Source organism: Pelagicoccus sp. SDUM812005 (assembly GCF_031127875.1).
Classification (GTDB): domain Bacteria; phylum Verrucomicrobiota; class Verrucomicrobiia; order Opitutales; family Opitutaceae; genus Pelagicoccus.
Window position 1 is genome coordinate 1 of the sequence record NZ_JARXIA010000026.1, and the last position, 57,671, is coordinate 57,671.

Genomic DNA, 57,671 nt, shown 5'->3' on the forward strand with positions numbered 1-57,671 from the left:
GGTAGGTGAGAGAGTGTTCGGTGTTCGTTGTCCTTGTTGGGGCGCGATTGTTTGTCGTGTCGGGGTCTTTCGAGAAGTTGGGAGCATAGTATCGATTGTGATCTAAGGTTGCGAGCGTACGCCCATTTCCTTGTTTCTTATCGGCGAGGTTGGAGGCTTTGCACCTGTCGTATCGGAAGAGTCTAATTTACATCTTCGAAAGGCCTTCATATTCATGAGCAAAAAGATTGAAAAGTTACCAGTGTAAGTACTCAAAGGGTTTAAAACCGTTCTAGGGGTGGGTGTATAATTTTTGCTACCACTAGTCGTGTTCGGATTTTGATCTGCCGAGCTCGCTAAAGCAAACTACAACCCCACATATAAAAGATCCTATATGAAAAGCCCTACTAAAGCCGTGCCCTTCGTTCTTGCGAGCGCACTCTTGACTTCTGCACTTGCGCAGGACGACGGTTCAGCGATGGAGGAAGAGATCTTCGAGCTCACTCCTTTCACTGTAGATGGTTCAAATGATACTGGTTATCGTGCGAAGCATTCCCTTACGGGAAGCCGCATGAAAATCAGTCTGGATGACGTCACCGTTCCGCTTGACGTTATCACTCCTGAGATGATGGAGGATTTCAATATCACTGAGCAGGAAGAGCTCTTCGATATTGTTTCAAACATGGAGAGTCGTGACGACTCCTTCCTGTCCGGCGTTTATGAGTCGGGAGCGTCTTATAAGATACGTGGGTTCGTGGGCGTGAAGAGCTTGCGAAACTTTGCCGCGAGCAACATGACGTTCGACTCCTATAATTCCACTCGTTTCATTGCCTCGAAGGGGCCGAATGCCATTCTTTTCGGTTCTGGTCCAGGTGGGGGCTCAGTAAGCTTCTTCACGAAACGTTACAACTTGGGCAGCAAGGACAGTACGAATATAAGCGTTTCCGCGGACAGTTTCGGTTCGATGCGGTACCAAGTAACGGGGTCGAAGACCTTGATAGAGGATACCTTGGGTATTTTCTACGGCGCTTTCGATGATACCAAAAAGTACTATGAAAGACCGAGTTACCAGGCTCGTAACGGAATCTATTTGAGCGCGACGTATCGTCCTCTCGAGAATACGGTGATCACGGGGAGTTACGAGTCGCGGGCGGAGGATGTTTTTCGTCCGGCTTCACATTACGGTACCTTAATCGACTACTATTCGCGTTGGGACGAGCTTGGTTCTCCCGTTACTCGTGAGGTAGACGACAACAACCGAAACACAACGCTCTACTTCCCGAACGGTACGGTGTTGTCGGACGGTACGGTCGTTGAGCCAGGCGGTAGCCTCAGTGGACAGCCATTGCGCAACTGGGGTATGGAAATGTACTCGAACCTTGCGACGATCAACGACGTTAGGAATCAACCGAACTATCGTTTCACGCTAGCTGATGGACAGGTCATGGACATGCGCGGCAGCGCCTGGACGGATCGTACCCGTGACACAGCGCTGACGGATGGTCAACGAAACTTCCTTGTAGACGCTTGGCCGAAGGACCTGAACCCTACGGGGCTCAACGGAGGAGCTGAAGTTGATACGGAGGCTATCGACCTGAATATCGAGCAGAAGTTGAGAGACGATCTGTACCTGATGCTTGCCTACGGAAAGACTGAAAACAAGCGGGTACAGTACCAGCATCGTCATCGTCAACTGTATCGAGATCCTAACTACTACTTGCAGGATGGCGTAACGCTTAATCCTCATGTTGGTGAATTCTATGTCGAGAATACCAACTATAACTTCTTGGACCGTACGAACGAGTCTGAGACGTATACGGCTACTCTCGCTTACGAGCTGGATCTCGAAGAGCGCAACAAGTACCTCGGCAAACACAACTTCGCGGTAATGCATTCGAATGAAGTTGTGAGCAATATCAACGTTCGCCAGTCGATGTTGATGACGGAGACTCCGGATGGGTCTCTACCATTGACGGACGTGGATCTCGGTACCCATCGCTTGTACACGCGTACCTATTTGGGCCACGACTTGAGCGCTCTCACGGCGGACGATATGCCAGAAGACCTGCGTTATATACACCGGACGGGAGTATTCAGCGCTGATGGATATACTTGGGAACTGTTTGATGGAGTCGGATCTACGGGGGCGAGTTCGATCGATACGACCTCCAATATGTTCGTCGCTCAAAGCAATTTCTTCCGCAGTCGCCTGATTACGAGCTTCGGGTACCGTGCGGAGGAAGTTGAGCAATATGTAGTCAACTTCGGTCAGAATCCTGCCATGCAGGATCGTTACACGATGTTTGAGCACTACACGAAGGAAGACGCGGAAACGGAAGGTTTCACGCCAGTCTTGACGGACGATATCGTCCCGACCTCGTTTCCATCGACCCCTTGGGATGTGGTTGATGGTGTGTCGCGAAATGTTGGCGCGGTGTTTAAGCTAACTCCGGATATTGCTTTGGTAGCCAATGCTGCTTCGAATATTAGCGGTTCTCCCAATCGTACCGGGGTTTTTGGGCAGGTAATGCCGAATTCCGAAGGCGAGAGCGAAGACTATGGTCTGCGTTTCAACCTGTTCGAAAACAAGCTTCGCGTAGAGTACACTCGCTACAACACGGCGACAACTAACCAAGCTCTGCAGTCAAGCCGCATGGGAATTAAGGATGGCGACGCCGAGAACATCTTGAAGATGATGATTCAAAGTGGTATGCCGGTTACCAATGTATTCGAGTTCGGAGAGGGCTGGGACCTTCGCGATTTCCGTTCCCGCGGTCACGAGGTGACTCTATCCGGTTCGCCGGTCGATGGCTTGAGTCTTCGTCTTGCTGTGAGCTACAACGAGCAGGTAGCCACCAATATAGCCTCCGTGTGGATGGGGTGGATCAACGAAAATCTCGATTCGCTTGCCGCTTTCGTAGCCGCTAATCCGAATGCCTTGAACAACGAATCGGAATCGACGACGACCGCTGCTGAGCACTTCCAAAACATTCTGGATGGTCTCGCAACCAGAGAAGGGCAGGAAGGCATTCCTAACTTCAATGCTCCTCTTTGGACAGCGAAGGGCCTTGCTAAGTACCGCTTCCGTGATGGCGCTTTGAGAGGGCATGAAACGGGAGTCAATATCGCCTGGCGCGGCAAGCAAAAGTCGAACTTCTTCAGGAATACGGATGGGTCGTACGACTACGACCGTCCTTTCTATACGGATGATACGACCAATGTTAACTTCTTCTGGAACTATTCTAAGAAGATCAAGATCGCCGAACGCGACGTGAAGTGGAAAGTGCAGCTGAACGTAAACAACCTGTTCAACTCGCAGAACTACACTGATCGTAACTTCTTCTATGCGATCCGTGGGGACGAGACTTCTGAGCTCCTCTCCAATGCGGTGAACATAAAGGAACCGCGCCGTATCTCGCTCACGAATACCTTCTCCTTCTAAAGAGAAAGTCCAGATTCATCATAATTGCTGCCCCTGTGGATTTTTCCACAGGGGCTTTTCGTTTTTCGGTCGGAGAGTTTTTCGGTCGGTTTTTTCGAATTTTAGAAGCTCACGTTGATCGCTGCCGGTCCCACGTCGGCCATGGAATGGTGTTCGAGTAGGACGCGATTCCTGCGGGGTTCTTCTAGCTGGATCAAGAGAAGGTGTATTCAGAAGGTGAGTACGAACTAGGGTCAGCATGGGCGGCGGTCCTTATTTGTTTACCAAATTAAATGAAAAAGGAAGTGATGTTGGATCGGGAAGGGCTGAGTGTCTTGGCTGCCTCACTTAACCCCTTCACCTTCATCGCGGAGTACTCGTAGCTCTAGGATCCGACTTACCCAACTCGTTTCTCGAAACATAAGCGCGACATCGAATCAAGAGATATCCTCTCTTGGTGGATCGTGTTTAAATCTGTTCTGACGTGTTGGGAATACGGGATCGGGAGACTGTCGAGCGTTCGTGGATGAACGACAGCGAACCCAACATTCATTATGTCAAAAAAAATGAGAATGTACGGCAGCCTTTGCGCCGCTCTGTTTCTTTTTCTTTCAACCATGCACGCCCAGTTCGTGCATCCCGGGCTGTCGCACAAGCAGTCTGACCTGCACCGTATGCGAGACATGATCGAAGCTAAAGTCGATCCGTGGTATACCTCCTATCAGGAGTTTTGCGCCGATCCGAAGGCGAGCTTTGACTATGTCGTGCAGGGGGATCCGTCTTTGACGGTCGTTTACCGCGACGCGCCGCGAACTAACAAGAACAAGTGGGTAGACGACAGTCGCGCCGCCTACTACAACGCCTTGCGTTGGTGCATCGAGGGTGACGAGCGGCATGCTCAGAAGGCGGTCGAGATATTTAACGCATGGACCGGACTTACCTACGTTCAGGCAGGTGGCACGGAAGCTCTAAGCGGGAGCATGATCTATGTCATGGTCGAAGCGGCGGAACTGATTAAGAGCACTTACGACGGGTGGCTGGAGGAGGATATCCAGAAGTTCAAGGACATGTTGGTGTATCCAGGATACTCAACCACCGAGGTTCCTACGGACTTGAGGACGCAAGGGACGTGGTACTGGCGCTGCTACAAGTTCGACCGAGCCCGTGCTGGCAATCAGGAATTGAGCGCCATTCGAGCGGTAATGGCGATGGGCGTTTTTCTCGATAACGAGATCATGTACGATCGCGCCCTTCGCTATGTGAGTGGCTTGCCCGCGCGTGCGGATGACCTTCCTTACCCACCGGGACCCAATATCCAAGGCGATGTGATCGAGGAGACGGAATACCGTATTTCCTATTCGATGACGGAAGACGATTCGATCCCGGACTATGGCTTCAATGGCGTCATGACCCATTACATCTGGGAGAATGGACAATGCGAGGAGAGCTCGCGCGACCAGGGACATACGATCTATGGAATTGGACTGCTTTGCTCTTTGGGCGAAATGGCTTGGAACCAAGGCGACGACCTTTGGGGGCATGCCGACTCCCGGACTCTGCTCGGACTCGAGTATACGCTTCGCTACAACGTTTCCTACCTGCAGTCCTACCCAGATCAGGCTTCTCCTTGGGAGCCGACTGTCGAGTCTGGCGAATTTATCCAACGAGTCGATCGGACGGCCCGCACCAAGTCTTTGAAGATCAATCCGTACTTGGCTTCCGACTACACGCGAATCACCCGCGGCCAATTCTACAACCAGAACACCTTCGAGCTACCATTGGCGCACTATGTGGGGCGGGGGTTCAAGAGCACGGACAGCGATGCCAAATGGCTAGCCCGCGCGAGAGACTATTCCTATGAGGTCGACGGACAGTACGAAGGGCCTTCGACTGACAATGGATATCTCGGCTGGGGGGCGCTTACCTTCCGGCGCCCAGAGCTTTGTTATGGAGATCCGATCAGCGGTTTCAACGAAGAGGGCTTGCCAATTTTCTCGATGCATAGTTTGCCGGCCACCATCGAAGCTGAAAATTTCGACTATTCGCCGGTCAGCGGCGAGGGGCGCATTTACCATGACACTACAGTTGGCAACTCCGGCGGCGCCTACCGAACGGATGAGAGCGTAGACATCGAGGCGCTGCCGGACGGTGGCAATGCGGTCGTTTCGATGGAAGCGGGCGAATACCTCGTCTACACGGTGAGCGTGCCGGGGAATGCGGCGTACAACCTGAGCGCTCGGGTTTCTGGCCTCGCGGCGGGTGGTACCTTGAGTGTATCGTTTGGAGGTGTGGATCTCGCTGGACCGATTGAGGTCCCCGCTACCGGTGGTTCCCAGAATTGGGTTGATCTTGAGCTGGCTAGCAACGTGAGCCTGACGCAAGGAGTGCAAGCGATGACGATCACTGTCGGCGGAGCCAGCAATGTCGTGAACCTAGATAGCGTGACAGTGGACTTGGTGAGCAAGCTGGATCAGTCGATCGCGTTTCCTGCGTTGCCGATCGTGGAGCTGGGCGAACCGGCGGTTTACTTGGAGGCCCAAGCAAGTTCCGGGCTAGCGGTTCGTTACGCGAATTCCAATGAAGAAGTCGCGACCGTATCCGGAAGGACCCTACACGCTGTGGGAGAAGGCGTGGCAACGATTACCGCGAGTCAAGCAGGCAGTGTCGTGTACAACGCGGCCCGAGACGTATCCCGCGTTTTTCAGGTCAACCCACGCGGCTCGTCGGTAAAGGTCGAGGCGGAATCCTACGTTGCCCAGTCGGGTACGCGGACGGAATTGACCGAAGACGATGGCAGCCTGAACCTAGGTTACATTGAAGAGGGCGATTACATGGAGTACGAGGTGGAAGTGCCTCTGGCCGGTACCTATGTCCTGCAGTACCGCGTTGCCTCGCGGGACAATGGAGCTGCCTTGTCGGTGACTCGAGATGGTGTCGTGATCGATTCCTTAGCGAGTTTGCCGACAGGAGGTTGGCAATTCTTCGAGACGGTCGGTAGCAAGACGCCTGTCGAGTTCTCGGCGGGGACGCACACGATTCGTATCACGGCCGAAGGATCTGGTTGGAACATCAATTGGTTTCGATTGGCACTGGTCGAGCCGCTCGGCGGGAACCCGCCGGAAAAGTCCTTTCAGTTCATCGAGTTCGATGCTTTGGAGCCTGCGATCGTCAGTGATCCGGACATTGACCTGGCAGTGACTGCGAGTTCCGGGTTGCCAGTAGACATCGAGAGTTCGAATCCGTCAGTTGCGGTTGTATCCGGTGGAGTCGTACAGATTGTGGGTGAGGGCACCACCTTGCTGACTGCTTCGCAAGCGGGCAATGGAAGCTACTATCCTGCTTCGGACTTTATTCGAGCGTTGGTTGTTCGGCCTGAGCCAAGCCTGAAATTCGAGGCAGAGGACTTTTCGAGTCAGCTTGGGGTCAGCGTCGAAAATACCACCGATTTTGGTGGCGGCCGGAACGTGGGCCGAATCGACGCAGGGGACTACATGGAATACAGCGTTTCGATTCCACGCAGCGGTCAGTACCTCCTCGCGTACCGAGTCGCGAGTCGCGACAACGGCGGATCATTTGATCTAAAGCTCAACGACGAGGTAGTGGATGGTCTCAGCTTCGCTCCGACCGGGGGCTGGCAGGACTGGGAAACGGTGCACTCAGGCAACTACCTGCCGATCGAAGCGGGTGACTACACCGTACGCATTGAGGTTGATGGAAGCGGATGGAATTTTAACTGGTTCCAGTTCCTTTATGCGGGAGCGATCGGAGCTCCGAGTCCGAGCAAGATCAAGCAGACGATCGAATTCAGCGGTTTTCCGGAGTTGCAGGTGGGCGATTTCGACTATCCGATTGAAGCTGTTGCCACTTCTGGACTCGAGATCAGTTACCTGAGCTCGGACCCTAGCGTTGCTAGCGTATTGGACGGGAAACTACAGTTAAATGGGGTGGGAACCGCCACGATCACGGCCTCTCAGGCCGGAGACTCGTTCTTTGCGGCAGCGTCGGAAGTTTCCCGAGTCGTAGTCGTGACCCCCGTGCCGGTAACGGTTCTTGTGGAAGGCGAGGACTGGGTGAACCAGTCGGGCTTGAGAACGGAGACTACCAGAGACGTGGGTGGGGGGCTAAACGTGGCTTATATCGACACGGGAGATTTCGCCGAGTACTCGGTCGAATTTCCGGTGAGCGGTCTCTATTCCCTCGAATACCGCGTGGCGGGCCGCAGTTCCGGCGCGTTGGCCCTGAGTGTTGATGGAGACTTGCTCGACGAGGTGAGCTTTCCTTCAACCGGAAACTGGCAGAACTGGGAAACTGTAAGCTCGGGGGAGACCGTGTTCTTATCCAAGGGGGGCCGCTATATGCGTCTCGACATTGCCAAAGGCGGGTGGAACTTGAATTGGTTTCGCTTCGTGCTGGAAGAAGGTGATACCGATGAGGATGGCGTCCTCGACGGCTCCGACGCATTCCCTGAAGACCCAAGCGAGTGGGCGGACAGCGACGGTGACGGCATCGGAAACAACGCTGACCTCGACGACGACAACGACGGGGTAGCCGATTCCGAGGACGCCTTTCCGCTCGACCCGACTGAGTCCGAAGACCTCGATGGGGACGGTATCGGCAACAACGCCGATTTGGATGATGACGGAGACGGCATTGAGGACGAGTGGGACAACTGTCCTACCATTCCGAATACGAATCAGGTCGACCTCAATGGTGACGGCTACGGTGACTTGTGCGTGGCCGCTGACGTGAACATCGACTCCAGCGTGGTAATCCTTTACGCTCCGCTGATCGGATCTGGGGTTTCGATCCACAAGGACGTTGTGATCGGCGACCATGTGAATATCGGAGCCGGCGTGGAGATCCATAAGGATGTCATCATCGGAAACGATTTCGCAGTGGGCGAGAACTCCAAGATCAAGAAGACCGTTTCGATCGGCAACGATGTCTTTGTCGGTGACGGCGTGGATATCGACAAGGATACGGTGATCGAAGACGAGGTCGTCATCGGCGACAACGCGACCATCAAGAAGAACGTGTTGATCGGCGCCGGTTCCTACATCGGCCGTGGCGTGATGATTGAGAAGGATACGGTAATTCCTCCGGGCTCTTATTATCCCGATGCAGAGTAGCTGTAGCTAGAAGATTGCTACAAGGAGACGGCTCCAGCTTTCCGCTGGAGCCGTTTTTCTTTATGTTGGCCGGCGGCACGAGGACTGCCTCCTTGCTCCACTTCGAGTTCGATTCGAGCGATTTTCTTCCCGGGTTTTGCGATTTTCAGGAGGTTACCAGTGTAACATTGGCTTGTGTCGTGTGTGGCAGAGCCGATTTGCATAGATTGAGGTTTGATCCCCTGTTTCCCTGAACGCCCGCCCCTGCCTCGAATTTGGAGGGATCGTTGCGCGCGGGGCGAGTGGACATGATTCCCCCAGTTGTTATGAAAACCGTTTCCAAGACTTTTCTGTTTCTCGCAGTATTTCTGCCCACGTGGATTTCCTGGGCCGCTCAGGAAGAAGCATTCGTCCGCATCGATTCGATCGCTGAGCTGAAGTCGTACGCGTCGCAGTCCGGCGTTCGGGTCAGGATGGAGCCGGGAACCTATCGTCTGGACGAGGCGGACGACCATCATTTCATTCGGTTTACGGGCGACGGCTCGCATTACGACCTGAGTGGCGTGACCTTCGAGATCGACAACAAGCTGTTCAGCAAGTTCGGGGTGGTGCCGGGCAAGGACGGCTTTTACTGCGTGATCGATTTGATCGGGGACGGCATTGTATTTGAGGGGCTCACCACCCGAAATGTCGGGCCTGAGGCGAGCGCCCAGAGTCGGAACAAGATTTTTAACGTCGTAGGCTCGAACGTGGAGCTTCGTAATGTAGATATCACTACGTCGGGATCCAGCCCTTGGGGCTACGGAAGCTTGTACGGCCTCGGGGGAGGCGACGTGCGTAAGATGAATGGCATTCGAGTGGGTTGGCCGGCGAAGAATTCTAAGCTGATCGGTTGCCACGTGCATATGCGGGCGATGGGGCATGCCATTTTCGTGCAAGGTGCGGAGGATACGCTTATCGAGGACTGCCATGTCGATGGCTTATTGAGGCCTACCAATGAGATTTTGCTGGAAAACTCCGGCTATGCCTACGATCGCGACTTCAAGGCTCGGACTGGATCCTATGTCGAGGGAGTGAATGTGGGGCTTGAGGGCGAGATCCTGCCAGACGAGATAATCGCGTTGAGCGAGGATGGGATTCGCATGTACGGGCATGGCGGGGAGGGGAACCATCCCACCGGCAATACCACCATTCGGAAATGCACGGTGCGGCAAATGCGTCGTGGGATCTGCACGGGGCTCGGTCCGGGAGCCGATGTAGTTATCGACTGCGAAGTGACGGACAGCGTCGCTGCAGGCTTCAACATCGGAAACGGCGACACGCTCGAGAACTGTCGCGTGAATGCGCGCTATGCGGAGGGCTTGAGCTGTCCTTACTATGGATCTCGAAACGCCAAGGTTGAGCTTGAAATCCTCGATAGCCGTAATGGCTTGGCGAATACGGTTCTCGCGACCGTTAACGGCAAGGGGCATGATATCGTGCTGACCGTTGCGGAACCCGAATACGTGCCTGAGGATTTCACTATCGAGATGGCGACGAATAAGGGCTATGCATTTTACCAAGCGAAGGGCGGAGCCCCGGTTGCTGAGAACATTTCTTTGAAGAACGGGACCCGAGCGAAGGTCGTGGAGCCATAGGGAGCCTGCTCCCGGTTTTTCCAAGAGGACGAAAATACTGCGGTGGGAGTGGGGGCGATGATGACCTTCCTTGCCGCCTGTTAACAGGGCCTAACAATTATGAAAAAGCTGTTTTGTATTTTAATCGGTTTATGCTGTTTGGGGATTGTTTCGGCGGCTGCTCGTGGCGGCGTCTCGAACCTAGAAGACTGGGACGGACTAGCGTTGGAGGCCGACGCAGGGGTGGCGTCGCTGGCGCTTCCTGGCAAGGCTTCCTATACGTATCCAGATGGTGAGCGGGGCGGATATCGCTATGGTCTTTCCTTCGTAAACGACAGTGCCGCGAACTGGCGGGGATTCTATGGTATCCGGTTCGATGTGTATTTGCCGCAGCATACCGTTCTGAAGCTTAGGGCGACCATCGAGAACGCGCCCTACAAGCTGAACAAGGGCAGCACCGATGTAACGGATGTCTTCACCGCTGAATTCGGATTGCAGGGTGAAGGTTGGCAAACCGTGACCCTTCCGCTGGAGTCGTTCAACGTGCCGGCGGCTCGTCCTTTTGCTCTCGAGAGCGTGAAGACGTTTTCCTTGCAGGCGTCCTTTGCCGATGGGAGCGATGGCGCGATCAAGCTGCGTAAGCTGAAGCTGGTAAAGGCCGACACGCTCCATTTTGAGAGCGAGATCCGCTCCGCTTCGGCTGAGGGCGGAGAGCAGGTGGAGTATCGACTTCGAATCGAAAACTGTGCGGATGTGGCTCAAGCGGTAAGCCTGTCGCGTTCCGTTCGCGGTCGCGAGGTAATGGATACCCGGATCGAGCCCAAGGAATTCTTGCTGCAAGCGGGCGAGAGCAAGGAATGCAAAATTACCGTTACGGTTTCGGAACGCGTCGCTCCGGGCGGACGCGAAACGCAGACCATCCAAGCGATGTCCAATGGCAAGCCCGCGGGGCAGATTGAATACATCACCGCAGCCTATCTGCCGCATCCTTACCTCATCCATAACCGTGAGCGCTGGGACGCGGTGCGCCAAAAGGCGGAATCGGTCGAATGGGCAAAAAAGGAAGCCGCGGATTACCTGAAGAAAGCCGATGCCTGGCGGGTTCCGGAAGTGAACCAGGCCAAAATTTCGCGAGCCAGCAACTCGGTTTACCTCTTTGGCAAGGACCAGGAAAAGAGCGCCTACGGCGCGGCCGTTGCATGGCAGCTAAGCGGCGACAAGAAGTACGCGGAAAAGGTGGCCTTGTTCTTGCGTCGCCTTTCCGATCCCGAAACCGGCTACCCGAAGACGCTGCAAGCTAGCGTCGGCAGTCTAGTGCAGGAGGGTGTCTTCTTCCAGCATACCGCTTGGGCTTATGACACGATTTATAACTCAGGTGTATTGACGGAGCAGGACCACGCCAACATCGCCCAAACCTTTCGCCGCTATTTCTACGTCATCGATCAAAGTATCAGCCAGGGCATTACCGGAAACTGGGAAGTCGCTCAGCTCTGCGGGGCGGTTTATTGCGCTCTGGCGATTCAGGATCTTGCCGCAGTGGAGCGTTTCGTCGAGGGGCCGGGTGGATTCTACGATCAGGTTAGCAATGGCATTATGGCCGATGGCTGGTGGTACGAGTGCGCCATCGGCTACAATGGATGGGTTACCAGCGAGTTTACGCAGCTGGCCTTGGCCCTGCAGCCGTGGGGAGTGGACTACCTGCATGCCTCCTTTCCGGCAAGCTATTCGAAGGAATACAGCATTTTCCCGGTCGATGCTGATGAACGTCGGCAGATCATCTACGGGAAGCCGTTCCAAAAATGGGGACCGGTCTACAAGCCGTATGTGAAAATCCAGGACATGTGGAACGCCATGCTGCCGTACATCGATTACGACGGAGTGATGTTCGCCAACAACGACGCGGTGGAAAATCGCTTCGATGCGAACTACTACGAGATCGCCTATTTCGCCTACCGGGATCCGAAGTATGCGGCCCTCGTCAAGAGCTCGGGCAAGCGCGACTTGATCTACGGCGTTCCGGAACTACCCGACGATACGCCGGTGCTCGGAGAAGGTTCTGCTTTTTCGGATAATGTTGGACAAGCCATGCTGCGCTCCACGCAAGGGGAGCCTCGCGAACGGATTCAGGCGGTTTTGAAGTACGGTACCCATGGGGGCTACCACGGGCATTTCGACCGTACCGCCTTGAATTCGCTGATGCGCTATGGGCGGAGCTTCTACAATCCGGAGCACATATGGTACGGGTATCCAAATTTCATGTACGCCTTTTTCGTGCAGAGCTCCTTGCCGCACAATATGGTCGTGGTCGACATGAAGCAGCAGGAGGCAGTGGAGAGCCTTAAGCTGATGTTCAGCACCGATGAGCTGATGCAGGTGACAGCTGTCGAAACCAAGGCCCGTTGGTCAGCCCCGCCGTATGGAGGAATCAACTACCCGTGGTTTACTGGCGACACCTTCCAAGAAAAATGCTGGGAGGAAGGGCGCTACATGCCCGTCCCTGAGAACGAACCGCAATGGGGCAGGTTAGGCCCCTTCACGGAGCGGGTTACCCAGCGTCGCCTCATGGCGGTGACCGATGATTATGTAGTGCTGGCTGACTATCTCGAGTCGCCGGAGGAGCACACCTTCGATTGCCTTTTCAATATCAAGGGCTTCCAGGGAATCGAAGCGGAAGGCGGCATTGGATCGGTGCGGCATACGGAGCAGATGAATTCTGACCCAGTGCTGTCGGCCCAGCTGATTACGGATTGCAACTGGTATGAGGCCGAAGGTACCGCTAAGGTCAGCTTCGAAACGCAGTTCGGCAAAGACGCCGACAATGCCGGCACGCGAATTTACGGCAAGGAAGGCGTTCTGAAGATGGATGTTTACTCCGCCTGGCCGCGCGACCGAGAGGTAATGATCGGTACGCTGCCGGAAGCTCATGGCGTGAATCGCAAGTTCTGGTATTCAGTGAATGGCGACGATGAGGAGCTGGCCTCTGGCAAGTTCGGAGCGTGGGTATTGGGCAGGGAAGAAATCGATGTTTCGATCGAAGGACGGAAGACCTTGACCTTGACTAGCAAAGCCGAGTTCGACTCGGATGCTCCGAAAACGCTCTTTTGGGGAGATCCAGTGATCGTAACGGCGGACGGCAGGGAGCTGAAGCTCTCCGAGCTGATGTTGCGCTTTGAGCAGATCGACGATGGGCCCGCGAGCGGCGTCGACTATTATGGTGGTCCGGTGAAAATTTCCGGAAAGCAGTTCGCCGAGAGCGTTCCCGCAAATCCGCTTAAGTCAGGGGCCTTGGGCTCCATTACAGTGGATTTGGCGGGCCTTAACGCGGTTCGCTTCAAGGCCAGCATAGGGGGCGACTACCCGTTGGGCGACGAAACGTGGCGCCGCAAGTCGCTCAGCTTCCGCAGCTCTGGAGAACAAGCCCGCTACCTTACGGTGATTGAGCCCTTCGAAAAGGAGAGCATGGTAGCCTCGGTTGTAGCCGACTCGGCTGAAAAACTGACGGTCACGCTCAAGGACGGTCGAACGCAAGTGATTGAGATTCGGGGACTGGAAAAGGGGCAAGACCTACGGGCCACGATTCAGGAGTTCAAGGGCGGCAAGTTGATTCGCAAAGAACTGCACGAAGGAACGAACGCGAAGCCCTAGGTGTAATATATAATTTTGGAGATATTGATATGAAGAAGCAGGTGATAGCTATTTTGGCCCTAATGATTCCGCTATGGGGACAGGCGGAGGTACGAACATCGGTTGGAAAAACCGATCTATCCGATTGGGTGGGTATCGAGAATCTGGATAACGGGGTGGCAACCATCCGGAGTGGGGATTCGATTTCCTTCACCTATGAGAACATGAACCGTCGCTACTCCGGTTTGCTGCGTCCCTTCCTGGGCGACGCCGCGGATTGGTACGACTATGCGGGCGTTTCCTTCGAGCTTTATTTGGAAAAGGACTCTGCTGCTGAGGTGTCCGTTACCTTCAACACAGACCCGCTCGACCACTTGGAGCTGAACCCTTCAAGCTCCGCGAAGGTTTTGGTGAATGGGCAAGGTTGGCAAAAGGTTTACCTACCTTGGGCCCTCTTCGATGTGAACGCTGGCCAGCTAGGCAACACCCTGCAGGCGGTGAAAGAGCTGAAGATCTCGGCGAGCTCCGCAAAGAATAAGTCGATCAAGCTTCGCAAGGTAGAGCTTCTTAAGGGCGAGCAGATCGCTTTGGATGCGGAAGTCCAAGGGCATTCCGCTCCTGCGGGTGAATCGGTCCAGTATGTATTCGAAATTGGCAATACAACTGATGAGGTGCAGGCGGTGCAGTTGCTCGTTGAACGAGTCGGCTGGGAATCCATGACGGCGTCGCTATCGACTGCCTCGCTCAAAGTGTCGCCAGGCGACGTGAAAACCGTGACTTTGGACGTAGCCATTCCGGCCTCGTTGCCGCAAGGCATTCGCGAGAAGCAGGTCGTCAGGGCCGTGCCGAACGGGCAGGGGAGCGCCGCGGAGACGATCGCCTTCCATACTGCAGTGAAGGTTCCGACTCCGAACATCGTGTTCACTGCTGAAAAGTGGCAGGCGGTCAGGGACAAGGTAGACAACTACGCTTGGGCCGCTGAGGAGTTGGCTGATCTGGAACGGAAGGTTTCCAAGTGGGAGGTTCCCGCTGGCGCTCCGGTAGAGAAGCACGACAACCGAAACGAGTATAAACCGATTTTTACCAAGCACGAAGGCGGCCACTTGTACGACTGCGGAGTGGCCTATCAGTTGACAGGGAAAGTTGAATACGCGGAGAAGGTAGCGAAGCTATTCCGTCGCTTGATCAGCATGGAGGACGGCTATCCCGTTACGCTGCACGGCGGATCTAACTCCTTCGTAGGCGAGGGCGTTTTCTTCCAGGGAGTGGGGCGCGCCTATGACATGGTTCGGGATTCCGGCGTTTTCACCGAGGAGGAGCATCGCTTGGTCGAGCATACCTTCCGACTTTACGTGGAGCGTACCATAAAAGGAAATACGCGCGGCGCGATCAGTAACTGGAACGTTGCGGAGCTGACCGGCGCTTTCTACTGCGCCCTGGCGTTGCAGGATTGGTCCCTGGTCGATTCCCTGCTCAATTCCCATTCCGGCCTCTATGCCCAGATGTACCACGGCATCATGGGCGACGGCTGGTGGTATGAGTGCGCGGTTGGCTACAATACTTGGGTGGCGAGCGAGTTCTCTGAAATCGCCCTCGCTTTGGAGCCATGGGGATTGAACCTCAAGGATCGCAAGTTCCAGATCGGCACTACGCCGCACTTCTCCTTGCAGGCCAGCCGTCGGGTAGGCGGGCTGCACGGCATGGAGTTCGAGAAATGGGGCTCCATCAACCAGAATTCAATCGGGATCAAGGACATGTGGGATGCTGCTATTCCGTTCCTCGACTACCGCGGGGTGATTTTCGCGGTCAACGATGCCCAGGAAGCTTACGTTACCGGGAAGCCCTACGAGCTTGCCTACTATATGTATGGCGATCCCGAATACGCTGCCGTAATCAATCGAGGAGAAAAGCGCGACTTGCTCTACGGAGTTCCGGAGCTGCCGCAGGTGACTTCCGAGAAGATGACGCAATCGGCTTATGCTGACAATTTCGGAGCGGTGATGCTACGTTCCCAGACACCGAACCGCGAACAGCGGGAGCAGATCCAAGCGGTATTGCACTACGGCTCGCATGGAGGACACCATGGTCACTTCGACCGACTGAATTTGATCAGCCTCATGCGCTACGGTCGCAGCTTCTACAATCCGGAGATGTTCTGGTACGGGTATCAGTCCTACCTATACAAGTTCCTCGTTCAGACTTCGATGACCAAGAACATGGTCGTGGTGGACCAGAAGCAGCAGGAGCCGCGGGAAAGCTTCCGCACTTTTTATCACGAAGGCGAGATGATGCAGGCTACCGTAGTGGAAAGTAATTCGAGGTGGAGCCACCCTCCCTATGGCGGCATGACCTATGGTCAATTGGGAGGGATCAGCTTTAAGGAGAAGACCGAAATGGAGAATCGTTCTCTATTCATCCCGGAAGACCAGCCGGAGTACGGGCTTTGCACCGACTACACGGAAGAGATTATGCAGCGTCGTTTGATGGTGGTGACGGATGACTATGTGGTGCTGGCGGATTATTACGACGCCGAGCAAGAGCATACCTACGACTGGCTGATTCACGTAAAGGGCTTCCAAGGGATCACGGGCGATTCGCTCGAAAAGGTTCGCCACACGGGGCAGATGAATACGGATCCCCTCAGCGCTGCTCAGTTTTTCACGGATTGCCAATGGTATCGCGCTGATGGCGCTTCGCGCGCTTCCTTCGAAACGCGTTGGGGCGAAGGCGCGGACAACAAAGGCGCCCGCATGCCTAATAGCGAAGACGGCGTTCTCAAGATGGACGTGTTCAATGCTTGGCCCCTTGAGAAGGAGATCATGATTGGAACCGCTCCGGAAAACTTCGCTGTTAACAAGCGCTTTGCCTACACGGTCGCGGCCGATGGCGAAACGCTTGTGGACGACAGTACGGGCGCCTGGGTCCTCGGGGCCAAGGAGATCGAAGCTGACCTTCGGGGAAAGAAGGAACTCGTACTTCGCTCCCGTACGGAAAAGCCGCGCAACAACACGCTCTTCTGGGGGGACGCTCGTCTCGTGCTGAAAGATGGTTCCGAAGTATTCATTTCTTCCTTACCGGCGCGCTACGAAAATGTGATTCAACCGCAGCAGGGCCAGGATTATTATGGTGGTCCGATTAAGATTCAGGGTATCCCCATGGCCAAGTCGACGCCGGCCCAGCCGAAGGACCCGAAGCAGGCGGGCGTGGTTACGGTTGACCTGTCGGGCATGGAGGTCGTGAGTTTCAAGGCAACGGTCGGCGGTGATTTTCCGTTGGGCGACGAATCGCAGCGTCGCAAGACTCTGGCCGTGCGCAGCAGCGGCAAGGAAGCTCGCTATCTATCCGTGATCGAGCCGTACGAAACGGAAAGCCTCGTCGAATCGGTGGAGGCGAAGTCAGCCAACGAGCTCACCGTAAAGCTCAAGGATGGTCGTATCCAAGTTATCAAGTTTCAAGGTTTGGAAGAAGGAGAAGACATCAAGTTGTCGATCCGCGAATACAAGGATGGAAAACTGATTCGCGAGGAATTGCGGGATGCTTAGTTTTAGAGGCGCCAGTCCCGGAGCCGCTCGTTTACCTGCGCAGCAGGCGGCGAGCGAAGCGTTGTTTAAACGTTTTCGTTTGCAGGATCTTGGATTTAACATCGCTCCTTCGTCGCTGGACCCGCTGCCCGGCGATGATCCGACTCCGTCGGCAAGGACCGAAGCGAGTAGTCGAAAGAAAGGCATAATCAAACTCCTCGCCGCTCGTAGACTGGATCCTCGCCCTGCGCAGGAGGCGGCGAGCGAAGCGTTGTTTAAACGTTTTCGTTTGCAGGATCTTGGATTTAACATCGCTCCTTCGTCGCTGGACCCGCTGCGCGGCGATGATCCGACTCCGTCGGCGAGGACCGAAGCGAGTAGTCGAAAGAAAGGCATACTCAAACTCCTCGCCGGTCGTAGACCGGATCCTCGCCCTGCGCAGCAGGGGTCAAGCGAAGCGTTGTTTAAACGTTTTCGTTTGCAGGATCTTGGATTTAACATCGCTCCTTCGTCGCTGGACCCGCTACGCGGCAGTGATCCGACTCCGTCGGCGAGGACTGAAGCGAATATGTTTATGAAAGGGGCAGCTGTTTGTTCCAATTGCTCCGATGCAGTACGGTTGCGTCTTGTAGGGCTGCCGCTTGCGGCACGCCGCATTGCAGGAGCTCGATCGACCGGGAACATACGGCACGCCGCGAGCGGCAGCCCTACGAGGTGTGTGCGATTCTCACGAATTGAAGCGGGCGTGTCGTTGAACGTGTAACAAAAAAGAGGATACCTGAATTATTTATGAAGTATAAGACTGGATTGTGTTCGATTTCCTTTCGGGGCTTGAATGCCCAAGAGCTGGTCCGCTTGGTTAAGCAAGCGGGGCTGGATGCGATCGAATGGGGAAGCGATGTGCATGTGCCTTTTGGCGAGGGCGCAGTGGCCCGGGAGGTTCGGAAGGTGACCGAGGATGCGGGCTTGGAAGTGTCGTCCTACGGTTCTTACTGGAAGGTAGTCGACGAGAAGGGGGCAGCCGTGCCCTTCGAGCCGGTCTTGGAAAGCGCTAAGGCTTTGGGTACCGATACGATTCGGGTTTGGGCAGGGCACCAGCCGTCCGACGGACTTAGCTCGCAAGAGAGAGCGACCCTTGTCGCGCACCTGCGACAGGCCACCGAGATGGCGGCTGCGGAAGACGTTCGGCTCGGTTTGGAGTTTCACGCGAATACCTTATCCGACAGCAACGGGGCGACTCAGGCGCTATTGCGGGAAGTCGAGCACCCGAACCTCTACACTTACTGGCAACCGATCTATTGGCTGACGGATCCGGAGTACCGTTTGCGGGGCTTGCGGGAGCTCGCGGACCGAGTCCTGAATCTGCATGTATTCCAATGGATGTTCCGCCCGGGAGCCGGTTCCTGGGGGGAGTCGACCGATCGTCGTCCGCTCGAAGAGGGCGCGAAGGAGTGGGAGCAGTATTTGAAGGTGCCGCTTGGCGGAGATTTTCAGCGCTATGCATTGATGGAGTTCGTCAGGAATGACGACCCGGATCAGTTCCTCAAGGATGCCAGCGTCCTTAAGGATTGGGTACGCTGACTTGACCGTATGTTTTGTTTAAAGTAAGTAGGAAATGGATACCCCTTTCGTGAGTCGCTAGAAATTGCCGTTATGAAGAAAATTACGCTTTGCTTTGTTTGTTTCGCCTTCGCTTTTGCAACGCTCGGGTTCGCCGAGCCTGACGAATGGGATATGGATTTGAAGGAACGCTTTGGCGTGGTGCCGGTTGACGGCGGCTTCAGGCAGGAGGGCTACTGGGTTTGGGGTAGCTCGATCGTGAAGGGCGACGACGGGAAGTATCATATGTACGTTTCCCGTTGGCCGAAGACTTTGAAGTTCCATCCCGGTTGGATGGTGGCTTCGGAGATCGTGCATGCGGTTTCGGATACGGCAGTTGGGCCTTACGAGTTTAGCGACGTGGCGCTTGGGAAGCGTCATCCCCAGTATTGGGATGGCCGTTCCCAGCATAACCCGAAGGTGTTCAAGCATGGCGATACCTATGTGCTGTTCTACATGGGATCCACCCATCCTTTCGAGGAAGCCACTGAGCGTCCGGAAGAGGTGACGCTTGGATCCAAGTATTCAATCGTTGGGCGCTCGAACAAGCGAATCGGCGTGGCGACTTCGAAGAGTCCCTATGGCCCTTGGACCCGCCTGGATGCTCCCGTTTTGGATACGAAGCCGGATACTTTCTATAGCTTTTTAACTTCGAACCCGACCCCCGTTATCCACGAGGACGGAAGCGTGCTGCTGATCTTCAAGTCGAGAAAGTATAAAGACGAGTTTCCCTATCAAAGCGACATGATGCTGGGAGTGGCGAAAGCCCCTCATTACACGGGTCCGTACACGGTGGCCATGGATGAACCGATTTTCAGCGATACCCGTTTCGGCGTCGTGGAAGATCCGTACCTATGGAATGACGAAACCGGATACCACATGCTGGCCAAGGATATGCGGGGGGTAATTGGCGGCAAGCATCACGCTGGAATCTTGGCTCACTCCAAGGATGGCCTAAATTGGGAAATAGGGAAAAATCCTTTGGCCTATACTCGAAGCATCAAATGGGACGATGGGACCGAAGTCGAAATGGGACAGCTCGAGCGTGTTCAGGGACTGCTGGAAGACGGTAAGCTGACCCACCTTAGTTTCGCGGTGATGGACGGGCCGGGCGGATTCGGAAACGGAAAGAACACTTGGAATTTTGTAGTACCGCTGGAGCAAGCCGACTGATGAGAAGCCTGATCGCGTTCCTTGCTGTTGGGGTAGCCGCATGCTGCAGTTCCGCTTGGGCGGAGACGGCTAAGGTGGGAGATTTCCAGACCTTGGAAAACTGGAGTGGGCTGAGCCCGACGAGCGAGCAGGCTCCAGACGGCGAACTGGCGGCCCGTTTGAGTATTCCGGGGAAGGCGGATTTTGAATACACGGAGGCGAAGACCTATTCGAGCGGCGAAACGGTTCATTTCTCCGACATGCTCGACGCGGTGCGAGTCGAGGATTGGTACGACTATCGTTACCTGGAGTTTCAGGTGAAGCTGCCGAACGAGCAGCCGCTAGAGTTGGAATGCACCCTTTATCCTTTGAAGGTAGGCCGGCCGGATTACGTGGACTCGCTCTCCTCGAAATTGACCGTACAAGGAAGCGGGTGGCAGACTGTCGTTTTTTCTCTGCGGGATTTCGACTACTTGCGTCACCAAGGAACCTTTTGGAAGTATATCCAGAGCGTGAGCCTGTCGGCGAGCGGAGATGCGGATTCGATCCTTGTCAGCCAGCCGCGGCTTAAGAAGAGCAAGCGGGTAGCGATCTCTGCGAGCGTGAAGTCGAAACCAGCTAAGGTCGGGGAAACCGTTTCCTATGAACTGCTGCTGGAGAACGAAACGGGGCAAACGCGAAACGTAACCTTGTCCTTGGAGAACACCGGATGGGAAGCCTGTCCGACGGAGCTTTCCGCGACTAAGCTGTCGCTGGCCCCCTGGGAGAGCCGCTCGCTTGAGATGACGGTTGAGATGAATGAGCTGGTTGCTCCAGGCGGTCGCGAGCGTCGTACGGTGACGGTGATCCCCGATGGGCGCGGCGATCTCAAGGAGGAGCTGAGCTTGATTACGGTTCGCAAGCTGCCGCACCCGTACCTGATCCACACCGAAGAAGGTTGGGAGAAGGTGAAGCAAAAGGCTGCGACGGTGGAGTGGGCCAAGGAAGCGAAGCAGGAATATTTGGATACAGCCAAACGCTGGCGGGTGCCGAGTCCGCGGACGAGCGGAGACTACAGCTACAATCACACGGTGGCTCAAGATGCGCTGCGCTGCGCTATCGCTTGGAAACTCAGTGGCGATGAGGAGCTGGCCAGGAAGGTTACCCGCTTCTTGCGGGAGTTCGCGGACTCTGAAACGGGCTACCCCACGACCAATCGGGTGAGCGGAGCTTTCGTGCATCGCGGCAACTTCTTTCTCAATCTCGCCCGCGCCTACGATCTGATGTACGATCACCCCTCGCTCTCGGCGCAGGATCACGCGAATATGGAGCATGCCATGCGGCTTTTCAGCCGCTGGGCGGACTACATGCTCACCACCGGCGACGGCAACAACCATCAGGACGGCATGGCGGTCGGGGCGCTCTTGAATGGCCTCGTCATGCAGGATTTCGCCGAGGTGGAGCGCTACCTCTATGGAACAGGCGGCATCCTTGATTTGGTGGGGCAGGGCATCCTTGACGACGGCCACTACTTCGAAGGCACGATAAACTATAATTTGCTAACTGGCGACATCTTCAATGCGGCTGCCATTGGGCTCGAACCGTGGGGGCTGAACCTCAAGGATTGGAAAGTCCCTGCCAAGTACGGCAAGCATATCATGGTTTCGCCCTGGGCCTTGAGCGGCGAATTCCTTGGCATGTCTTTTGAGCGGCAGGGGCCGAGCACCCGGAGCTACCGTGGCCTGAAGGACATTTGGGACGCGGTGATTCCAATGGCGGACTGGCGTGGCGTGGTATTCGCGTCAGCCGATTCGGGGGGCAAGGATCTCACCGATGGTTCCAACAACAAGCCAGGTCTTGGCTATGACTTGGCATACTACCTGTGGCGCGATCCGGCTTACGTTCCCCTGTTGAAGATCATGGAGAACCGCGACTTGCTCTACGGGGTGGCGGACTTGCCTGAGGTCGACGGCGAACTGGGCGCCGCATCGTATGTCAGCGACAACGTTGGCTTCGCCGTGCTGCGTTCGAACGCGGAGGAGCCACGCGAACGCTATCAAGTCGTGCAGCGCTACGGCACGCACGGCGGCTACCATGGGCATTTCGACAAGACCAGTCTGCTGTCGCTCTCGCGGTATGGACGCAGCCACTACAACACGGAAGCCTCTTGGTACGGTTACTGGTCGTTCATGTTCAAAATGTGGGTACAGGCCTCGGATTCGCATAACATGACGGTAGTGGACCACCGCATGCAAAAGCCCGCCGACGACCGCCGCATCCTTTTTCATGACGGCGAACTGATGAAGGTTTCCGCCACCGAAATCGAAACCGTCTGGATCGATCCGCCCTATGGCGGGCAGACGCCTTACGCTCTCAAGATGCCGGAGGAAAAGTCCTGGGAGGAAGCCCGTTGGCTGCCGACCCCGAAGAACCCGCGTCCGCAAGGCGATACTGGCACACCCTCGGAGCCCATCCTGCAGCGTCGCCTGATCGTGGTAACCAACGACTACGTGGTCATGGCCGACTTCTTGAAGGGAGAGCAGGAACACGACTTCGACAATCTCTTCAACAGCAAAGGCCTCGTTAATCTGGCAGCCGAGGAGAAGGTCTTTCTCAAGCACACGCCGCAGGCGGATCCGGATCCGTACAGCAGCGCCCAGTTTATCACGAATTGTGATTGGTATTCCACCACAGGTACAGTGCAGGCCAGCTTCGTGCTCGATTGGTCCAAGGGCGAGATGGGCGGCCGCCAGTCCCATTCCGAACCTGGGGTTATGAATCTCGACTACTATTCCCTCTGGCCGAAGCAGGCGGAGGTGATGGTGGGCAACTATCCGGAGTCGTTGAACGTAGCCCGGCACCTTTACTACAAGGTCATCGGCGACGGTAAGATCCTGGATGAAGGGAAGTTGGCTCCATGGATACTGGGCAAGATCGATATCGACGTGGACGTGAAGAATGTGGATACGCTCGAAATCGAGACTCGCGTAGAAAAGGCGAGGGACGCGAAGACAATCTTCCTCGGCAGTCCGGTCCTCGTAACGGCAGGCGGCAAGCAAACGGCGATCACCGTCGAAGCGGTCGAGCTGCAGAATATCGCCCCTGCTGCGTCTCCAAATAAGGACTACGCCGGAGGGAAGGTCAGCATCTTTGGCGAAGACTACGCTCGTTCGCTGGCCGCAGAGCCGGAGAGCCGCCGGGAACCAGGCCGTATTCGCATCGACCTGAGGGGCAAGAATGCGTCACGCTTCCAAGCCACCCTAGGCGGCGACTACCCAGTCGGCGGCGACGATATCCACCGCAAGATCATCGCCACCCGCTCCAGCGGTACCGAAGCCCGTTTCCTATCTCTAGTCGAGCTGCACGAAGACGATTCCGTGATCAAGAGCGTCCGAGCCCTGAGCGCTACGAAGCTCGTGGTCGAGAAGACGAACGGCCAGACCGACACTATCGAAATCACCGGCCTCGACGGAGAAGGCGATGCGCTTGTATCGATGACGGTAGAGGAAAACGGTCGGGTGATCGCGAGCGAGAGGGCAAACCCGTGAGGATTTGTTAGAGCGGCTTCAGTCAGCAAGCGCTGCGAGGGCTGCTAGGATGTCGTCCGGTTCGGCTCGCTTGCGGTAGTCGACATCTACGTGTCGCCAGCGTACGATGCCTTGACCGTCGAGAACGAAGGTTGCCGGTATGGGAAGCACGCTGCCATTTCCGTTGTTGATCTGCTTGAGGTCCAGGTTTCGGTCCGCGCGCATGTGCTCCAGGATCAGCTCGGGCACTTGCCATGCGATACCGTATTTCGCCGCGACCTGGGCATCTTGATCGGAAAGCACGGGGAAGGTCAGGTTCGCGATCGCTTCAGGCGATAGGGACTCGTCGGGGACTTCGGGGCTGATCGCGACCAAGGTCGCTCCCAGCTTCTTGATCTCAGGCAAGCGTTCCTGCAGGGCCTTCAGTTCCAAGTTGCAGTAGGGGCACCAGCTGCCGCGGTAGAAATTTAGGACCACGGGGCCCTCTTTCAGCAGCTGCGAAAGCGAGACGGTATTGCCGGCAGCGTCGGGCAGGGAGAAGTCCGGAGCTTTTTGTCCCGTTTCGAGAGCTTCCTTGCCCTCTGCGAAACTCCGTGCTGTGGCCATGATGTCATCGATGGCTTGCATGAACTCAGGCTTTGCCTGGCGTGTCTTTTCTATCTGCGCTTCCGTTTGTTGTCTTAGGCTCGTCATGTCTATGGACTGAGTCGGTACCCGTTAGCAGGGACATCCCAGTTACGGCAGAACGATCGAGGCCGCTCGATGATGGCCGCGGGTTGCGAATGCCTAGATTCGGAGAAGGAGGCTGTCGCGGCTAGGTGGGGCGGACCGGTTGCCCGAAGTCTCGACTGCAACGGAAAGGGGTTACCTACCATGTTGTAGTTTGAGAACCTCGTGCGGTAGCCTTGCTCTGTTCCGTCGAGGTGGGAGTGGTATTTGCTCCATTCATACACGGGAACCGTCGGGGTGATCGCTCAGGGCTGATAACTGCTTTCATGTCATCCTCAGCGTTCCCTTCCTCATTGCGTTCCCTAGACGGTGAGTTGGTCAGGGAGTGTCGCCCGTGGAAGGGTGGAAAGAGGGGACCCGAGGTCGCGGGATGGTGGGCATTGCTTGTCCGAAGGGGACCGCTCCCGCATCGGGGCGCTCGCTCCGGTAGGTTAAGTTTTCGAGGCCCGGCAGGATGCGGCCGAAGACGGAATCTAGATTGGTTCCAGCCTCGCGTGCCGGGCTTTGCTCGGTCAATGAAAGATCCAGAGGGTCGAGAGATGCGAAGGGCAGTTCAGGGTCGTCGATCCAGAGGCTATTCGCATCTTGGGGCAGGCGTTCAGCGATCGATTTGCTTTCCTCCCATTCCGGATGATTCGCTTGGCGGACGAATACATTGTAGTCGCCATGCCAGTTCGGCTCCACGGAGCCACCGGTATTGCCCCACCACTGCTGGGCATAGAACAGGTTATTGTAGACGAAGTAGTTGGGGGTTCCTATGCCCCTAACTTTGTTGCTCATAATGGCCGTACGGGCGGTGCTGGTATTGTGGTAGATGAAGACTTCTGCCGGGTTGAGTTCGAGTTCTCCGTAGAAGCGAATGTCTTCGCGGTTGTCGTCGAACAGGTTGCGGTAGATGTAGAGTGGACCGGCATCGATCACTTTGACCCTGAGGGCGCACCGACTGCGGACGATGAGGTTGTCATGCCATTGGCAGTTGATCTCTGCGCTGTTGGGTTCGAGGGCGTCGTCGTTCATGTCCTCGATACGGTTGTGGTGAATGTTCAGATTTTGATTGAACTCCGCCCAGCTCAAACGCTCTTCAGCGGTGGAGTCCCAATGCAGCCATCCCATGCTGCTGATGCCATCCCACTGGTGGTGGATGTAATTGTCGTGGACCTCATGGCCTCCGCGAGTCCGTTCGATTTTGATACCCCGCATGTCCCACCAGCCGCCACGCTTGTGCGCGGCCCAAGTCTCCCAGGAGTTAGCTTCCGGTAAATAGTTGCTGTAGGGGTTTTGGAAGATTTCGCAATAGCGCACGATGCAGTCCTGACTCTCAGGCCCGAGACCGACGCCTTCTCGGGTCGGTCCGATCCGGCAGTTATCTACCACGACTTGGCGAGCGTTCACTATCTCCACGCCAAGCGGGGTGTGCAGGATATCGAAACCCGAGACCTCGAGATGGGAGGCGCCGTCCACCGTCACGGCGGGTTCGTTGGGGGCAAATGCAAAGGTGTAATCGGCAGGATTGGCCTGGTCTTTTAAGCGCACGTAGAACCGATTTCCCTCTGTCAAGTAAAGCCCCAATCCGTTCACTCCTTCCCAGGTGGCGCCCTGGCCACGGGAGTCGACGCCCTCCACGAAGAGAGTGGTCCAGAGCCAGTTGGGTTTAGGGCGGCTTTCCGCGGTCACGCGCTCCTGATTGAGTAGCGTCAGGAACTGTCCGTCTACCGTTACGCAACGTGGGTCGAAGGGCATGGGGGTGACCCAAACGCCCGGTCCGATGTCTGCGGCAGGAGTCCAGTCTAGAACGACCGGAAGGCTGCCGTCGATGGTGGCGCCTGCTTCACCGCGGATGCGGATCGGTTGACCTGCCACACCTCCCTTTTGGATTAACACGCGTTCGTTATAAACGCCTGGCCTCACCCGTATTTCGTCGCCTGGTCTGGCCAGGTCCACCGCTGCCTGAATGGAGGCGAGCGGCGCGGCGGCTGACCCGGTCGCTTCATCGTCTCCGTCCGGAGCTACAAACAAAATCCGCTCCGATGGGCGCGAATCGTCGGTGGAGATGCTAGCGGTTTCGGCGATGGAGCCGTTTTCTGTCTTTTCGTTGCCTGTTGTCTCGGGTTGACCGACGGAACTGCAGCCCGAGAGGGAGAGGGTACCGGCGAAAAGCAGGGACCAGATGAGTAAGTGCATTTTATGTGTGATTTAGAGGGATACGTGGAGGGTGCATTGGCATTGGATTGTGGGGTGCTGGCACCTTAGGTAGGTGGAAGATATGCGCTACGGTCAAAGGGATTAATGGCTCCTTTCGTGACTAAACTTTCATGTTGCCCCTGAGGCTTCTCTTTGGGAGCCCTGTTATAGGGGTAATGGAGTCAAAAGGCATTGAGAGTCCTTGCTGATTCGCAAGGTGCTTGAGGGATCCTGCGGCTGCCTCTTCGCATGCCTTATTGCTAGTGCAAGTGAGTTGTATCTGAAAGTAGGATACGATAGCTGGATGGGGCGGCAGGCTGGGGGGCCTGCTGTGCCGAGGACCTAGAGTTTCTTGTTGAAGTGAGTTTCGCCATTAGCGGGAAGGAGAGCGATGGGGACGCCTTTGGGATTTTCGTCTGCTTACCAATGTAAAGTGGGCTTGATTCGACTGGTCGAAGGCGGTTGCGTTAGGTGCCTTTTGTTCCCTCAGGTTCTTTCATTGGGCTTGGGGCTTCTCTTTCCTCCCTGAAGCCGCGCATCGCGGATGCTTTGCGTCGTCACCTCAATACCCACAACCCAAAAATCAAGATGAACCTTCCCCTTCGTGCCTTGTCCCTCGCGTCTGCCTGCGTCCTTTCCGTTTCGATTTCTTTTGCCCAGGAGAACAAATGGACAAACGAGGGCGGAAGTAACAATTTTGTAGATCCTCGTAATTGGAGCGCAGGGGCGGTGCCTGCGGGCGAGCAGGCTGCCTTGATCAACCTTTCGAAGGAGGACAAAGCGGTTTTCAACTCGGAGTCCAACGAGAACCTGAATGGCCTGAATGTAGGATCGAAAGGTCGGGGCGAATTTTGGATCGCCAACGGTAAGTTCACGGCGACCAAGAATGCGGCTCGCGGGACCGCGGTTGGACTGCGGAAAGGCGTCGGGGTCATGGGGCAGCTCGGGGGGGAGGCCCATTTCAATTATTTGCAGCTGGGTATCGGGAAGGGCTCGAGCGGAGCGTACACCCTACGCGGCGGAGATCTGATGCTGGCGCGAGCCAAGGGTGATTTTAGCCTCTACGTTGGCGACGGAGGCAAAGGTTCTTTCGAGATCAGAGGCGGGTCCTTGAAGACTCGCCGCGGCGTCGTGATCGGGAACAACGGAGGCGTGGGCGGATTCACGGTCCAGGGTTCGAGCATCGCGGAAATTGGAATTGGCAGCCACAACAAGTTGGATGGCAGTTGGGTTCAAAACGCGAGCAGTGTGCTCAAGGCGGTAGTCGACGAGGGCGGGATCACAAAGATTTTTATAGACGATACCGACAATGATGGCGAGGGAGGCGATGTGACTTTCGAGAAGAAGTCGGTACTCGACTGCGATTTTGCCGGACCGAAGCAGAGCGGCAGCTGGGTGCTGATGGAATGGGAAGGCAAGTTGCTCAAGAAGGGGCTTGTTCTGAGTCCCGAGGCGAAGAAGGCGGGCTGGAGTTTCTCCTTTGAGGACCGCGGCGTGAACGGTAAGGTGAAGGGACCGGACGCGCTGGTAATTCGTTTTAAGAAGAAATAGCTGCTTGTTTGAGCGGAAAGTAAGGAATCCATGAATACGTACTCTATTCGCCGTTTGTATTGGGGGCTCTTGTTGCTGGCAGCGCCAATATTCGCTTTGGCAAAGCAGGAAACCATTAGATTGCTTTCGCCTGATGGCGAGAAAGCCTTCGTGTTGTTTCCTGACGAGGGAAAGTTGGGAGAGGAAGGGATTACCTTTTCCGTTTCCTATGGAGGGCGTGACGTGCTGCAGCCGTCGCTCTTGCGTCTCGAATCGCGGGATATCGATTTCAGCGGCCCCTTCGAAGTCGTATCGGTGCAGCGGCGTTCCGTGGATAGCGAATGGGAAAATCGCTTGGGCGAGCTGAGCCGCGTGCCGGATCGTTTCAACGAATTGAGCGTTTCCCTTGAGGGACCAGCGGCAAAACTGACTCTGGTTTGTCGCGCTTACGATGAGGGAGTTGCCTTTTCCTACGAAATTCCGCGTCAGGGTGGACTGGATACAATCACTTTGGACGATGAGCTGGTGAGCTATCGCTTCGATGCGGACTATCCGGTTTGGTCGACTCCGAAGCGAGAGAGGCGAGTGCTGACGGCCCAAGGCGAGTACCGGCGGATTCCGCTGAGCCAGCTGGAAGTGGGCGCGGAGCGTCCTCTGGTGGTGGAGATGGGAGAGGATTGCGTGATCGCCTTGGCGGAGGCGGCTTTGGTAGACTTTGCCCGCTTGAGTTTCGACGCGGATCCGAACGCTGAATTTGGTATTCTCTCGAGTCTAGACGGTCCCATGACCCGCACGGTGCAGGATAAGGTATCGGGAGCCTTGCAAAGCGAGCGCAGCGAAGTCGCGAAGATTCGCTCTCCTCTTCCGCTGCGTTCCCCATGGCGAGTCGTCATGACGGGAGCGAGCCATGCTGAGCTGCTGGAAAACAATTACTTGATCCTCAACTTGAATCAGCCGAGCGCTGTCGCGGATACGTCGTGGATTACGCCGGGTAAGGTTTTGCGTAGCGAGTTGACCACTACGGGCGGCAAAGCGGTCATCGATTACGTGGCGGCTCACAACATGCAGTACGCCCATTTCGACGCCGGTTGGTATGGTCCTGAGATGGACGATGCCTCGGACGCAACGACAATTACAGTCGACCCGAAACGCTATAAAGGGGAGCTCGATCTGCGGGCCTTGATCGACTACGCAAACGAGAAGGGCGTGAAGGTGATGCTTTACGTGAACCGCCGGGCTCTGGAGAAGCAGCTCGACGAGCTGCTGCCGCTGTTCAAGGAATGGGGCGTAGCGGGAATCAAGTTCGGCTTTGTGCGGGTGGGAGACCAGGACGCGACGGCCTGGATGCACGAGGCGATAGAGAAGGCGGCGGAGTACGAGATGGTGGTGGATGTGCACGACGAGTATCGGCCGACCGGCGTCTCGCGGACCTATCCGAACCTGCTCACGCAAGAAGGGATTCGAGGCGACGAGGAAGCGATTCCCAATCGCCACACCTTGATCACGATGTTTACCCGCATGCTGGCCGGAGCAGCGGACAATACGGTTTGCTACTTCAATCGACGGGTGACCGAGAAGATGGGGTCGCATGCCTCTCAGCTCGCCAAGACGGTTTGCCTCTTTAGCCCGCTGCAATTTTTGTATTGGTACGACCAGCCGCTGGAGTCGTATGAGAATCTTGGAGACAAGCAGGTCAGGTGGGGACGAATCGGATTGGAGCCGGAGCTGGAATTCTTCGAAGCCGTGCCCACTACCTGGGACGAGACCCAAGTGCTCGTAGCGGAGATCGGCGAACTAGGAGTGATCGCCCGTCGCAAGGGCGACGAGTGGTTCATCGGCGGGATCAACGGAGAGAACGCTCGTACTGTTGATTTGGATTTCTCGTTTCTGTCCGACGGAGTGGACTATGCAGCGAAGCTCTACACGGATGACGAAAAAGTGGATACACGTTCGCAGGTAAGAATCGAAACGCTTGGTATTCGCAAGGGAAGCTCGTTGAGTGTGGAACTGAAGGCGAACCACGGGTTCGCGATGCGACTGAGGCCGGAAGGAGTTGGAGAATAACAGCAGGGACGTCGTTTGAATTCGGTTGCCTTGCTCTTAGGCGTCCTCTCCCGGGGTGAAGATTCCGGTTTTGTAGGCTTTTGAGATGGCGGAGGGGGTGTTTCGTACTTCCAGTTTTGCGTAGATGCGGTTGGTGTGCGTGACGACGGTGGAGAGGCTGATGCCGAGCTCCGCCGCGATTTCCTTTTTCAGCAGGCCATCTGCGAGAAGTTTCAGAATCTCCAGTTCGCGTTCGCTCAGCTTCTTGGGGAGCTCGAGGGAGGAGACGTTGCTTTTGACGGTGTTCAGGATGAACTTGGCGAGCTTGTTGTCGATGGTCGCTTCTCCTTTGGCGACATTTTGTATGCTCTCCTTGATTTTGGATACAGAGGAGGATTTCAATAGGTAGCCAGCGGCCCCGAGCCGGATGGCGTCGAGCACGTCGGACTCTTTGTCGGACTGGGAGAGTACGATGATTTGCGAGTCAGGAGAATAATCCTTAAACCAAGGAATGGACTCCAATCCCGACATGCCGGGCAAGTTGAGGTCGAGGAGGATGATGTCTGGCCGCTCGGCCTTGCTCGCGTTTTGGATGCTGCGCAGGGCTCTTTCCGCGGTGGGGTATTCGCTGATGAGTCTCGTTTCGGATTGTTTGTCGAGAGCGATCGCGATGACTTCGGCGTAGTCAGGATGGTCCTCCACGAGCATTACTTTGATTTCTTGCATTTTGTATATAGCTACTTGCGAAGCCCCCATTTTCGGGTTTTGAGGTTCAGCGTGATTTGCGTGCCGTCCGAGGGGGCCTTTTCAACGGCGATGGTTGCCCCTAGGAGGTGGGCGCGACGTTTCAGCGATCTGGGAATGCCGCCTGCGGTTTCCTGGGAAATGCCTTGTCCGTTGTCCCTAACCAGGAGACTTATTTCTTTATCAGACGCCTTCAGCTCGGTTGTGAACTCGGTGGCTCCAGCATGGCGGCTGATGTTTACTAGGCATTCCTTGTAGAAAAGCGTGAGGTCGAAGCAGGTTTTCGGTTTTAGCTTTTTTAAGTGCTCTTCTCCCTCGATCGAGATTGTGCTTTTTAGCCTTCGCATAACGCGATTGGAGATTCGGTGAATATTTTCGGCTAGATTGGTGCTGGCGTGGTTTGCCTCGAGCATGTTCGTGCAGTGGCGGACGGCTGATCCTGATTTTTCGGTTTGGTTCCGTATCCGGAGTAGAATTACATCAAGTTCGTCGGGATCGCTTTTCGCTTCGGTGGCGAGGTCGCTCAATAGCCCGATCGTGTGGAGGTTGGCCCCCAGCTCGTCGTGCAAGTCCGCGGCGAGCCGCTCCTTGATCGCGGCGACTTGTCGCATGTTCGCGATGCGGTTGATGAGAATGGTCAGAATGATACCGCCGGCCAGCACGGCCAGGAGCCAATACACAAGTTTCAAGGTGTTTTTTTGCCGAGCATAGCGTTGGTTCAATGCAGCGAGGATCAAGGGGCGTTCTTTTTCGATGTCATGGCGTCGTGCGAGCTGTTCTATCCAAGTCCGCTCGGGCAGGATCGCTCCGAAGAAGTTGCGTCCGTCGGTTAGGGCTTCTATTTCGCGTAGTTGGAATTCGGGCACAGCGTTCGTTGAAGCGGTCTTGTGCAGGGCGACGTTTCTACCGTCGGCTATCAGTTCGATCTCTGCGAAGCCGATCTGGCGAAGATACGGATCGGAAGCTGAAGCGGCATCGATCGGTTCCGTTGTCAGCCGAAAGAAGCGATAAGGACTGGCTTTGATGGGAAAGGAGGCGATGGGACCAACGTCACGGATGCCGTTCCGTTCATGTTCGACCAGAAGAGCGGCGTCGGTGAAATCCTCTCTGTTGGCTCCTTCCAAGGTGAAGCGCTTGGGGATGCCGAAATCGCCTGCAGTGCTCAGGGGAACTGTAGAACTCTGTTCGACGGTGTGCAGGCGGATCTGGCTGAGGGGGTGAGGCTTTCCTAGATCGAAGTCAAAAACGGGGCGGTCGTGGGGCTTTGCGACGAAGGCAACGCTTTGCTCGCCCTGAGCGGCATCCATCAAGTAGGGGGCGAAGCCGTCGACCACGTGGTTGCGGTCCCATGCTCCCGGATGGTCTACTTCGATGGCGGGCACGGATGAGGCTCTGACGGGCTTTCTCAGAGCCACGTTTTCCGGGCCGCTGAAAACGAAGATTTCGGCGAGCTGTAGAAAGTAGCGGCCTTCAAATCCGCGGGGCGAGAGCTTTGTCGCTTCGACCCGTACCCAATCGGCGAAAGTGCTTGGAAATGGGACGACGAGGGGAGCGATGCGGGGAGACAGTTGGTCCTCTTCGGTGAAATTTGCGACCACGATGCCATCTTCCTCTGCGTTTTCACGTGTTCCCACGACGATTCGAAACGCGACAGGGAATCCCTCGTCGACGAACCCTCGTTTCGTATCGCGCAGGATAGTCGGCACGAGGGCGATCTGATCGATTGCTACTTTCTCGCCTAATTCGATTTCGACCCACTCCGTGTGGTCGGGGTCGTCGTGGCCGTCAGATCGATGCCCCTTGGTTCCCACGCCGCTTCGCAGGCTGTAACTCGCGAGCTCGTCGAGTTCTGCTTCGATGTCGGACAGTCTTTGTTCGAGGAACGCCAGCGACTGTTCTTCGAGTGGGCGCGCCGCATCTGGAGCGGCGCCCGCGGTCGCGGCCAGCAGGCAGAGCAGGGGAATCAATCGAAGGTATCGCATGGGGAAAACGAAAGTGGCGGCAGCTCTACCGCGCCATGAGGTAGTTGGAGATAATACTCGTTTTATGCGGTATCCTCTGTCCTAATTTATAAGGATACAAGACTTCTAGGAGGGCGCTATGCTAGTCGGCGTTCGATTGACGAACATACCCCGCACGCTTCGTTTGCGACGTGTGCCTTTAACCCTAACTTAAACTACCTCGCCTATATGAAAAAGCTTGTGCACCCCAGCTTGTTTAACCGTACCCAATTGAGTCGGTTCGCACTCGTCAGCAGTGCCCTTCTAAGTCCGTTAGCGTTCGGCCAGGCCGACGACGGTATTTTTGAACTCGAAGCCTATACCGTTGACGGTATCCGAGGCAGCATTACGAAGGCCCAAGAGATCAAGCGTTACTCGCCTGAGTTCGTTGACGCCATCAGTGCGGAGGACATCGGAAAGTTCCCCGACCAGAATCTCGCTGAGTCGCTGCAGCGTATCTCGGGCGTGACCATCACGCGAAATCGCGGGGAAGGGCAGAACGTATCGGTTCGAGGACTACCGTCGGATTTCACTCGCGTTCAGTTCAATGGGCACACCTTGCCGTCGCCCAACGGATCGCGCAGCTTCGACTTCACCATAATTCCTTCCGCGTTCATAAGCGGATTGGAGGTCTATAAGTCGCCCGCTGCCGACTTGGAGGAAGGCGGGATTTCCGCGACGGTAAAGGTGGTAACCCCGCGACCGATCGACGTGGGCAAGCGCCTGTTTTCGGCCACCGTATCCGGCGTAAACGAAGAAAACTCCGGCAGTACGGATCCGAAAGTCTCGTTTCTCTTCAGTGATGTTTTCAGCGAGGGAAAATTCGGCTTCACCTTTGGCGCCCACTACGACAAACGATCTCTAGAGACTCACCAGTTCCAAGCATTCGGGGCTGAGCTTGGGAACGAAAGCTCCCGAGGACCGACTCCACAAATCGACTACAATTTGGACGGGGACTTTGAGGACAGCGTCCGCTTCAACCACGCTACGAATTATGCGGCCGCTCCCGAAACGCGTGAGAGGAAGACTTTCCTGGCGACCGGACAGTGGCGTCCGAGCGAGGAGACCGATTTCTGGATCGAAACCATGATGTCCGAATTCGATGTCGAAGGGGAATTGCCTTTGAACTCGTTTCGTTGGACTAACATTCGAGGCGAAGTGACGGACAGCAATATTGTGGCGAGCCCAATGACGGGCGACAGTGCGGATGGTTTTGCCGACTACTTGGAAGTCGATGGCGTTGACTGGAGATCCAATTCGCGTCAAAACAGCTACACCGACGACTTGCTCACCGTTGCCATTGGCGGCAATCGTGAGATGGGTGATTGGGTGATCGAAGCGGAGGCGAGTTTCAGCGACTCGGAGCGGCTTCAGACGAACCTCGCCCACGCGACGATCGGCCGCGCCCATGCTTCCTACGATGTCCGTGATGACATCGGCGCGATCCCTGCGATACGCTATGCGTCCGGCTTCGATCCTGCGGATGCGACGGCCTTCCGCGGTATCGGAGTAAACGGTAATCTTGATCGTGCGATTCGCGATGAGAACACCGACTTCCGTATCGATGTAGATCGTGACTTGGACATTGGTTTCCTTGGGGACACTTCGCTGTCCAAGCTCGAGTTTGGCGCCAAGTACAGCACGCGTGAGCAGTTCTCCGGAGCGCGTAGACTGAGCGTGAGCGGACAGGCGGTCGCGAATTTGCTGGGTGAAGCCTTTGATCCCAGCATCGAGGGCGGCAGCTACGACGCCAGCCGTTTCATGGTTCTGAATACGCCGAGCGATTTCTTCGGCGGTTATGACGGCCCTATCAATTTTCCGACAAGCTACCTGGCGAGCAACACCTCCGCTCTATTCGAGGAGGTCACCCTCGATCAACTCATAGAAGCGGGCTCCATCTCGGAAGGTGGTCCAGGACAATACACGGTAGATGAGGATGTGACGGCAGTGTACGTGAAACTCAACTTCGAGGATGCCCAAAAGAACCTGAGCGGTAACTTCGGTATTCGATACGTGACTACAGACCAGACTTCTAGCGGTTTTTTCCCGGATGTTTCCACCTTGTCCTTCAATCAAGGTGGCGCGGTTACCAACGTGGAGTCTAGCAATAGCTCGATGTCGCGTTCGTACAGCGAAATCCTGCCCAGCTTCAATATGAAGTACTACATTTCCGACGACGTCCTCCTGCGCTTTGCTGCGGCCCGAGTCATGTCCCGCCCGTCGCTTAGCATCCTCTCTCCTGCGACATCGTACAACGTGAACGTTCGCTCGATCAGCTCCAGCAACCCGTTTGTGGAGCCGTTCCTAGCGGACCAGTTCGACCTCTCGCTGGAATGGTACCATGGAGACGCTGGCTTGTTCACGATCTCTCCTTTCGTTAAGAAAATTGATTCCTTCATCGTTTCCGCCACGAACAAGGAGCAGGTGTCGTATTTCGACGAAACGGAAGGCGTTCAGAAAACCGCAGAATTCACCCGTTTCCAGCCTGACAACGGCGCGGGATCCGATCTCTTCGGATTCGAAGTGGCTTGGACGCGACCGCTCGACTTCATCGCGGAAGGACTCGGTTTCCAGGCTAACTACACGGCGGTTACTGCCGACGACGTCCAGGCTTCTGAGGACGGTCCCTTTTTGCCGATCACGGGGCTCTCGGAAAATAGCTACAACATCGTGACCTACTACGAGAACGACAAGCTCGGCCTCCGTCTGTCCTACAACTACCGCGATGACTTCATCGTAAGCAACGCTAGCTATTTCGGCGATGGCGAATTCACCGAAGCGTACTCGCAGCTTGACCTGTCGGCTGACTACAAGCTGAACGAAAATGTGACGCTTTTCCTCGAGGGGCTCAATCTGACGGAAGAAACCTTGAGTCAGGTCAATTCCTTCGGACTGCTTCGCAACCTGGAAGACAACGGTCGCCGCCTCGTTTTCGGGGTCCGGGCAAAACTTTAGTCTATACTATGATGGGGCTGCCTACTGCCAATGTCGGTAGGTAGCTCTCCTGTCCCGGCACGCTAGAGCATTTTTCGTTTGATCATTCGCATAAGGTAGGGCGGGACCGCCGGGCACGCCGCGTCTCCCTCATCACACAGTAAGACTAACTAAACGAAAAACGCTCTAGAGCGTTCTGTTTTTCAGGAGGGATGCTTCAAAGGCAATCGGTCGATCCTCAGGTCGGGGATGTGTAGTGACCATATTAATACAAAAAGGATAATTCTCTGAATCCTTTCAGAATACGTCATCAATAAATGAATTTCTTTTCGAATACCGTTCCCAAGATTCTAGCGGCCGCGCTTCTAAGCTCCGTTCTTTATGGTTGTGGGGCTAAGTCCATCTATTATGTCGCTCCGCAAGGAAATGACCAAAACCCGGGCACGGAAGACTCTCCATTTGCCTCGCTCGCGGGAGCTCGAGACTTCTTAAGGCAGTCGGGCGAACTGGGCGATAAACCGATCGAAGTAATCGTTCGCCCTGGAGTCTATTACCTCCCTGAGACATTGCGATTTGAAGCGAAGGATTCTGGGAGCGAGGGAAACGAGGTCGTCTACCGAGCGGAGATCGAGGGGGAGAGTATTCTCAGTGGTGGTTCTAGACTTGAGCTAAAGTGGCGCCCGTATCGGGATGGTATTTATCAGGCGATTACGCCGGAGGGGCTCGCTATCGATCAGCTTTTCATAGACGGTAAGAGCCAGCGCATGGCCCGCTATCCGAACTACGATCCGAGCAAGAAGGCCCAGGCTTACCAAGGTTTTGCGGCGGATGCGTTTTCCAAGGAACGGGCGGCCCGGTGGGAAGATCCGGAGGGCGGATACATTCACGCGATGCACATATCGCGCTGGGGCGGCTACCATTACCGCATAACGGGTAAGGATGATGAGGGTAACGTCACCTTCGAGGGAGGTTGGCAAAACAATCGCCAAATGGGGATGCACGAAGAGTACCGCATGGTTGAGAATATATTCGAGGAACTCGATGCGGAGGGAGAATGGTTTCATAATCAGAAAACGAATACGCTTTACTACAAGCCAATCGCTGGAGAACGCTTAGAAGAGGCGAAGGTGGAGGTTGTCCGCCTTAGGCACCTCGTGGAGTTTCAAGGATCCGAGTCGCAGCCAGTTCGTCACATTACGCTAAAGGGCTTCGTGGCGCGACATGCGGCCCGTACGTTTATGGATACCAAGGAACCGCTGCTTCGGTCGGATTGGGCGATCTACCGCGGTGGGGCTTTCAAGCTAAGCGGGACGGAAGATGTGAGCATTTTGGATTGCGAATTCGATCAAGTCGGAGGAAATGCGATTTTCGTAAACGAATACAATCGCGACACTTTGGTCCGCGGTTGCCATATTCACGACGTAGGTGCGAGCGGGGTCTGTTTCGTGGGCGATCCGGATGCGGTACGCGATCCGCTATTTGAATACGCAGAGGTAAATGACCTTTCGAAGATCGATCGTACGGTGGGACCCAAGACGAACAACTATCCGTCTGGCGGGATTGTTGAGGATTGCCTGATTCATGGAATAGGGACGGTGGAGCGACAGCCGGCGGGGGTGCAGATCTCTATGGCGATGGGGATTACGGTGCGAGACACCTCGATCTACGACACCGCTAGAGCAGGCATCAATATCAGCGATGGGACTTGGGGCGGCCATTTGATCGAACGGTGCGATGTATTCGATACGGTTTTGGAAACGCATGACCATGGTTCGTTCAATTCCTGGGGCCGCGACCGTTTTTGGAGGAACGACCATTTGACCGCGACGCAAGCGGCGGTGGACGAGGATCCGGACCTACCGTTTCTGGATGCTATGAAAACCACTGTGATTCGCAACAGTCGTTGGCGTTGCGACCACGGTTGGGATATCGATCTAGACGATGGTTCTAGTAACTACGATATCTATAATAATCTCATGCTCCGCGGTGGATTGAAGTTTCGCGAAGGCTTCCGTCGGCGGGCCTGGAATAACATCGCCGTCAACAACGGCTTCCATCCTCACGTTTGGTTCAGGAACAGTGGGGACGAGGTGTTCAGCAACATCTTCATGATTCCCCACCAGGAAATTCGCGTGGGATTCGGCGGCAAGAGAGTAGACGGAAACATTTTTCACTCGAACGACCCGTCGATCACCGAGTACGACGAGGCTTGGAACTGGGAGAACAATGCTCTGGTGGCGGAGCTGGAGTTCGTCGATCCTGCCAACGGCGACTTTCGCCTGAAGGACGGGTCTCCCGCTTTCGATTACGGCTTCGAGAATTTTCCGATGGACCAGTTCGGCGTCAAGAAGCCCTCGCTAAAGGCGATCGCTCGTACGCCCGATATCCCGCCTCTCAACATGGTATCTGTCGAGGATGGCGAGGAGGCGGTCGATGCCTTTTGGCAAGGCGGAAGAATTCACAGCCTGGATGGAGAAGAGTTTTCAGCCTACGGCGTTTCGAAGGAAGACGGGGGGATTGCGATCCTGGATGCTCCGGCAGGTTCTGGTCTTGCGACGAACGGATTAGTGGCTGGAGATCTCATTCAGAAGGTGAATGGCCATCCGGTCTCGACCTTGCCTGATTTCTTCGCGGCCCTTGATCGGCTTGGCGACGGTTCGCTGGAGCTTTTAGTAATAAGGAACCAGCAGGCTAAGGTTGTAGCTTTCGAGCGGTAGTCGGATGCGTGGCAATTGAGTCATGGAGTGGCAACCTTTACCGCCTGGCAGGTCGCTCTTCGAGGGAGTTGGGGGCGCTTACCATTGTAAGCAGCGCTCGATTCGCTAAAGGCAGCCGGGGCTCTCAGCGTATTGCCTGCACGAATTCCTACCTCTCGGTCGGAGGAATCGGAGCTCGTTTGCCAATCCCCCTGTTGCTGAACCCCTGCGAAGAATAGATATGAATCTCAAACTGACGTCCCTGTTGTGCGTCGCGTTGTTCTCCGGTCTGAGCGCCGCGGCGAAACTGGATATTGGCGAGTACCTCTCCCTCGCGGACGAGGGCATTATCTATCCATCGGAGGCGCAGCTGGAGCTGTTGAGGCCGCTGGTGCCCCGCGAGCGTTTCCAGGCTGCTCCGCCGATTTCGGACCGGGCGTTTTGGAATGCCATCGCGGTTTCGCAGTCGGGACGCGAGTGGGTGAAGGCGGCGCGGGCCAATCGGGACAAGAAGCCGGAGGTGCCGATTTCGGACGAAAATTATCGACGGGCTAACAAGGAAGGCAACCGTCCCATCTACAAGCCGCGCTACTATCGCACGATGGAGCGGCTCGAGCGCTTCATCTTGGCGGAGTGCATCGAGGACAAGGGGCGTTACTTGCCGCAGATCGAGCAGTACTTGAAGGCGATCATGGCCATGAAGTCGTGGTTGCATCCCAATCACGACGACAACGATAACGGCGTGCTGGAAGGGCGACGGGTTTCCATCGATTTGGGCGCTCGGAAATTTGGTTCGGACCTCGCTCTTGCGAAAACCTTGCTAGGGGATCGCTTGCCCGCGGCCCTGTTGAAGGAGATCGACGAGCAGCTGCGTTGGAGAATGTTGGATACGTATTTGACCAGCTGTCGCGAGAACGATCAAAACAACCATTGGATCAAGAGCACCAGCAATTGGAACTCGGTGTGCACCAGCGGTACCGTGTATTCAATTATCGCTAGCGTCGACGATCACGAGAAGCGAGTAGCGGCCATCGGCAGCGCCTTGAACAGCATGGTGCACTACCTGAGCGGATTTGGCGAGGATGGCTATTGTTCGGAGGGCATTGGCTACTGGGGCTATGGATTCGGGCACTACCTGTATCTTGCCGAAATCTTGCATGACTATACCGGAGGCATGGTGGATCTCTTCGTTTGGAACAATCCGGAGAAGCTGCGGGCGGTCGGAAACTTTCCGGAGAATATCCACATCCAGGAGGGATGCTTTCCTGCGTTTTCGGATTCCAAGCCGACCGCGAAGATTGATGGTTCCGGTTTCCAGTTCGCGGGGGCCATGGCGGCCAAGCATTACGGTTCCAAGTGGCCTTACCAACTGGAGTTCAAGGACGCGGTCGAGCAGTTGATTCACTGGAAGGATCCGTTGCCGGAGTATGCGGGGGAGAAGATGGTCTTGGCGGACGTGACTTACTTTGACGACATGGGAATCGTGATCTCGCGCGGAACGCAGAAGGAACGTTTCTCGATCGCAATCAAGGCGGGCCACAACGACGAGAACCACAACCACAGCGACGTGGGCAGCTATACGATCGTGTTGGGCGATGACTTTCCGGTCGCCGATCCCAGCTCGCCTTCCTACATCGCGGGTGGCTTCGATCCCGATAACGACGCTCGCAGCTCCTGGGGACATCCGGTGCCCTACGTGAACGGCAAGCGCCAGTCGAACGGTCGGGAATTCGAGGGAAAGGTTTTGCATACGGAGTTTCGGGCTGGCTACGATCGCGTGGTGATGGATATCCGTCGCGCCTACGAGATGCCCGAGCTTCGTTCGCTGGAGCGAAGCATGGAGAACGACAAGGCGGGGGCGGGCACGATTCGGGTGGAAGACGTCTTTTCCGCTGCGGAACCGATCCCCTTCGGCACTGCCATGATGACTTACTCCGATTACGAAGTGCTCGATTCCCATACGGTGCTATTTAAGACGGACGATCAGGTCGTTCGGGCGGAGATCCGGGCCGAGGGTGGGGACGTCGAAATCGTAGTCGACGAGATCACCACGAGGATGGGCAGCGGCAAGGTACCGCAGCGCATCGGGATCAATTTCAAGGAGCCGCTCGCGAAGGGGCTCATTTCCATCACCTACCGTCCGGTGGAGTGATATGTATGAGAACTGTGAATACTGTTAATTGTGATTTTTAGCCCCATGAAGAGAAAAAAGATATTCGGACTTTTAGTTTTAATGGCCGTGATGCTGAGCTCTGTTGCCCAGAGTTCGGAGGTGAAGCAACCGCTGAGCGACGACGAGCGCATGGAGTGGTGGCGGGACGCCGGCTTTGGCATGTTCATCCACTGGGGATTGTATTCGATTCCGGCCGGAGAGTACAAGGGACAGCGCGTGAAGGGGATCGCCGAGTGGATCATGGAAAAGCTCGATATCCCGGTAGCCGAGTACGAGAAGTTTGCGGCTCAGTTCAATCCGGTGAAGTTCGATGCGGACGAGTGGGTCGCGATTGCGAAGAATGCGGGCATGAAGTACATCGTGATCACCACTAAGCACCACGATGGCTTCTGCTTGTGGGACTCCAAGGTGACCGATTACGACGTTATCGACGCTTCGCCCTTTAAGCGCGATATCCTGGACGAGCTGGCGGAGGCTTGTCGGCGGGAAGGGATCAAGATGTGCTTTTATTACTCCATCGTCGACTGGCACCACCCTCAAGCGCAGGCGCCCTTGTATCCAAATTACAATGCAGGCCAGAAGGACAAGTCCGTCTTCAATCCCGAGTTTCCAGAGTATTTCGAAAACTACCTGAAGCCGCAGATTAAGGAGTTGTTGACGGAATACGGCGACGTGGGAGTGGTTTGGTTCGATGGGGACTGGATTCCTGACTACACCACCGAAATGGGCAAGGAGCTGTACGCGTTCATTCGCGAGCTCCAGCCTAATACGATCGTGAACAACCGCGTCGACAAGGGACGTCAGGGAATGGCGGGCTTGAACCGCGAGGGCAATTTCGCGGGTGATTTCGGTACCCCTGAGAAGGAAGTCCCAGACACTGGCTTCGAAGGAGTCGACTGGGAATCCTGTATCACCATGAACCATACTTGGGGGTACAAGCACTTCGACCACGACTGGAAGAGCTCGGAGTACCTTATTGAGATGTTGGTGGAAATCGTATCCAAGGGCGGCAATCTTTTGCTGAACGTGGGACCGACTGGGGAAGGCGAAATTCCGCAGCCGAGCGTCGAGCGCTTGGAGGAAATGGGCGCGTGGCTGAAGGTGAATGGCGAGGCCATCTACGGAGCCAAGGCGAGTCCTTACGCCAAGCCCGACTGGGGACGCTACACGGCTAAGGACGGAGTGATCTACGCCCATGTCTACGACTGGCCGGAGGACGGCGTTCTGCCGATCGATGGGGCGATCAAGGCGAAGCGGGTCAGTCTGCTCGCTGAACCGAAGTCCAAGGTTAGCTTCGATGCAAAGAAGGGAACGATCGCGCTTCCATCGAAAGTTGGAGACTCTCCTGTCACGGTAGTGAAGATCGAACTCTAGGGTTGTTTCGCGTATATGTGAATCGAATACAGTATGGATATGCCTTGGGGCGTATCCATAGGGTGACAGTTAAGAGAATTCGACGGAAGGAAGGCGTAGCTTGTTTAGACCCTGCCACGAAGGTGTTCTTTAACAACGCTGCGCTTGATCCCTGCTTCGCAGGGCGAGGATCCGGTCTTCGACCGGCGAGGAATTTGTTGATGGCTTCGGTCTTTCGACTACCCGCTTCGGTTCTTGCCGACGCAGTCGGATCCTTGCCTCGCAGCGGATCTAGCGACGCAGGAGCGATGTTAAGATTTACGATCCCGCAACGATGATGTTCTTTAACAACGCTGCACTTGATCCCTGCTTTGCAGGGCATGGATCCGGTCTTCGACCGGCGAGGAGTTTGTTGGTGGCTTCGTCTTTTCGACTACCGCTTCGGTCCTCGCCGACGCAGTCGGATCCTTGCCGCGCAGCGGGTCTAGCGACGCAGGAGCGATGTTAAATTTACGATCCCACAACGATGATGTTCTTTAACAACGCTGCGCTTGATCCCTGCTTCGCAGAGCGAGGGTCCGGTCTTCGACCGGCGAGGAGTTTGTTGGTGGCTCCGGTCTTTCGACTACTCTCTTCGGTCCTCGCCGACGCAGTCGGATCCTTGCCGCGCAGCGGATCTAGCGACGCAGGAGCGATGTTAAGATTATTAATCCTCCACGAAGGTGTTTTTGATTAGGTTGCCCTTGATCTCTTCGACCAGTTCAGGACTGGGGTTATGGAAGGTTGACCGCCTATACTTCTAAGAATAAATTGATTTGGTATGTATAAAATAGCTTGTTTGTTTTTGGCTGCCTTCAGCCTTTCGGTCGGCCTGCGTGCGGCCGATGAAAGGCCTAATATCATCGTCGTTTTGTGTGACGATTTAGGATACGGGGATTTGGCCAGCTACGGGCACCCGTACATAAAGACGCCGCATTTGGACCAGATGGCGGCGGAAGGGATTCGCTTCACTGACTTTTATTCCACGGCTCCGGTGTGCTCGCCTTCGCGGGTAGGCCTGCTGACGGGCCGCAGCCCCAATCGGGCGGGAGTTTACGACTGGATCCCGCCGGGACGTCCGGGAACCAAAGACCGTCGCGGGGACGTGCACATGCGCGCTTCCGAGGTAACGATTCCGCAGTTGCTCAAGAAATCTGGATACGCGACCGCCATGGCCGGCAAGTGGCACTGCAATTCCATTTTCAACTCGCCAGCCCAGCCGCAACCGGGGGACGCCGGCTTCGACCACTGGCTCGCTACCCACAACAACGCGGCCCCTTCCCACGCCAACCCCATCAACTACGTTCGCAATGGCGAACCCGTAGGCGAGCTGGAAGGCTACAGCTGCCAGATCGTGGTCGACGAAGGAATCGACTGGATGGAAGGGTTGCGCTCCAAGAATAGCGAGCAACCGTTTTTTCTCTTTCTCGCCTTCCATGAGCCGCACGAGCCGGTGGCGTCGCCGGAAGAGCTGACTGCGTCCTACCGCAATGTTGCCTTCTCGGAAAAGGAAGCGGAATACTTTGCCAACGTGGAAAACGTGGACCGGGCGGTGGGCCGACTGCTCGACTACCTGGAAGAATCCGGGGCGGACGAGGATACGCTGGTAATTTTCACCTCGGACAATGGTCCCGAGACCCTGAATCGCTACGAGCGCTCGTCCCGTTCCTGGGGACGCGCCGATCCGCTGCGCGGCATGAAGCTGTGGACGACGGAGGCAGGTTTCCGCGTGTCGGGTATAATGCGTTGGCCTGGGCAGATCGCAGCCGGACAAGTGTCGGACGAAGTCGTGTCGGCCCTCGATTTCCTGCCGACTTTTTGCGATCTAGCCGGTGCTGAGGTGCCAGCGGGTCTCGAGCTGGACGGAGCTAACTTTTTGCCAGCCCTGGAGGGTGAGGCGATCGAGCGCGAGAAGCCGCTGGTCTGGGCGTTCTACAATGCCTTGAACGAGCGCCAGCTCGCCATGCGTGACGGAGACTGGAAGGTGCTCGGCCGTTTGGATTTGGCCCGTACTCCAAACCTCGGCGCCCACAATATCGAGGAAGTGAAGGCGGCCCAGCTGGTCGACGTGGAAATCTACAACGTGCGCTACGACATCGGGGAAGCCCGAGATATCTCCTTCAGTCACCCGGAATTGAAAGAGCGGCTGACGCAAAAGCTGAAGACGCATTACAGCGAGCTGCTGGAAGGTTCCCACGTCTGGGAGTAGGCGCCGCGATCGATTCGAAATTTGCGGAGACGGTTTCCTGATCGGGAAGCCGTCTTTTTTTTGCGGGATAAGCCACGGTTACCAATGTAACTTGAAGGGGGGCTTCCTAATTGTGGGGGACTGGTAATTAAGTAATTGGCCGCTGCGGCGGTTCCCCACAGAGTTATGCGAGCGTCGACCAACCGACGTTGGCGAGCGATGCCTTTTTCCACCCCCTTGGTTAACCGACCAAAGTAATTATGATGCGGCTATTTGGCCTCCGAAAATTCCTAGTCGGCTGCATGGTTGCAGCTGCGTCTGCGTTGCTGAATGCGGCCTCGGTCGATCACGTGCAGGATACGATTGCCCAATGGGTCGATACTAAGCGCGTGATCGAGGAAACGCGTCGCGATTGGGCCGAGCAGCAACGGCTTTTGGCTCACGAGGCGAAGCTGATGCAGATGGAGCTCGAGGAACTTGAGGAGCGACGCGGCACGCTGAAGAGCGTTAACTCTCGGTCCGACGAAGCTCGTTTGGCAGCGTTGGCGGACAAGGATCGCTATTCCGATTTGCTGCGGATGGTGGAGTCGCGGTTGCTGAAACTGGAAACTCGCTTGATGGGCTTGTATTCCGCATTTCCGGATCCTTTAAAGGAGCGACTGGGCTCGGTGATTCCGGCGGAGAAGGACCGGTCTAGCTTGAACGCGAGCGCGCGATTGAGGTACCTGGTTTCGGTTCTGTCCGAGGCGGGCAAGTTCAATCGAGAGCTCACCTTCGTGAATGAGACCCGCCTGGTGGAGGGCCAGGAGCGACAGATGAAGGTTTTATATTGGGGCTTAGCGGCAGCCTATGCCATCGACTGGCAGGGCCAGTTCGCCCAGGTGGGCAAGCCGTCAGCGACGGGCTGGCGCTGGACGGACCGTTCCGACTTTTCGGAGCAGATCGCCCAGTTGATAGAGGTGCAGCAAGGCGCTGCGGACGCGGCGTTCGTGGGAGTGCCGGTGTCGATTTTGAAGGAGGTGCCGCAATGATTCGGGCGTTTGCTGCGGTCGCCTGCGCAGGCCTGCTTGCTGCCGAAGGATGGGGCGAGGAGAGCCGGTTTCTAGAGGAGCAGGCTTTGCGTTTCGAGGAAAAATTGGCTGCGTCCATCGAAGAGCTGAAGCAAGTGAACGCTGAGATTTCGAAGGAAAAGGCGCCGCTTCTCGAGGCGGTTTCCGTCGATCGTTTGCAGGTGGCGCGCCTCAGGAATGAGATCGAGACTGCCTTGCTCTCGAAATCCGGCTTGCAAAGCGAGCTAAAGGAATTGCGTGAGGATGTGGACGAGAGAGCGCAGCATCTGAACTATGTGGATTCGATGTTGAACGAGTTTATCGGCGACTTCGAAGTGGGGATCCATGCCAGCGAGGAGCAGCTCTATGGAGATGGTTTTCGGGAGTTTCGCATGGGCGTGGGGTCGGAGCTAGCGCCTGCCAGCGCCGAGAAGATTACGGCTCAATTCGATTTGCTCGACAAGGCGACCGAGCGCTTGGAGCAGCTTTTGGGGGGAGCTCAGTTTTCGGGCAAGGCTGTTGCCAAGGACGGAACCTTGCTCGAAGGAGATTACCTTTTGTATGGGCCGTCGGTGTTTTTTATGAGCGGCGATGCAGCTCAAATCGGTTTGGCTGTGGCCGAGACGAACCTGTCGGAGCCGGTACTTTTGGATACGCCTGGCTTGGAGCCGGAAAGCTTCGCCAAAGCCCTGGGCGGCGGCGAAGGGGTGATGGCCTTGGACGCGAGCTTGGGCAAGGCGGCTGGTCTCCAGAGCGCCCGTTGGTCGATTCGCGAGCACGTGCAAAAGGGCGGGTACGTCGGTTATGCGATCATCGCGTTCGCGGGTCTGTCGCTTGTCGTTGCGTTGCTGAAGTTCCTGCAATTTGCCAGCCGACGCCGTTCGCCGAACGAGCAAGCGAACCAGATTCTGGACTTGCTGACGAAGGGGGAGGGTGATGCGGCCTTGGAAAAATCGAGTCAGCTGGGCGCTCCCTACGGCGAGATCGTGCGGCTCGCCTTGCAGAATCGGGATGAGGAGGACGAGGTCTTGGACGAGGTCGTTCTCGGTGTTTTGCAGAAGGAGAAGACGCGGCTGGAGCGCAAGCTTCCCTTGCTGGCTTTGATCGCCGCGACCACGCCGCTTATGGGCTTGCTGGGAACGGTGGTAGGCATGATCAAGACCTTCGCGCTGATCACGGTCTTTGGCTCGGGGGAAGCGAAGTCGCTTTCGTCCGGCATTTCGGAGGCGTTGGTGACGACCGAGTTTGGCTTGTTGGTTGCGATTCCGACCTTGTTGCTGCACGGCTTGCTGAATCGACTTGCGAAAGAGCGGGTCGCGGAGCTGGAAGAGTTTGCGGCCGATTTTGTAGTGGGCCTGAGGAAGGCGAAGAAGCGAAAGGATCGCTGTGCTTGATGGGGCGATAGCGTTATACTGGAAGCTGTTTAGCGATGGAGGTTTGATCATCGTGGCTATCGCTTTGCTGTCGGTGCATATCTACGGGACCGCGTTTCGCTCCCTCCTGCTAGTGGGGCGGGTGGCGGCACCGTACCGGAGTTTGGATGAATGGGTGAGTGGTGGCGGCTGGAGGATGCGTGTACCAGACCCTTGGGTACGGATCGTAGGTTACGCGAATCGGCCGGATTTAGATGCGGAGGAGGTACGTTCGCTCTTCAAACGAGCGGTGCAGCGCTTTACGCTGAAGGCCCAGTCCGATTTGTTTCGCTTAAAGATCGGGGTCGCTGCGGCCCCGTTGTTGGGTCTGCTCGGGACCATTATCGGAATGATCGACACCTTCGAGGGTATCTCCGATACAGGAGGGGACACTTCCGTGATGGTGGCAGGCGGGATTTCGAAGGCGCTGGTTACGACGAACGCTGGTTTGGTCGTCGCCTTGCCGGCCTTGTTTCTCGGTTTTTTGATTCGTCGCAAGCTGCGGCAAGCGCGACTGGTCGCCAACGCGCTGGAGGTCGCGGTGGTCAAGGAAAAGGAGCTTGCTGCTGCATGATTCGCAAAAAGATAGTCGAGCAGTCTGCAGCAGACGAGCAAGCGGAGATCAACCTTTCGCCGCTGATCGACTGCGTATTCATTTTGTTGATATTCTATATCGTGACGACCGTCTTCATCGACGAAACCGGCGTCGATGTAAACAAACCGGAAGCTGCGTCGTCCAGTCCCCTCGACAAGCAAAGCATGTTGATCGCGATCACCGAAGACAATCGCGTCTTCTACGCGGGCAAGGAGATCGGCGTGTCGGGAGTAGGTCCGATGGTGAAACGTCAACTGGCGAGAGAGTCGATTCCGGTTATCATCCAGGCGGACAAGAAGGCGGATCACGGGGTGTTCTCGGCAGTGTACGGAGAAGCGGAGGCGGCGGGCGCCGAGAAGGTTAATTTTTCGACGCTTGATTGAAGGATGGCGATGGGCAGCGAACAGTTATACGCGTATCCAGATTCGCTGAGCAGGTTGATCCCGTGGGGCGGCAGCCTGCTGATGTCGGGCCTTCTGCTCTATTTGGTCGCGCTTAGCGGAAAGCCGACGAGCCAGCCCGAGCTCGAGCGCCAGCTGCAGATCGCGGAAGCGATCGTCTTGCCGCCGCCGCCAGATATTCGCGAGGAGCCGCCAACGGTGGAGACTCCTCCTCCCCCTCCGCAGGCTTTCGATTTCAAGGCGTTTCGCTCGCAGGAGGCAGTGGCCTTGATGGATGTGAAGATCGAGCCGGAAAAAGATAAGGACGTATTAAGGCAGTTCGATGTGCGGCTTAACTCTGAATCGGTGACTATGGAGGCGGTGAAGGAGAGTTACGTATACGAGCGAAAGGAAGTGGATATTATACCTGAGGTCGTGCACCGAGTCATGCCAGAGGTGAGGACGAACGAGAAAGGTGGCAAGGTGCGGATCCGTCTGATGTTCGCGGTGGACGAGAAGGGGAAAGTGGGGCAACGCTACGTGCTCGAGTGCACCCATCCGGAAGTGAATGAACAGGTTTTGAAGTCCTTAGATTCTTGGGTGTTCTTCCCCGCCCGCAAGGGCAAGCGAGTCGTCCGCTGCTGGGTGAGGCAAACGATTGTGATTAACCTAGGCAGCGGTAGCCCTCTAAGCTTTTAGAGATGGAATACGGACTGAAGTTGTTTTTGCCCTTTCTCCTTCTGCTCCTGGCCTCAGGTGTCGAAGCGGAGGATTGGAACTTGAAGGGAATCGAGGTTGGCAAGCCGATTAGCAGGGAAGAGTTTGAGGCTCGGGTAAAGGGGAGTTTTGGTTTTTTGTCGGAGCGAGAGCCGAAACTCAATATGGCCGAATATGCTATCTTGGAAAAGTTCGTACCCTTTTTGGAAGATGATCCGGACTTTGCTCTGGAAATGATCGAGGGACTGACCGAGAACAACAAGGACTTGTCCGCATCCTTTGATTACATGCTGGGGAATATGTATGCACAGCATGACCGTATTGAAAAGGCGGAGACAGCCTTCAAAAACGCGATCGGCAAGTATCCGGACTACTTGCGAGCGTGGCGGGCGATCGGTATGCTATACCTGCATGGCGATAGTTTAGACAATGCCTTGGACGCTTTGACGAGGAGTATCCAATTGGGCGATACTGATCCTTATACCTTCGGTCAGATAGGCTACTGCTTTTACCAAAAAAAGGAGTATCTCTCGTCCTTATCGGCTTACACACAGGCGATTCTCTACGAGCCGGGCAATATTCGGTGGATGCGTGGAAAGATCGCCTCCCTAAGGGCTTTGCAGGATTTTCGGCAGGCGAGCGTCCTACTGCAGGAGTTGGTCCGCAAGCGCCCGGACGAGGCCGCGTATTGGATGGAACTGGCGAATTGTTGGATTCGTTTGAAGGAACCGAGGAACGCGATCGCATGCCTAGAGTTTCTTCGAGGCGCCAGGCTGGGGAGCGAGGCTAGCTTAGCTATGCTGGGGACGCTTTACGTCAACGAGTCCTTGCCTTCGCTTGCTCGAGGCGTGTACGAGGAAATGATCGCTCAGGGGTACGGGGTGAGTGGGGCTTCCTTGCTTCGCTGCGCTCGCCTGCTGCACGGAAATGGGAGAATGGCAGAAGCGGACGAACTAGTTTCGACCTTCCTAGAGCAAGAGTCGGAACCAAGCGTCGAGGAGCGTAATGCGGTGTTGCTCTATCGGGCGGGAGTTGCTGAAGCGGCGGGGGAGTTGCATGACGCGACGCTTTTGGTGAAAGAGGTTTTGAACGTGTCGCCAAATGATGGCGAAGCGACCATCTTGTTGGGGCGTTTGCAGTACCGCAACGGTGACGCTGTAGGGGCGTTGTTGTCTTTGGAAAGAGCGGGACGTAGCCCCCTGTTTGCCGCTGAATCGCTTGTTTTGCAGGCCCAGATCAGGGTAGACCAGAAAAATTTTTCCGCAGCGTTGGAAGCGCTCGAGTCGGCTCTCGCATTGGGAGAGAACGATTGGGTTCGGGACTACTACTCCCGCATCGCTCAACTGGCTAAACGAAGCGAATTGGAGCGTATCGTTTATTCGAGCTTACTGGAAGATTAAGGAAAGGACTGATATGAAAATGGTTAAATTGGGGGTGTTTCTTGTCGTTTTAGGTGGTTATCTATCGTATGTGCAAGGGCAGGATGACGATAATTTTGCAGCGGATCCAAATTCCGAAAGCGGTCATTACGTTTTTCTAGGCGCTAAGCTCTTGGTGAGGCACAAGGACGAAATTTGTCCTGTAGTATCAGTGAAGGAAGGTAACCTGTATTTGGATACAACGAACGGTTTAAAGCGAGCGAAGCAAACTGAACAATGTCTCGTCGAAGCGGTAGTGGGAATCTCGGACGAGTTCGTAAAGGTTGACGATGTTGAAATCGACTACTCGTACGGAAAGAAATTGGAGAAAGAGGATTTCCTGCTGAAGGAGGCGGAACGACGGAAGCGCGAAGTCGAATTTCAGATCTTCACTGGTGAATTAGATGGAGGCGATGATGACGCGGAGGGGAATGCTGGTACCATTGATCCCTTTAGCGAGGCGGCGGAGGCAACGCAGGAAGCCGAGGATTACGAGGAGGAGATTGAACAGATGGTTATAGATGACGAGTTCGACTTGGAGGGAGCGTTCGACACACTATACGTGAAGTTGCAACTTACCCCAAACGTTGATCTGGATGAAGTTATTTGTGCTGTTGTAGTAAACTACGTGAAGAACGACGCTTATTCCCGCTTCAAGAACGAGCGGGGCTCTGCCGTGCGCATCCATATGCTCAGTAACCTGATGGGACAGGTTCCCAACGAAATTTCGTTTCGGAAGGCATTGGGAACTGGCGCCTACCAGAAGGATTCTGCGGAAATCGAGTTCTATTTCTTCGATCGTGATGGGAAGCCGATTGCGTCGAATCAGGCTCGTGGCTTGAAGATGCTGACTTGGTTCCAGCTCGAGCGCTTGCAAGGATCCGAGTCCTGACGCCGGGCCGGAGGCGTGAAGGTTTTTGTGTTTTCTTTTGGCTAGGGTCTTTACCTGGTCGTGAATATTTCTGCGAGGGTGTCGAAGGCGCTTCAGTGGTATTGCTGAAGCGCCTCTTCGTTGGCTACGGAAGGGGCGATTGCCTGCCTCGGCTACGGGGAGATTTGTTTACAGTGTAAGCGTCTCCTGAATCGTGTTGAGGGCGGTTTTCTCAATCACTGGGACATTCCCCATACCTCGAGTATCGCCCGCTTCGGCCCTTATGTCACATGTGTCTGTAAATTTGGATACAAGACCTAGCTGGGCTGCGCTTTGAGTTCTCCGGTAATGGGGGACCTACCCTATGAAACGCCAATATGGAGCCAGCGAATCTATCGATAAGGATTCCCAGGCTCTGGACAGAAAGAATCAATGATCGATAAAGGAAACAAATACCTCAAGGGCTTTGCGGTCGCTGGAGCTTCCTTGGTCGCAGCGAAATTTGGATACGCAGCGACCGTGAAGTGGGACAGCGGAGGAAGCGACTCCAAGTGGGAAACTGCTTTGAATTGGGATACGGATTCGTTGCCGACGAGCGCGGATACGGCCTATATCAGCGATGGTGGAACGGCAGGATTCGATGCCGTATCGGATTCCGCGTCCGTAAGCCGGCTCTATGTCGGATACACGGGCGATGGTACTTTAAATGTCTCGGGAGGCTCGCTGAAGGCGACGCAGACCGGATCGAACACTGTTTTCTTGGTTGGAAACGGGGCGATTGGTACTTTGAACGTGAGCGGCGGCGAGCTGGATGTCGGGCATCGGGCCCAGATCGGCGCAGGCGCGAATGGGCAGGGGACCGTTAAGCTTAGCGGCGGCAGTTTTATCGTCAGTCGAGGTGGTAATTCGAAAATCGATACCAGTTTCGGTAGCACGTCCCTAGATTTGGGCGTAGCGGCAAGCGGCTCCTCAGGGCTGCTGGAAGTGAGCGGTGGCGTCTTCAAGACCCGTGCCGGGGCGGTGATCGGCCCGAACGGGACCCTCAAGGTCGAAGGTTCCGGCGCTACGGAGATCGGGATCGGCTCGCACGGTTCGGTTGACGGCTTCTGGCTGCAGAAGGCGGGAGGCGTGTTGCAGGTGCGTGTAGACAGCGACGGAGTGACTCCGATTTTCGTCGACGATGTGGGCGACGACGGCGCGGGCCTACAGGGCAACGTAAAGTTTGAAAGTGGCGCCTTGCTCGATGTGAGCCACATTTCCACTGCTGTGGATGGGACCTTCACCGTAATGGAGTGGGAAGGTACCGTGACCGACGAAGGCCTGGCTTTCGCTCCCGGAGTGGACACCAGCATCTGGAGCTTCGCGATCGACGAGACGGCCAAGAAGCTCACGGTCACGGCTGTCGGTTCCCCGGTTACTCAACTTTTCTGGGAAAACAGTTTGAGCGACAACGACTTTGCCAAGGCCGAAAACTGGGACTTGGATATGAGTTTTGCGGGCATGAACATGATCGTGGATCGTGTGGGGGCCAACAAGGCGATCTTGGCAACTAATTTGGCCGACAACCTGATGGCGTTGAGAATTGGATACCAGATCGGCGATGGCGAATTCGAGCACACCGCAGGCAGCTTCAAGGCGACTCAGAACTCTTCCGCCTACAGCCGTGTCGGTGGAAATGGATACACGGGTACGTGGCGAATGAAAGGCGGCGCCGCAACGATCAATACCATCCATCTTGGATTGAGTGGCGGTACCGGAAATCTCGTCATCGAAGACGGGGCAATGGATATCGCGCGGGCGGCAGGTGATTACAGCTTGCAGGTCGGCAACGGCGGTACCGGATACTTCGAAATTTCCGACGGTCGACTTCGCACCCGTGCCGGAGTGCGGGTGAGCGGCACTGGAACCTTCACCGTCAACGGCAGCGCTCCAACAGCTGTGGGTATCGGGTCTCACAACAACGTCGACGGACGTTGGGTGCAGGAAACAGGTGGCGTCTTGAAGATCGGTATCGATGAAACCGCTACAGGCGTGACGCCGATCTTCGTAGACGAAAAGGACGGTACGCCCGGGAACTCCTGGGATGGCAACGTAACCTTCGAGGCGGGCTCCTTGCTTGATGTTAGCTTCTTGGGCGCCGAGAATTACGGCACCTTTACGGTGATGGAATGGGAAGGCGAGCTCGTAGACAATGGCTTGGAGTTTGCCCCTCACGTCGACCGCATGCGCTGGAGCTTCGATCTCGATGAAGCGAACAAGCGCCTCACGGTCACGGCTCGCGCCTCAGATGCTCCTCGCACTGCGTTGACGGTTGACACCATCGAGGATTTCCAAGCGGCAGCTGGTTTGGATCACCACGAGATCACTCTCGCTCCAGGTGAGTATTGGTTAGTTGGGGACAAGTCCCTGAGGGGGGCTGAGTTCGCTCCGCTTTTGAACCTCAGCGGTTTCAACACGCACTACAATCTGGAAGGGGTTACGCTCAACGTATCCACCGAAGACCTAGCGGGTTACGGCAACCGGACCATCGTGTTCGTTGTCCAAGTTTCCGGCGACAACTGTACGGTAGAAGGCCTCACCTTGAAGATGGTCCACACCTCGATCAAGGGTACGGATACTTGGGGCTATGAGCGTCAATGGACTGCGGATAAGAGTTCAGTGGTCGTTTGCGTTACCGGTTCCAACACCGTGATTCGAGATTGGGATGTTACCACGGGTGGATCCTATCCCTATGGTTTTGGCGATGCTTTCGGTAAGGGCGCCCGCCCAAACTCCGGCGGAGTAACGAATGCGGCCTTCATCTCCCACAAGAAGCAGAGCGGGTTTTTGATCACTCATGGCGCGGACAATGTTCTCGTCGAGGATGTGACCTTGAACATGCGCAGCTTTGGCCATGGCTTCTTCCTGCAAGGGGGAGCCAGCAACATCGTCTTCCGTCGCTGCCAGGCGATCGGCGACGAGATGGCGGATAGCGACGATATCATCGCCCATCCCGTGTATCAGGAATGGGGATTCGCGACCTATAAGGAACCCATCCCTTCCGGCATCAAAATCTCTAAGCACGAAGGTGGCTTCCGCTGGTACGGAAACTCCGCTTCAGCCACGAACGGTTGGCCGGCGCAAAGCAGCAACGTCTTGATCGAAGACTGTCGTGTCGAGCGGATGCGTACCGGCGTTGCTCCCGGATATGGCGAAGGTTTCCTCCATGTTAAGAATATGGAAGCCTACGACTGCGAGTTCGGCTTCGCGACCAGTGCCGGAGCGGACGACATTCTCTTCGAAAACTGCAAGGGCAATGCTGTGAACGGGCCGCTCGTCTACTTCCAGTACGGGGCTGACAACGCGGTGATGGATATCGAACTGACCGGCGACAAGCCTGCTAACGGCGTTTGGCCAATCGCCTTGATCGGCGGTGACAACAACCACGTTACGATCACGAGCTCGGCCCTGCCTGGCATGTATCCGAAGGAAGCCTACGTTAACGTTTCCCAAACCTGGCGCGAATGGCGCCACCGTCCGAGTCCCGATCCGGACGCCTCCGGAAGCAACTACTCCAAGGCGGCTAGAAACAACACCATTCTCAACTACACCGACCAGATCATGGTGTTCGGCAAAAATGCGACCGACAACGTGGGCTGCGTATCGCTGGGTGGAGTGATCAATAAGGGGCGCAACAACGAGTACGTTGGCACCACCTTGGTTCCCGAGCAGATTACGGTTATCGATACTTGGAGTTCTCCGAACAATCCAATGGATGTACCTTGGGCCCAGTGGGATTCGAAGGGTAACCAAATTCTACCTACGCCTCCGGTCGAAATTTTCTCCGGCCACAAGCTGGTTGACGAAGCCTTGGCGCTGGGCGGTTCCTCGGATGAAGACGAGGGAACGATCGTCAGCTCCGGCGCGACCTTGGAAGTCGCTAGCGGCTTCGCTCTGCAGAACGAGATGATCTCGATTAGCGGATCCGGCATCGACGGCAAGGGCGCGATCTACTCGGAAGGCGCGGCAGGTACCGCGACTCGCCTGAACTCCAGTTCTGGTCGCATCACGCTCGATGGCGATGCCACGATCGGTGTCGGCGTGGAAGGAAACCAGCTGCTCGTCGGCCGTATCGATGGAGCTGGCGTCCTTACGAAGTCCGGTCCCGGCCAGCTTACGATGGAAGGCAACAGCAACCTGTTTACGGGGACGTTGGTAGTCGCCGAAGGCGTGGTTCGGGCCCGTCCGAACAAGGCCAATATGGATTTGCGTATCGAGCCGGGCGCCTTGCTGGGGCAGAGCGGAAACGCGGCCGTGAACCAGAAGGCTGACAAGTCTGCCACCGTTGACGGCACCTTGGACTTGAACGCTCGAGGCGTAGCCGATGGCAATAGCCTGTCGGCAAGCGTTGGTTCGCTTCATGGAAGTGGACTGATCACCTCAACCAGTGAAGCGGCTGTTCAAAGCTTGAACGTTCTTTCGGACGGCAGCTTCGATGGCACGATCGAAGGGCGAATCGCGCTCGTGAAGCGTGGCGCCAGCTCGGAACTCGTTCTCGGCGGCGCGAACACCTACTCGGGGCCGACTTCGGTTCTCGAAGGAAAGCTTAGCGTAAATGGAAGCATCGGCGCCAGCAGTGCGGTGATTCTGGATACAGGTGCCTCCCTTGGAGGCAGCGGAACGATCGCCGGTCCCGTCGAAGCGAAGGCTGGATCCGCTCTCGCGGCCGGCAGCAGCGTCGGCGAATTGACCCTTGGCAGCCTGAGCCTTGCAGCCGGCGCGGTCCTGGAGGTAGAAATGGACGATGCTCAAGGGCTTGCCGGTTCCACAGGCTGGGACTTGCTAAGCGTTCAGGGTGCCGTCAGCTACCTTGCTGGCCCGGATCCGATCGTCGTTAAGCTAAGCAGCCTGCAGGGATCCGTGGCCAACTTCGATGGAAGCGCCGATTCGAGCTGGGTGATCTTGCAGGCAGGTAGCGGCGTTTCTTCGCTCGCCGGCGCAGGGTTCTCGATCGAGGTTACCGATGTGCCTGGCTCGGAGAACGGACTCTTTTCGGTCCAAGTATCCGAAACGGAACTACGTCTCGTCTACGAAGTGGACACGGACGGGGATGGCGTTGGGGACAATGCTGACGCTTTCCCGACTGACCCAACGGAATGGGTCGATTCCGACGGCGATGGTACGGGCGACAACAGCGATGCCTTCCCGAGCGATCCGACGGAAAGCAAGGATAGCGACGGGGATTCGGTAGGCGACAACGCCGATGCCTTCCCGTATGACGCGTCCGAATCCGCTGACTACGATGGAGATGGAATCGGCGATAACGCCGATCCTGACGACGACAACGACGGCACCCCAGACAGCTCCGACGCCTTCCCCTTCGATCCAGCCGAGGATAGCGACAACGACGGCGACGGCGTGGGCGACAATGCCGACCTCGACGACGACAACGATGGCGTTAGCGACTTGGAGGACAGTTGCCCGACAGCGGCGAACCCCGGGCAGGAAGATGTCAATGGCGACGGCTACGGCGACGTGTGCGTGGATACCGGTTCGGATATCTCCAAGCACGCCCGTATCGGCTACGACCCCTACGTCGGCGCCGGAACGGTTATCAAGCAGCACGTCTTGATCCTCGATCACGCCGTGATTGGCGAGAACGTGGAAATTGGCCAGCGAGCCACGCTTGGCCACTCCGTTACGGTGGGCAATGGCAGCGAAATCGGCGAGCACAGCTGGATCGGCGACTCTGTTTTCATCGGCGAGAACGCTTCCATCGACCGCTTCGTCATCCTCCGTGACGGCACCCAAGTGGGCGACGGAGCCCGTATCGAGCGCTTCAGCGAGTTTGGCGAAAACGCCTTCTTTGGCGCGAATTCGCAGGTCGGCTTCTTCGCTCGCGTCGGGGAAGGCTTCTCCCTCGGCGAGGATTCCGAGCTGAGCTTCTTCGCTCGCATTGGCGACGATGTTACGCTTGGAGATCGCGTGGAAGCAGGCTACTTCTTCCGTGTCGCAACGGGAGCGATGCTTGGCGACGACGTGAAGATCGACAAGTTCGTTTCGATCGGAGCGAATACTCGCATTGGCAACGACGTCGAGATCGGGCGCTTCGTTCGTATCGGAAACAATGTTACGATCAAGGATGGAGCCAAGATCCGCTCCGGCTCTCGCATCCAAGACGGAGCGGTCGTCGAATAGCGTTTCGAAGTTTCCTTAGACTATTGTTCTTAAGATTAGATCGGGCGCCTCCCTTCGGGGAGGCGCCTTTTTTTGCGCGATTCGTCGCCTTGGGCAAAGCAGGGCGAGGCATCTGGCGCCGCCGGCGATGAGCTCGAGTTGGATGCCGTTCCCGTTTGCAGAGATTTTACAGTGTAAGCGCGGCTGGAATCGTAATGGAAGGGGGATGTTTGCTTCAAGGGTAGTCCCCGAAAACCCGTGTTGCCCTCTCTTATGAATCTACCTGGCGCCTTGCTTCCGTTTCGATCTTTCGCGCTGTAAGCTGAGCTCAGGTCTTCGAGTTGGGGACGACGATTCCAAAACAACTTAAACCCAAGGTTCGATTGTCTCGGCCGCATTACGGCGAGCCGACGATTCGTGCGATATAGATACTTAAACTAGGATGTGTCGTGGAAGGCTGTCCGTGTTTGTTAGCTGAACGGGACGCGTCTTCAGCTACTCGGTTAAGAGTGTCTTAGACCTAAATTATGAAACGAATTATTAATAATACCCCTAGGTGGGCCGCCTCGCTATTCTCAGCTGGCTTGCTTGCTGCGGTGCCGATGCAAGCGGAAGTCGTTTTCCTGCATAGCTTTGACGGCGTTGAAAATGAAGTAGGGCCTACGTTGCAGTATTTTTATAATGGGGCAGGCACCGCCAGCCACGACCTTGCTACCGGAGAACTGTCAGGGGCTAGCAATGGGGCCCCCGGGTTCAACACCGTTAGTGGCTTGGACCTGAGCGCTTATTCTGATTTCACCATAGAGTTCGTAGTTGAGAACAACTACAGCGCTATCGTGAACGGAGGCATTAACGGCACGTTTTTTGGTATTACAAATTCCCCTACGGCGAACAATACCGACGGGGGCGCTCTCTTTAACAATGCCGGATCCACGAC

Annotated in this window: 29 protein-coding genes (1 of these 29 running past the window's edge); 25 read left to right on the plus strand and 4 right to left on the minus strand. The window is 56.0% G+C overall.

What is annotated here, in order from left to right:
* The first annotated feature begins 550 nt into the window (after window positions 1-550).
* The 9 genes from QEH57_RS22425 to QEH57_RS22465 all read left to right on the plus strand — a co-directional run bounded on the left by QEH57_RS22425 (window position 551) and on the right by QEH57_RS22465 (window position 23,547).
* Window positions 551-3,421, plus strand: coding sequence for a hypothetical protein (locus QEH57_RS22425; protein ID WP_309009036.1), 2,871 nt, complete (start codon window positions 551-553; stop codon window positions 3,419-3,421).
* A 533-nt stretch (window positions 3,422-3,954) separates the two neighbouring features.
* Entirely contained in the window at window positions 3,955-8,529 is a 4,575-nt protein-coding gene (locus tag QEH57_RS22430; RefSeq protein ID WP_309009037.1) for a carbohydrate-binding protein, read from the plus strand.
* Window positions 8,530-8,834: 305 nt separating this feature from the next.
* Window positions 8,835-10,145 carry a hypothetical protein gene (locus QEH57_RS22435; RefSeq protein ID WP_309009038.1) on the plus strand — a complete coding sequence of 437 codons (1,311 nt, stop codon included), beginning with the start codon at window positions 8,835-8,837 and terminating at the stop codon, window positions 10,143-10,145.
* A 99-nt stretch (window positions 10,146-10,244) separates the two neighbouring features.
* Window positions 10,245-13,769, plus strand: a complete 3,525-nt coding sequence (locus QEH57_RS22440; RefSeq protein ID WP_309009039.1) for a hypothetical protein — start codon at window positions 10,245-10,247, stop codon at window positions 13,767-13,769.
* A 62-nt stretch (window positions 13,770-13,831) separates the two neighbouring features.
* Entirely contained in the window at window positions 13,832-17,290 is a 3,459-nt protein-coding gene (locus tag QEH57_RS22445; RefSeq protein ID WP_309009040.1) for an alginate lyase family protein, read from the plus strand.
* Complete coding sequence (locus QEH57_RS22450; RefSeq protein WP_309009041.1) at window positions 17,283-18,032, plus strand: hypothetical protein; 750 nt, start codon at window positions 17,283-17,285, stop codon at window positions 18,030-18,032. Before QEH57_RS22445 ends, QEH57_RS22450 begins: the two co-directional genes overlap by 8 nt.
* Window positions 18,033-18,058: 26 nt before the next feature.
* Window positions 18,059-18,850, plus strand: a complete 792-nt coding sequence (locus QEH57_RS22455) for a TIM barrel protein (RefSeq protein ID WP_309009042.1) — start codon at window positions 18,059-18,061, stop codon at window positions 18,848-18,850.
* Between the two features lie 72 nt (window positions 18,851-18,922).
* Window positions 18,923-20,041, plus strand: a complete 1,119-nt coding sequence (locus QEH57_RS22460) for a glycoside hydrolase family protein (protein WP_309009043.1) — start codon at window positions 18,923-18,925, stop codon at window positions 20,039-20,041.
* Entirely contained in the window at window positions 20,041-23,547 is a 3,507-nt protein-coding gene (locus tag QEH57_RS22465; protein WP_309009044.1) for a hypothetical protein, read from the plus strand. Before QEH57_RS22460 ends, QEH57_RS22465 begins: the two co-directional genes overlap by 1 nt.
* Window positions 23,548-23,565: 18 nt before the next feature.
* On the opposite strand, the gene QEH57_RS22470 is transcribed toward QEH57_RS22465, so the two are convergent.
* Both QEH57_RS22470 and QEH57_RS22475 read right to left on the minus strand, forming a co-directional pair.
* Window positions 23,566-24,219: a peroxiredoxin-like family protein gene (locus tag QEH57_RS22470; RefSeq protein WP_309009045.1), complete on the minus strand. Its 654-nt coding sequence runs from the start codon at window positions 24,217-24,219 to the stop codon at window positions 23,566-23,568.
* A 354-nt stretch (window positions 24,220-24,573) separates the two neighbouring features.
* Complete coding sequence (locus QEH57_RS22475) at window positions 24,574-26,436, minus strand: right-handed parallel beta-helix repeat-containing protein (protein ID WP_309009046.1); 1,863 nt, start codon at window positions 26,434-26,436, stop codon at window positions 24,574-24,576.
* Window positions 26,437-27,024: 588 nt separating this feature from the next.
* On the opposite strand from QEH57_RS22475, the gene QEH57_RS22480 reads away from it, so the two are divergent.
* Both QEH57_RS22480 and QEH57_RS22485 read left to right on the plus strand, forming a co-directional pair.
* The gene (locus QEH57_RS22480) at window positions 27,025-27,987 is read left to right on the plus strand and encodes a hypothetical protein (protein WP_309009047.1); all 963 of its coding nucleotides are present in this window, start codon (window positions 27,025-27,027) and stop codon (window positions 27,985-27,987) included.
* Between the two features lie 30 nt (window positions 27,988-28,017).
* The gene (locus QEH57_RS22485) at window positions 28,018-30,030 is read left to right on the plus strand and encodes a glycoside hydrolase family 97 catalytic domain-containing protein (protein WP_309009048.1); all 2,013 of its coding nucleotides are present in this window, start codon (window positions 28,018-28,020) and stop codon (window positions 30,028-30,030) included.
* 36 nt (window positions 30,031-30,066) lie between these two features.
* On the opposite strand, the gene QEH57_RS22490 is transcribed toward QEH57_RS22485, so the two are convergent.
* Window positions 30,067-30,735 (minus strand): response regulator transcription factor, encoded by a 669-nt coding sequence (locus QEH57_RS22490; RefSeq protein WP_309009049.1) that lies wholly within the window; start codon window positions 30,733-30,735, stop codon window positions 30,067-30,069.
* Window positions 30,736-30,746: 11 nt separating this feature from the next.
* Window positions 30,747-32,735 (minus strand): histidine kinase, encoded by a 1,989-nt coding sequence (locus tag QEH57_RS22495; RefSeq protein WP_309009050.1) that lies wholly within the window; start codon window positions 32,733-32,735, stop codon window positions 30,747-30,749.
* 207 nt (window positions 32,736-32,942) lie between these two features.
* Here QEH57_RS22495 and QEH57_RS22500 point away from each other — a divergent pair, with 207 nt between their 5' ends.
* The 14 genes from QEH57_RS22500 to QEH57_RS22565 form a co-directional block, all read left to right on the plus strand.
* A complete protein-coding gene (locus QEH57_RS22500; protein WP_309009051.1) occupies window positions 32,943-35,708 on the plus strand; it encodes a TonB-dependent receptor in 2,766 nt (921 codons plus the stop codon).
* 296 nt (window positions 35,709-36,004) lie between these two features.
* The gene (locus QEH57_RS22505) at window positions 36,005-38,404 is read left to right on the plus strand and encodes a right-handed parallel beta-helix repeat-containing protein (protein ID WP_309009052.1); all 2,400 of its coding nucleotides are present in this window, start codon (window positions 36,005-36,007) and stop codon (window positions 38,402-38,404) included.
* Between the two features lie 220 nt (window positions 38,405-38,624).
* Window positions 38,625-40,535, plus strand: a complete 1,911-nt coding sequence (locus QEH57_RS22510) for a hypothetical protein (protein ID WP_309009053.1) — start codon at window positions 38,625-38,627, stop codon at window positions 40,533-40,535.
* Between the two features lie 45 nt (window positions 40,536-40,580).
* Window positions 40,581-41,930: an alpha-L-fucosidase gene (locus QEH57_RS22515; RefSeq protein WP_309009054.1), complete on the plus strand. Its 1,350-nt coding sequence runs from the start codon at window positions 40,581-40,583 to the stop codon at window positions 41,928-41,930.
* 799 nt (window positions 41,931-42,729) lie between these two features.
* Window positions 42,730-44,157: a sulfatase-like hydrolase/transferase gene (locus QEH57_RS22520; protein WP_309009055.1), complete on the plus strand. Its 1,428-nt coding sequence runs from the start codon at window positions 42,730-42,732 to the stop codon at window positions 44,155-44,157.
* Between the two features lie 239 nt (window positions 44,158-44,396).
* The gene (locus QEH57_RS22525; RefSeq protein WP_309009056.1) at window positions 44,397-45,167 is read left to right on the plus strand and encodes a DUF3450 family protein; all 771 of its coding nucleotides are present in this window, start codon (window positions 44,397-44,399) and stop codon (window positions 45,165-45,167) included.
* On the plus strand, window positions 45,164-46,579 hold the full coding sequence (locus QEH57_RS22530; RefSeq protein WP_309009057.1) for a MotA/TolQ/ExbB proton channel family protein: 1,416 nt from the start codon (window positions 45,164-45,166) through the stop codon (window positions 46,577-46,579). The genes QEH57_RS22525 and QEH57_RS22530 overlap by 4 nt, the downstream gene beginning before the upstream one ends.
* A 52-nt stretch (window positions 46,580-46,631) precedes the next feature.
* Window positions 46,632-47,171: a MotA/TolQ/ExbB proton channel family protein gene (locus QEH57_RS22535; protein WP_309009058.1), complete on the plus strand. Its 540-nt coding sequence runs from the start codon at window positions 46,632-46,634 to the stop codon at window positions 47,169-47,171.
* Window positions 47,168-47,575 carry a biopolymer transporter ExbD gene (locus QEH57_RS22540; RefSeq protein WP_309009059.1) on the plus strand — a complete coding sequence of 136 codons (408 nt, stop codon included), beginning with the start codon at window positions 47,168-47,170 and terminating at the stop codon, window positions 47,573-47,575. Before QEH57_RS22535 ends, QEH57_RS22540 begins: the two co-directional genes overlap by 4 nt.
* Window positions 47,576-47,584: 9 nt before the next feature.
* Window positions 47,585-48,271, plus strand: coding sequence for a hypothetical protein (locus tag QEH57_RS22545; protein ID WP_309009060.1), 687 nt, complete (start codon window positions 47,585-47,587; stop codon window positions 48,269-48,271).
* 2 nt (window positions 48,272-48,273) lie between these two features.
* On the plus strand, window positions 48,274-49,689 hold the full coding sequence (locus tag QEH57_RS22550) for a tetratricopeptide repeat protein (protein ID WP_309009061.1): 1,416 nt from the start codon (window positions 48,274-48,276) through the stop codon (window positions 49,687-49,689).
* A gap of 13 nt (window positions 49,690-49,702) precedes the next feature.
* A complete protein-coding gene (locus tag QEH57_RS22555; protein ID WP_309009062.1) occupies window positions 49,703-50,599 on the plus strand; it encodes a hypothetical protein in 897 nt (298 codons plus the stop codon).
* Window positions 50,600-51,010: 411 nt separating this feature from the next.
* Window positions 51,011-56,755, plus strand: a complete 5,745-nt coding sequence (locus QEH57_RS22560; protein ID WP_309009063.1) for a thrombospondin type 3 repeat-containing protein — start codon at window positions 51,011-51,013, stop codon at window positions 56,753-56,755.
* A 506-nt stretch (window positions 56,756-57,261) separates the two neighbouring features.
* On the plus strand, window positions 57,262-57,671 hold the 5' end (the start) of the coding sequence (locus QEH57_RS22565) for a thrombospondin type 3 repeat-containing protein (protein ID WP_309009064.1). 5,866 nt of this gene lie beyond the right edge of the window; the window shows 410 of its 6,276 coding nt (coding positions 1-410); it begins with the start codon at window positions 57,262-57,264; the stop codon falls past the right edge of the window.

Excerpts from the sequence above, each read along its gene's own strand:
- QEH57_RS22480 (WP_309009047.1), top strand. The coding sequence starts at position 27,025 with ATGAACCTTCCCCTTCGTGCCTTGTCCCTCGCGTCTGCCTGCGTCCTT.
- QEH57_RS22445 (WP_309009040.1), top strand. The coding sequence starts at position 13,832 with ATGATTCCGCTATGGGGACAGGCGGAGGTACGAACATCGGTTGGAAAA.
- QEH57_RS22510 (WP_309009053.1), top strand. The coding sequence starts at position 38,625 with ATGAATCTCAAACTGACGTCCCTGTTGTGCGTCGCGTTGTTCTCCGGT.
- QEH57_RS22485 (WP_309009048.1), top strand. The coding sequence starts at position 28,018 with ATGAATACGTACTCTATTCGCCGTTTGTATTGGGGGCTCTTGTTGCTG.
- QEH57_RS22545 (WP_309009060.1), top strand. The coding sequence starts at position 47,585 with ATGGGCAGCGAACAGTTATACGCGTATCCAGATTCGCTGAGCAGGTTG.
- QEH57_RS22505 (WP_309009052.1), top strand. The coding sequence starts at position 36,005 with ATGAATTTCTTTTCGAATACCGTTCCCAAGATTCTAGCGGCCGCGCTT.
- QEH57_RS22550 (WP_309009061.1), top strand. The coding sequence starts at position 48,274 with ATGGAATACGGACTGAAGTTGTTTTTGCCCTTTCTCCTTCTGCTCCTG.
- QEH57_RS22455 (WP_309009042.1), top strand. The coding sequence starts at position 18,059 with ATGAAGTATAAGACTGGATTGTGTTCGATTTCCTTTCGGGGCTTGAAT.
- QEH57_RS22440 (WP_309009039.1), top strand. The coding sequence starts at position 10,245 with ATGAAAAAGCTGTTTTGTATTTTAATCGGTTTATGCTGTTTGGGGATT.
- QEH57_RS22520 (WP_309009055.1), top strand. The coding sequence starts at position 42,730 with ATGTATAAAATAGCTTGTTTGTTTTTGGCTGCCTTCAGCCTTTCGGTC.
- QEH57_RS22495 (WP_309009050.1), bottom strand. The coding sequence starts at position 32,735 with ATGCGATACCTTCGATTGATTCCCCTGCTCTGCCTGCTGGCCGCGACC.
- QEH57_RS22500 (WP_309009051.1), top strand. The coding sequence starts at position 32,943 with ATGAAAAAGCTTGTGCACCCCAGCTTGTTTAACCGTACCCAATTGAGT.
- QEH57_RS22530 (WP_309009057.1), top strand. The coding sequence starts at position 45,164 with ATGATTCGGGCGTTTGCTGCGGTCGCCTGCGCAGGCCTGCTTGCTGCC.
- QEH57_RS22430 (WP_309009037.1), top strand. The coding sequence starts at position 3,955 with ATGTCAAAAAAAATGAGAATGTACGGCAGCCTTTGCGCCGCTCTGTTT.
- QEH57_RS22450 (WP_309009041.1), top strand. The coding sequence starts at position 17,283 with ATGCTTAGTTTTAGAGGCGCCAGTCCCGGAGCCGCTCGTTTACCTGCG.
- QEH57_RS22475 (WP_309009046.1), bottom strand. The coding sequence starts at position 26,436 with ATGCACTTACTCATCTGGTCCCTGCTTTTCGCCGGTACCCTCTCCCTC.
- QEH57_RS22425 (WP_309009036.1), top strand. The coding sequence starts at position 551 with ATGAAAATCAGTCTGGATGACGTCACCGTTCCGCTTGACGTTATCACT.
- QEH57_RS22515 (WP_309009054.1), top strand. The coding sequence starts at position 40,581 with ATGAAGAGAAAAAAGATATTCGGACTTTTAGTTTTAATGGCCGTGATG.
- QEH57_RS22540 (WP_309009059.1), top strand. The coding sequence starts at position 47,168 with ATGATTCGCAAAAAGATAGTCGAGCAGTCTGCAGCAGACGAGCAAGCG.
- QEH57_RS22560 (WP_309009063.1), top strand. The coding sequence starts at position 51,011 with ATGATCGATAAAGGAAACAAATACCTCAAGGGCTTTGCGGTCGCTGGA.
- QEH57_RS22435 (WP_309009038.1), top strand. The coding sequence starts at position 8,835 with ATGAAAACCGTTTCCAAGACTTTTCTGTTTCTCGCAGTATTTCTGCCC.
- QEH57_RS22555 (WP_309009062.1), top strand. The coding sequence starts at position 49,703 with ATGAAAATGGTTAAATTGGGGGTGTTTCTTGTCGTTTTAGGTGGTTAT.
- QEH57_RS22470 (WP_309009045.1), bottom strand. The coding sequence starts at position 24,219 with ATGACGAGCCTAAGACAACAAACGGAAGCGCAGATAGAAAAGACACGC.
- QEH57_RS22465 (WP_309009044.1), top strand. The coding sequence starts at position 20,041 with ATGAGAAGCCTGATCGCGTTCCTTGCTGTTGGGGTAGCCGCATGCTGC.
- QEH57_RS22460 (WP_309009043.1), top strand. The coding sequence starts at position 18,923 with ATGAAGAAAATTACGCTTTGCTTTGTTTGTTTCGCCTTCGCTTTTGCA.
- QEH57_RS22525 (WP_309009056.1), top strand. The coding sequence starts at position 44,397 with ATGATGCGGCTATTTGGCCTCCGAAAATTCCTAGTCGGCTGCATGGTT.
- QEH57_RS22490 (WP_309009049.1), bottom strand. The coding sequence starts at position 30,735 with ATGCAAGAAATCAAAGTAATGCTCGTGGAGGACCATCCTGACTACGCC.